Here is a 53,461-nt window from a genome sequence, read left to right on the forward strand (position 1 = left end):
CGCTGTCGAAGCTGTCAGGCATCGGCTCGGACGGCCTGACCGGCGGCACCCGTGGCAGCAGAGGTGGCTTTCCTCAACCGTCGGATCGATGGAATTCGTTCAGAACGGCGCCGAGAGCGTCAGCAATCACCTGTGGGGCTTCGAGCGGGCTGGTGTGGCCACCTGGCGCGACCACGAGATCGCCCTCGCGGCGGATCACGTCGGCGACGCCTCCGGCGATGGCATAATCCTGGGCGCCGCCCACGGCACGCCACGGGACCTGGATTTCGCCCAGCAGGTGCACTGTGTCATGGGGGGCAAGCAGAACAGAGGTCAGCGTCTGCCGGATGCGGGTTCGACCCATGGTAGACAGCCGTGCGGCCATCTGGCTGGCCACGTCTGGATGATCCGAGAGGTAGTCGGCGCCGACCAGAGATCGGGCAGCCATCCGTCCGTATGCGGTCGATGGCAATCCCGCAGCGAGGAGAGCGCGTTGAGCGTGGAACCCAATCCGGGTTAGTCCATGGTTTCTCACCAGCGGAGTGTTGGACAGCACCAGGCCACGAACCAGATCCGGGCGGGCCACGGCCAAGCGCAGGCCGACCATCCCACCCCAGCTGTGGCCGACAATCACGACGGGAAGGGCGTCTTCGGCCGTCAAGGTCGATGTGACGGCATCCATCGCAGCATCGAGGTTGGTCAAGCCGGCCGGGTCGCTGGCGCCGTGTCCAGGCATGTCGAGTGCCACCGCGCGAACGTCAGATCGGAGTTTCAGCACCTGGTCCCACAGGGTGTGGTCCATGAAGACGCCGTGCAGAAGCAGCACGGCCGGAGAACGACCATCCCGCGTGTACGCGGCCAGCCGACCACTCATCGTTGAATCCTTCCGCCAGTGGAACTCTCGCCGGACCCACCGCAAATACCCGGCGTGAAGATTCTGGTGGTGGTATCGGAACTTATCAAGAGCCGTGACAATTCCGCTGAAGCAGATCCCGCACAGTCACCGTTCACGCAGCGCGGGGACGCGACGGGGGATGCCCGGTGCGTCATGCCCTTCCGTGACGGAATCTGGTGGAGTTCCGCTTCAACGTGTAGCCCGTAGTCCCGGCTGCAACTGTTCCCGTTTCGGACAACTGTGGCCGGCGCGCCGGCAACAGTTGTCCGTTACGGCAACAGTCGCCCTCATCTCGTGGGTGAGTACCTCTAGCGAGTAGCGGTCGGCGGGAGCGTGGGTCGAGGACAGGGCGGGTGAGTTGATCCAGCTCGCTTTGACGTTTGAGGGCCCGGCTAGGTCAACGAGAACAAGTCGGTGGGGGCGAGGATCGCCTCGATGATGCCGGTGTCCCGGCCGGTGAAACCGATCACGCCGTAGGTCATCGGCAGTCCGTAATCCGGAACCACGCCTGAGAATGACGACGGCATGTCGAGGGTGACAGAATCGATCCCGAAGGTTTCGTCATAATGCACTTGATCGGCAGGCTTGCCGTCAGCTGTTGCTTCGAAGTCCTGCCCGGTCTGAACGCCGTTGACATCCTTGATTGTGACACCGTTGGTGGCCATGGTTCCGGATGCTTTGACCAAAAAGGCGGGGTTGTACGGACCCGACCGCGGATTGAAATCTGCGTCATGACGGTTCACGGCAATCATGAAGCCGTCCCATTCCGTGAGGTCGGCCCTGGGGTAGTGGGAGGACTCCTCCACCGATTCTGACGTCGGGTCGCCGAGAAGGCCCCTGAGTATGACCACAGCTGCATCCCCATCGCTCTGATAGTTCAGCGATGCGAGGACCGTGCCGTCGGCTGTGACGATATCGGTAGCTTCGGCGCCGATGATTATGGCTGCCGGCAGCGTGGCAGGTGTCGCCGATGGAGTGGGTTCCGGTGTGGCGGTTGCCTGGTCGGTCGCAACCGGTGTCGGTGACGATGCGGTGACATCGCTTTCGGCCTGGTCGGTGCTGCATGCGGCAAGGGTGAGCAGGGCGGCGGCCGCAATGAGGGTCAGAGCCAGTGGTCGGCGCATTCAGAGTCCTCCAGATTGTGAAATTGGGGCTTGGTCGGAGCTTACTTCCGCCTCGCGCGGCTCAGGTCGGTTTCGGGGCTCTGAGGCATAGCCACCGTGCATTCACGCTCCCCCAGAAAAGGTCACACGCCCCAATTCGGTGACGGAGTGCGGAACTCAGTGATGGGACCGAGCGGATTGGCGGCGATGAGCCAGACGGAGAACGTCAGTTCTGACTGGGAACCCACGGGTGGTAACGACACGAGACCAACGTTGATGTCGAGTCTGCTGCCCTGTGGGCGTGCGGTGTCGGGGTATCGTGCCGCGATCTCGGCGGCGTCATCTCCAACCGCGATTCCGTCGACGGTGCTGATATGAACACCGTTCACGGCCGATGAGGAAACCTTGACCCAAGTGTTCGGTTCAGATGGTGTCCCTCTTGGCACACCATCCACGAGGACGAAATCGCCGTCCCATGGAGAAGGCGACTCAGGGGCTGTCGGCAGGACATCGCCCCAGATGTAATTGGTTCCCGAAGGCACCTCGTTGCCGCCCTCGTGTCGAACCGAGATCGGTGCGCTTCCGAAAGCCCTGGAAAGACCGGATACCACCTCGTCGGCCGGCTGAAAATAGTCGAACGTGGACAGGGTCGTGCCGGACGCGTCTCGAAGTTCAAACGACGTCGCAGTGATGAGGAGGTCCGTGACAGGGGCAGGAGCTGACGGATGCGGCGCTTCAGTCGGGCCCGGTGTTGCCGTTGCTGTCGTCGTCGGGCTTTCGCCGCCGAGGACAGAACCCGGTGGGCCGGAACATCCGGTCAGAAACAGACCCGTAACCAGAAACAGTGCTGCCAGCGTTTTGCCGACCCCCTCTGATACGCGCTGAGCGGCCATACGTCCCCCGATGTCGACTTACCGCTGACTGCAGCCGGGACATCGGTGCACAGGTTACGTATCGACGGCCGCGGGCTGCGGCATGTCTCTCGGTGACGGAGCTTTGTGACCTTCCGCCAGCGCTATGGTTCGGGAAGGACGGAATTAGGGGGAATTCGCATGGTTGACGACGTTTCCAGCGGCACGCGCCAGGGCAAGGGGTCGCGGGTGGCCGCGGTTCTGGTATTCAGCATGCTGCTGACCGGGTGTGCAGGTGTTCAGGCGACTGGATCGACGGCGAGTCCGACGAGTTCCGCCGGTCCGACCGCCGGCACGAGCGCACCGACACCGACGCCGACGCCGACGCCGACGCCAAGTGCACCACCCGCTCCGACTGCCGTAAACCCGGACGACCCCGGTTTATGGGTCATCGGCTTCACCAGCGTCGGACCGTTGGCCGTCGGAGCCGAGATGGGTGCGGCAACGCAGTCGATGACCGCTTTCACCAGCAGCAACATCTTCGAGGGCTGCCCCTCGATCGTTTCCTTCGACAAACCCGGTTCCCCCGATGTCGTGATCACCGACACGGGGGAGAACGGCATCGTCAGGCAGATCGTGCTGCAGGGTGGGGTGGACCCCTCGGGCGTCGCGGCCGGTTCGCCGCGGACCAACAGTGGAATCGGGATCGGGGCCACGCTCGATGAGCTCATAACCGCGTACCCCACGCTCACCGACCTGAACGACTACTTCCGCCCCCACTACGCGGTACCCGACGAGAACGGGAATTGGATCCATTTCGCAGTGTCTGAGGGCGTGGTGTACACCATCGTTGTGCACGCCCATGCCTTCATGCCCCGAGAACTCTGCGGTTAGTCGACCCGGTTGAGATCGACAGTTCCGGTCGACTTTGACCCTTCAGATCGGAAATGACGAGCAACAAGGCGCCGCCGGGATTGATGCACGCCGCGGCTCGTTCGAAGGGGGCATTCCCGACGCAATCCACGATGACGTCATAGGTTTCCCCTCGATCAGGAAGTCCTCGGTGGTGTAGTCGATCATCCTTTCTGCGCCGAGTGCGGTCACCAGTTCGGCGTTGGCACCGCTGCACACGCCCGGGACGCGCGCGCCCAACTGCTTGGCGAGCTGCACCGCCGCCGTGCCCACGGCACCGGATGCGCCGTTCACGAGAACCATGTCGCCAGGCTTGATCGCGACCCGGCTCAGAAAAGCGTCGGCGGTGAGTCCGCCGAACGCGAGAGTCACGCCCGCGCCCACGGCCTCGACGACGCCGGCGACATCCATGCCCGGGACCCGCTTGCGGGGGCGGAATACTCCGAGCGCGAGCGCGACCGGCAGGGCCAGTCCCCTCGGAACGTTGCGCGAGGAGCGTTGTCACTCGCGTCGAGCGACAGTCAGCCGACGCCGATCCGAGGGTCCCGTCGCCGGGCATCGGCAACCCACTCACTGACCAGCGTGGTCTTGCCGAAACCGGCCAGGGCGGAGAGGAGGGTCAGCTTTCCGCCCGAGCGGAGCCCCTCGTGCAGGCGTTCGACCAGGCGCGGTCGAGGAACTGCTTGGGATCACAGCCGCGGGATGAAGAGTTTTGTGGCCAGGACCGGCATCGCCAAGTCGTCATCTGAGGCACCGGAGGGTGGCGGCGTCAGCGCAGCATCCGTCGCATCAGGATGCGCGGAAAGCCGCCCGTGACGGTGCTGGTGTCGGCGGCCTTCGTGAAATGTTCCCGCTCGAACCTGCTGCGCGTGCCCACGTAGGTCATCGCGCGAGCACGCCGGGAGCGAGGAAGAGCAGCTGGAACCGAAATTCTGGTGAGGGCCGCGAGCCGCGAGCCGCGAGCCGCGAGCCGTCAGTTCGAGGGTCAGCCCCGCATCGGGGGCCGCATGCTCGGCTCGACCTCGGGTTCGAAGGCGTCGACCCGCAGATTCTGGTCACCGGTCGCGAGGACCCAGGCGGTGCCGACGTACTCAATCCGGCTCATTTCGCCGGCACCGAAACCCACGTTGAAGCCGCCCGTCAGAAGGAGGCCCTCGTCGTCGTTCCCATCGAACAGGGTGGGGGTGGTGGTTCTCAACGAGTCTTCGGTCAGGTTGCTTGTTCCCCGTTCGTCGCGGATGGCGGCGTCGACGATCGCCGCATCCGTCGCACTGTAGGCGGTCGAGAACGTCGTACTCACCACGAGCACGGGGGTCTGCCGATCGAGGCCGGGCGCCGCGAAGATCCTGTCCACGGCGAGCTCGGTGCTCGTGGCTCGCGGTCCGCCGTCGCGGCCCAGCGGGGAAGGCAGGCTCTGAGTCATGATCACGCCCGAGTCCCTCAGCCCGAAGCTCTCAACCAGGGGGGAAAGGTAGGACTGCGCGGACGGAGTGAACGATTCCTTCACCGTCTCGAACCAGACGGTGTCAGCGGTCGAGTAGTCGTCCAGGCGGCTCGAATCGAGGCCCAGCTCCGCGACATACCGCAGGGCAACACTCTGAGCGGCTTCGGCCTCATCGAGGGTGAAGCCATACGTCTCCAACGACTCGAGGTCGACGGTCGCGGCATCGAACTGTGCCGCGGCGGAGTCAGGGTCGAGTGCGGTGCGGCAGTACGACCCGAAGGCGTCGGTGATCTGCTCGTCGGCGATCACGTCACCCCAGGGTCCCTGGCTCGGCGACTCCGGGCAGGACACTGCGGCCGCCGTCGGAGCGGATGTTGCGGGTGCGGTGGTGGTGGCCGGCGTGGTCGCGGCGGTCGGGCTGCCGCCGCTGGCGGGTGCACCCGCGCAGCCGGCCAGAGCGAGCAGCAGAGCCGCGGTGGTCCCTAACTTCGCTGCAGAGGCCAGTCTGTCCCGCGCCGTGGCGGGGCGCGCGAACGTGCGCACCGCCGCGTGCTCCTGGCCGTCAGCGTCGGATGAGTGGCGAATGAAACCGTTCATGTGAACCCCCTGCGGTGATTCTAGGGGGCGAGTGGCGACATCCGCAGTACTCAATCCGGAGGGCCTCCACCGGACGGCCCCGGAGCCGGCAGGTCGAACGTGGCGAGCACCGTGCGACCGCCCGCCGCCGCTCGGGGCGCCATGTCCACGAGGGCGATCTGGGTGAGGGTGAGAGCCTCGCCCTCGTGCACGCGCGAGCCGTTCTTGATGGTGACGTGGGCCCGGAAACCGGTGCCGGTGAACGCGGGCTCGTCGGGGGCGGACGCGACCGGTCGCACGGCGTCGACCAGCGCGCGGTGCAGCTCGGTCAGGGCCGGGTCCGCGTGCACGAGCGTCACCGGTACGTCCTCGCGCCGCCCGAACAGTGCGTCGGAGCCCGCGATCGCCGTGAGGGCGGTGCGGCCGGCGGCCGTGGCGGCGATGACGCGGGCGATGACGGATGCCGCGGCATCGGTGTGAAAAGGTGGCAGCACGGTGATGTGCAGCGGCCAGTCCGACACGAGGAAGCTGTCTCCGGTACGCAGCGGTGTGAGCGGGAGGACGACGACGAGGCGGGGCATGCGCCGATTCTAGGCGAGTCCCACCGGACCGCCGCCGGTGCCACAATGGGCGCATGATGCTGCACCTCACCGGCGATGCCGACGCCGACGCCCTGCTCAGTGACGACCCGTTCGCGCTCCTTTTGGGGATGCTGCTGGACCAGCAGATCGCGATGGAGTCCGCGTTCGCCGGTCCGGCCAAGATCCGCGACCGGATCGGCACGCTCGACCCCGCGGCCATCGCCGGCTTCGACGCCGCCGCGTTCGTCGAGGTGTTCCGGGCCACGCCGGCCGTGCACCGCTATCCCGGATCGATGGCCGCGCGTACGCAGGCCCTCGCGGGTGTGGTCGCCACCGACTGGAGCGGAGACGCGTCCGCCCTGTGGACCGCCGGCTCCCCGGACGGCGCGGAGATCCTGCGGCGCCTGAAGGGGCTCCCGGGGTTCGGCGAGCAAAAGGCGAAGATCTTCCTTGCCCTGCTCGGCAAGCGGCAGGGACTCAGCGCGACCGGCTGGCGCGAGGCATCCGCTCCCTACGGCGAGGACGGCTCGTTCCGGTCCGTCGCCGACATCGTCGACCCCGAATCGCTGACCCGGGTACGGGAGACCAAGCGCGCGGCGAAGGCTGCCGCCAAGAAGGAGTAGACATGGTGCGTTTGCTGATCCGCACGGTCATCTTCCTCGGCTCCGCCGCGCTCGGGCTGGGGGTGGCATCGCTGGTGCTCGACGGTTTCACCCTCACCTGGCAGGGATTCCTGGTCACGGTGCTGGTCTTCGCCGCGGCGCAGACCATCCTGTCGCCATTCATCGTAAAGCTCACTGCCCGCAATGCGCCGGCATTCCTGGGCGGGGTCGGGCTGGTGTCGACCTTCGTGGCGCTCCTGGTCGCATCCGTCGTCGCGAACGGGCTCGTCATCACCGGCTGGCAAACCTGGATTCTGGCCACCCTGGTGGTCTGGCTGGTCACGGCCGTGGCGACCGTGACCTTGCCGCTGCTGTTCCTGCGCAAGGCGGTTCAGAAGCGTAGCGACCGAAAGTAGGGGTGCCTCCGGCATCCCGTGGATTGCCAGGCATTGACCTCCTGACCGGCGGCGATACTCTATGCAAAGAATCAGGAAACTCGTACTAAATTCCTATTAGGCAATCAGGTAGGTAATTCAGTTGCCTAATAATCAATTATCACAGCAAGGTACTTGGTCACTGCTATTTACTGGACTTTCTCGCTCACCGGAGGACAAAGTGATACCCGATTCCCTCACCCAGATTCAATACGACACCGTCTACAACATGTTTTCGCTCGTCATCGCCTCACAGCTGTTCACGTCGATCTTCCTCATCATCGGCCTTAAGCGGGTCCTCCCGCGTTATCGTCAGGCGATGACCGTCGCGGCGATCGTCTGTGGCATCGCCGCCTACCACTATTTCCGCATCTTCGACTCCTTCAAGGCGGCGTTCGTCACCGACGCCATCGGCGGAGCGGGCGACTACGTCCAGGTCGCCGGGGCATCCTTCAACGAGGGGTACCGCTACGTCGACTGGCTGCTCACCGTGCCGCTGCTGCTGCTCGAACTGATTGCGGTTCTCGCTCTGGCGCGCAAGGTGCAGACCAGCCTCCTCTACCGGCTCATCCCCGCGTCGGCGCTGATGATCGCTCTCGGGTACCCCGGTGAACTCACCGCGGACAACGGCATGCGCGGCATCTTCGGGCTCCTTTCCACCATTCCGTTCGCCTACATCCTCTACGTCCTGTTCATCGAGCTGACCAAGTCCCTTGACCGCCAACCGGTCAGCGTGCGCCGCACGATCAGCCAGCTACGGCTCCTCCTGCTGCTGACCTGGGGCGTCTACCCGATCGCCTACCTGCTGCCCATGCTCGGAATCGACGGCTCGGATGCCTGGGTCGGCAAGCAGATCGGGTACTCGATCGCCGACATCCTGGCCAAGTGTCTCTACGGTCTGATCATCTTCCACATCGCACGCATGAAATCGTTCGCGGACGACCCGGCGTTCGCCCGCATGGAACTGTCCGTCGATGAGGCCGAGGAGGTGGCCACCCCCACGAACCCGCGGGGGAAGTGACAGCCTGTGCTCATCGCCCTGGACGATGGAGACGCGGCAGCCGTGGTGCGGCGCCATCTGCACCACCTGGTCGACGACGAGGTGCGGGCCAGTCCCGGCATCCGCGGCGGCCAGACCAGCGCCGACCGCGCCCTGGCCGGGTTCTCGGTCGCCGGCTATGCGGCCCGGCGCAGCCAGGTACTGCCCGAAACCGATCGCGGGGCGTCCCGGCTGTCACCGTACATCCGGCACGGCCTGTTGCCGCTGCCCCGGGTGTGGGAGCACGTCGCCGACGGACCGGACCGGGACACCCGCAAGTTCCGGGACGAGTTGCTCTGGCAGGAATACGCCCGGCATCTCTATGCGCGGGTGGGCGCGGCCCTGCACCGGAACCTGCGCTTCGCGGCCCCCTGGGCGGGAGCCTTCGAACCCGAGGCCTGGCCGCGGCGCATGAACTGCGTCGATTCGGTCGTGTCGGAGCTGGAAACCGACGGCTGGCTGGTCAACCAGACCCGGATGTGGCTGGCCTCCCAGTACACGGTCCGGTCCGGCGCCGGGTGGTATGCCGGCCAGGAGGAGTTCTACCGGCACCTGCTCGACGGCTCCCGCGCGGCCAACCTGCTCGGCTGGCAGTGGACCGTGGGCGCCGGCACCGGCAAACCCTACGGCTTCGCGCGCTGGCAGGTTGAGAAACGCGCCCCGCAGCTCTGCCGGGACTGCCCGCTCGCCCGCGCCTGCCCGATCGAGCAGTTTCCGGTGGACGCGGCGCCGGTGCCGGTGACGGATGCGCCCGCGAACCTCACGCACGATCCGCACCTGTCCGCCACACGGGGACCCGTCGTCGTCCGGCGCCGCACCCCACGGTCGGTCCTGCTCACGGTGGACTCCCTGGGCGACGCCGATCCGGCCCTCGAGGCGCATCCCACGCTTCCGGCGGTCTTCGTCTTCGACGAGCCGGCCCTGGCCCGGCTGCGGCTCTCGAGCAAGAGACTCATCTTCACCGTGGAGACCCTGCAGGATCTGGCCCGGCGCCGCGACGTGGTCGTGCACCGGGGCGACCCGCGAGAAATCGTCCCGGGCCTCGACGCCGCGGTCACGTCCGCGCCGGTGCCCAGCTTCGCGCGCTACGCGGAGGGCGCGGCCGAACTGCAGCCGTGGCCGTGGCTGGTGGCGCCGCACGGCGGCTCGGTGGCCAGTTTCTCCGCCTGGCGCCGGACATCGGCGGGCGTCTAGAGCCCGAAAACGAGGCTCCGAAAACGAGGCAGGGGCTAGCGGCCCTGGCGGCGCTTGCCGGGACGCGGCTGACCCTTGACCTCGGGCGCACGGCCCTTCCCCTTGGCCGCCTTGGCTTTGCCGCCCGCGGGAAGCGGCGGCTTCCAGGGCTCATCCGAGGCGGCCAGCTCGGCGCGGGCATCCGTCAGAAACAGGGTCCCCGCGGTGGTGAGCCGGGTGGTCTCCGTGGTGCGGTCGATGAGGACGACGCCGAGGTTCGCCTCGAGTTTCGCGATCGAGGAACGCAGCTTCGGGGTGGAGATCTTGAGGTTCATCGCGGCGCGCGGGAAGTGCAACTCCTCGGCGACGGCGATGAAATGCCGGAGGAGGGTGATGTCCACGGAACGCCTTTCTTGATGCGCCGCACGAATCGCGGGCAGAGTCACTAGGGTACGCGTTCCCGCTGCGGGTGTCGCCAGGAGCTCGCACCAGGGGCGCAGCGTGCTGCCGGGCCCGCACACGGTAGGCTGGCAATGCATATCCTCAAGTGAATATCGGGCCATCAAGGTCGATGCGGGAGAGTTCGACGCCGAGAGGCAGTCGAACACCGAAGGAGCAATCCTCCCCGACAATCTCTCAGGTACTCGTACCGCATCGGACTGGCCACTCTGAAAAGTAGTCGCGGCACCAGCGCGGCTCGCCCATGGTGAAAATCGCACCCGACCAACGGATGCGGTGAAGCTCTCAGGCCTGACGACAGAGGGGGAGTTCCCAGGGGTTCGTTCGATCGATCGCGCCCCCGAGATTCTCGCTCGGCCTCCGGCCGGCGACAACCTGGAGAACTCATGACCTCGGACACTGCCGCCCACAACGATTCCACCCCCACGGTGGAGCGTTTCTCCCCGCTGCACCAGGCGCACGTCGATGCCGGTGCCGGCTTCACGGACTTCGCCGGCTGGCAGATGCCGGTGCGCTACTCCAGCGATCTCGCCGAGCACCACGCCGTGCGCACCAGCGCGGGCATCTTCGACCTCTCGCACATGGCCGAGATCGTTGTGACCGGGCCGGACGCCGGGGCCTACCTCGACTACGCCCTGGCCGGCAAGCTCTCCGCCATCGACCTGTTGCAGGCCAAGTACAGCCTCATCCTCAATCGTGCCGGCGGCATCATCGACGACATCGTCGTCTACCGCACCACCGAGAACGAGTACCTCGTCATCGCCAACGCGGGCAACCGCTTCCAGGCCTTCGAGGCGCTCGCGGCCCGCGCTGCGCGCTTCGACGTCACCGTCACCGACCGGAGCGACGACGTCGCCCTGATCGCCGTGCAGGGCCCGAACTCGCGCGCCATCCTCGAGGCCACGGCGGGTCTCACGGTCGACGGCGACCTGTCCGCTCTCAAGTACTACCGCGCCCTGGGCGGCACCTTCCAGGCCGGCACCGTGCTCATCGCCCGCACCGGCTACACCGGCGAAGACGGTTTCGAGCTCTACGTCGACGTGCCGGATGCCGCGGCGCTCTGGGATGCGCTCCGCGCGGCGGGCGCATCTTTCGGACTCGTCCCGGCGGGACTCGCCAGCCGCGACACCCTCCGCCTCGAGGCCGGCATGCCGCTCTACGGCCACGAACTGAGCACCTCCACATACCCGGCGCAGGCCGGGCTCGGCCGCGTCGTCAACCTCGCCAAGGAGGTCGACTTCGTCGGCCGCGAGGCCAGCGAAGAGGGTCCCAGCGCCGAGGCCCGCGTGCTCGTGGGCCTCGCGTCGGCCGGCAAGCGCGCCGGGCGGGCCGACTACCTGGTGTATCGCAGTGCTGACGCGACCGTGGCCGACGGCGTGATCACGAGCGGGGCGCTGTCGCCGACACTCGGACATCCGATCGCGATGGCCTACGTGGCCCCCGGGCTGGCGAGACTCGGCACCGAGGTCTTCGTCGACGTGCGCGGCACCCGCATCCCCGCGACCGTGACCGCCCTTCCGTTCTACAAGCGTCAGAAATAATCCACCCCCTCGAGAGGAACACCCCCATGGCTGAGCACTCTGAACTCCAGTACACCGCCGAGCACGAGTGGGTGCAGGTCGACGGCGACACCGCCACCGTCGGCATCACCGCCTACGCCGCCGACAAGCTCGGCGACGTCGTCTTCGTCGAGCTGCCCGCCGTCGGCAGCGACGTCGCCGGCGGCACCGTCGTCGGCGAAATCGAGTCCACGAAATCGGTCGGCGAACTCTTCGCCCCCGTCACGGGCACGATCGCCGAGACCAACGACGCCGTCGTCGAGAGCCCCGAGCTCGTCAACAGCGACCCCTTCGGCGCCGGCTGGCTGCTGAAGGTCACGTTCACCGAACTTCCTCCCCTCCTCAGCTACGCCGAATACTCCGCCCTCATCGGCGAATAACGAACACGAATAGCGCAGGTTCCCGCACCCATGTCACAGCCCTTCACTCAGCGACACATCGGCACGGATGCCGGCGCGCAGTCCCGCATGCTGGCCATCCTCGGTTACGACTCGGTCGACGCCCTCGTCAACGCGGCCGTGCCCGCCTCGATCCAGGTGGACCGGTTCCGCACCATCGGTGACAGCACCCTGCCGCCGGCGGCCACCGAGCGTGAGGCCATCGCCGAGCTGCGGGACCTCGCCGGCCGCAACACCGTGAAGCGGTCCATGATCGGGCTCGGCTACTACGACACCGTCACCCCGGCCGTGATCAAGCGCAACGTGTTCGAGAACCCCAGCTGGTACACCGCGTACACGCCGTACCAGCCCGAAATCTCCCAGGGCCGCCTCGAGGCTCTGATCAACTTCCAGACCATGGTCGCGGACCTGACCGGGCTGTCCACGGCCAACGCGTCCATGCTCGACGAGTCGACCGCCGTGGTGGAGGGCATGCTCCTCACCCGCCGGGCGTCGAAGTCGAAGTCGACCCGGTTCGTCGTCGACGCCGACGCGCTGCCGCAGACGAAGGCGCTGCTGGGCAATCGCGCGGCCGCCCTCGGGATCGACCTGGTGGAGGTCGATTTGGCCGCGGCCGCGACGGATGCGCCCACCGACCTCGGCGAGTACTTCGGGGTCTTCGTGCAGTACCCCGGCGCCTCGGGTCGGGTCTGGAACCCGGCCGGCGTCATCGCCGCCGCCCAGGCCCAGGGCGCCCTCGCCGTGGTGGCCGCCGACCTGCTCGCCCTGACCCTGATCACCTCACCCGGCGAACTCGGCGCGGACGTGGCCGTGGGCACCAGCCAGCGTTTCGGCGTGCCGATGGGGTTCGGCGGTCCGCACGCGGGCTACATGGCCGTGCGCACGGGCCTCGAGCGCCAGCTTCCCGGCCGCCTGGTCGGCGTCAGCGTGGACGCGGCCGGCCACCCGGCCTACCGGTTGTCGCTGCAGGTGCGTGAGCAGCACATCCGTCGTGACAAGGCCACCTCGAACATCTGCACCGCCCAGGTCCTCCTGGCCGTGATGGCCGGCATGTACGCCGTCTACCACGGGCCCGACGGCCTGAAGGCGATCGCGCGCCAGGTGCACGAGCGGGCCGGGCAGCTTGTCGTCGCCCTCCTCGCCGCCGGCGTCGACGTCGTCACGGCGACCTTCTTCGACACGGTCCGGGTCTCCGTTCCCGGCCGCGCCGCCGAGATCACCCTGACCGCCGCCGACAGCGGCATCAACCTGCACCTGGTCGACGCGGACACCATCGGCATCGCCGTGGACGAGACGACGACCCTCGCCGATCTCGCCCGGGTCGTCGGTTCGTTCGGCGGCCGGGACGCCTTCGGCCTGGTCGACTTCAGCATGGTCGAGGCCGGCCTGCCGCCCGAACTGCACCGCACCAGCGAGTTCCTCACCCACCCGGTGTTCAACACGCACCGCTCGGAGACGAGCATGATGCGCTACCTCAAGCGGCTCGCCGACTACGACTACGCGCTCGACCGCGGCATGATCCCGCTCGGTTCCTGCACCATGAAGCTGAACGCGGCCACCGAGATGGAGGCCGTCAGCTGGCCCGAGTTCGGCGGGCTGCACCCGTTCGCGCCGCGCGCCGACGTCGAGGGCTACCTGGAACTGATCCGGCAGCTCGAAACCTGGCTGACGGATGTCACCGGCTACGACTCGGTATCGCTCCAGCCCAATGCCGGCAGCCAGGGTGAACTCGCGGGACTGCTCGCGATCCGCGGCTTCCACCTCTCCACCGGGGACACCCAGCGCACGGTCTGCCTGATCCCGTCCAGCGCGCACGGCACCAACGCGGCATCCGCCGTGCTGGCCGGCATGAAGGTCGTCGTCGTCGCCTGCGACGAGCTCGGCAACGTCGACCTGGACGACCTGCGCGCCAAGATCGCCCAGCACGCCGAGAACCTGGCCGCGCTGATGATCACCTACCCGTCCACGCACGGTGTCTACGAGCACGAGGTCGGCACCATCTGCCGGGCCGTGCACGACGCCGGCGGCCAGGTCTACGTCGACGGCGCCAACCTGAACGCCCTGCTCGGCTTCGCCCGGTACGGGGACTTCGGCGGCGACGTGTCGCACCTCAACCTGCACAAGACGTTCTGCATCCCGCACGGCGGCGGCGGTCCCGGCGTCGGCCCGGTCGCGGCCAAGGCCCACCTCGCACCGTTCCTGCCGGGGCATCCGCTGGCCCAGAGCGAGGAGCACTACCTGCTCGGTGCCGGCGACGCGGCCTCCGGCGAAGACGGTGCCGGCAGCACGGTCGGCGGCACGGTCGTGCACGCCGGCGGGCCGGTATCGGCGGCGCCGTACGGCAGCCCGAGCATCCTGCCCATCTCCTGGGCCTATGTGCGCATGATGGGGGCCGAGGGTCTGCATGAGGCCACCGGCGCCGCGGTGCTCGCGGCCAACTATGTGGCCAAGCGGCTCGAGGCGCACTACCCGGTGCTGTACTCCGGCGACAACGGCCTCGTCGCCCACGAGTGCATCCTCGACCTGCGCCCGCTCACCGAGGCCACCGGGATCAGCGTCGACGACGTGGCCAAGCGTCTCGTCGACTACGGCTTCCACGCGCCGACCATGAGCTTCCCGGTTTCCGGCACGCTGATGATCGAACCGACCGAGAGCGAAGACCTGGCCGAGATCGACCGGTTCGTCGAGGCCATGATCGCGATCAAGGCCGAAGCGGATGCCGTGGCCGCCGGCCGCTGGCCGGCCGAGGACAACCCGTTGCAGGGCGCCCCGCACACCGCGCAGTCGGTGATCGAGGGGGAGTGGACGCACGCCTACGACCGTGAAACCGCGGTCTACCCGGTGCGTAGTCTCATCCGTGGCAAGTACTGGCCGCCGGTGCGCCGCATCGACAACGCCTTCGGCGACCGCAACCTCGTCTGCGCCTGCCCGCCGCCCGAGGCCTTCGAGTAGAGCGCCCCGACCCCTCGCCGAGCCGTGAGAAACGCCCCTCTTCTTCGATAAAAAGGGGGCCGAACTCACGGTTCGGCGAGGTTTTTCCGCCGGTGTGCGGGTCAGGCGGCGGGGGCGAGGAGCCCGGGCCACCAGGCGAGGGCGAGCGGATAGCCGACGAAGGAGACGATGTCGAGGATCCAGTGCGCGATCACGAGCGGCATCGTGCGTCCCCAGCGCAGGTAGCACCAGCCGAACAGAACCCCCATGGCGGCATTGCCGAAGAAGGGGCCGATGCCCTGGTACAGGTGGTAGCTGCCTCGCAGCAGCGCCGAGGACACGATGATCGTCCAGGTCGACCAGCCCAGCTCGCGCAGCCGGGTGAACAGGTAGCCGACCACGATCAGCTCCTCGACCAGCGCCGAGCGCAGCGCCGAGAACACCAGGATCGGGATCGTCCACCAGAACGTGTCGAGCGGTGACGGCACGACCGCCACGGTGAAGCCGAGGGACCGCCCGGCGAGGTAGAGCGCCAGCCCGGGGATGCCGATCACGAGCACCAGTCCGCAGCCGCGCAGCACGTCGCGCCCCAGCTGAGTGAAATCGAAGCCCAGCCTCCGGAAAGAACTCTGCCCGGGCAGCCACAGCAGGTAGAGCACCAGCCCCACCGCGAACAGGGCGAAGAAGATCCCCAGGAACTGATAGCTGAAGTCGAGCCATTCCCGGGGCGACTGCGACCCGTTCAGAGTCGCCGACTGCTCCGAGAGCGGCCGGGTGTCGGTCAGCCGGGCGATGATCGAAATGATCGAATAGAGAGCGGATGCCCCGAGCGAGAGCCCGAGGACGATGCCCACCTCCCAGCGGAGTGCGGTGCGATTGGCGCCGAGAGTCACGCGCCGGGCTTCATCCGGCAGGCCGGCGTTCCCCCGGGCAGGCGGTGGCGGTACCGCGCCACGAACCGGTAGCCCCCTTCAGCCGCCCAGGACCACGGCGGCACGGTGCCGAGCCAGCCGAGGGCGCGCCATGCCGCATTCGGCTGGTGCCGGAGCAGGGCGGACACGGCCGCGGCGCCGCCGAACTGATGACCGTCGACGATCAGCCAGACCCGGGACTGGGCATCCTTCGTCGTCAGCGCAAGGGAGGCCAGGTCGGTCCACTGATACGGGGCGGAGGCCGGCATGCCGGGAAGCAGGCGCTTCATGGTGTTCACGGACGTTGTGCAGAATGCGCAGTCTCCGTCGAAGATCAACAGCGGAGGACGTGCGGAGGCGGGGACGGTCATCTTCCAATCCTCCCACTGCCCCGAACGGGCAGGTTGCTGAATTCGGCGGGGGGATTGCGCGCAAGAACGTGCTGTGGTGCAACTATCCTGCGCAGTTTGTTTCGCATGTGTAACGTTTGCCCAATAGATTATGCGAACTCCGCGCCCGCTCTTTACGGTTGATAAAAACCAGATGTCTGCGTGCTCATGGGCCGTGTGACATTCCCTGCGCACTGGAGGAAAATTGAAAATCAGGAGACTGGGCATACCTGCCATCGCTCTGGCCGCCGCGGGAGCGCTCATGCTCTCCGGTTGTGCGAGCGGAGACGCCACCCCGGCCGAGGGCGACACCGCGGCGATCATCACGACGAACGGCTCCGAGCCGCAGAACCCGCTGATCCCCACGAACACCACGGAGACCGGTGGCGGCAAGATCGCCACCTCGATCTTCGCCGGACTCGTCTCGTACAACGCCAAGGGCGAGACCGAGAACGAGGTCGCCAAGTCGATCGAGTCCGACGACGCGCAGAACTGGACCGTCACGCTCAACGACGGTTGGGAGTTCACCAACGGCGAGGCCGTCACGGCCAACTCCTTCGTGGATGCCTGGAACTTCGGCGCCAAGTTCAGTAACGCCCAGAGCGCCTCCTACTTCTTCGACGACATCGTGGGCTTCGACTATGAAGCCGACTCGGAGCTGACCGGCCTGAAGGTCGTCGACGACTCCACCTTCACGGTCGAGCTGGCCTCTCCCGAGGCCGACTGGCCGCTGCGCCTCGGCTACACGGCGTTCATGCCGCTCCCGTCCGCCGCGTACGACGACATGGAAGCCTTCGGCGAGGACCCGATCGGCAACGGCCCGTACATGCTGGCCAAGAAGGGTGCCTGGGAGCACGAGGTCAAGATGGACCTCGTCACCAACCCCGATTATGACGGTGTGCGCAAGCCCGCCAACGGCGGCCTGACCTTCGTCTTCTACGCCTCGATGGATGCCGCGTACGCGGATGTGCAGGGTGGCAACCTCGACGTGCTCGACGCCGTGCCGGACGCCGCGTTCGAATCCTACGAGTCGGACTTCCCGGAACGCTTCGTGAACCAGCCCGCCGCCATCTTCCAGGGCTTCAACATGCCGTACTACCTCGAGCACTGGAGTGGTGAGGAAGGCAAGCTGCGCCGCGCCGCCATCTCGATGTCGATCGACCGCAAGGAAATCACGGACGTCATCTTCCAGGGCACCCGCACCCCCGCGACCGACTTCACCTCGCCGGTCATCGACGGTTACTCCGACTCCCTCAAGGGTGCCGAAGTCCTCGAATACAACCCCGAAGAGGCCAAGGCCAAGTGGGCCGAAGCTGACAAGATCGCGCCCTACACCGGCACGTTCGACCTCGCCTACAACTCCGACGGCGGCCACGCTGCCTGGGTCGACGCGGTCACCAACAGCATCAAGAACACGCTGGGCATCGAAGCCATCGGCAAGCCGTACCCGACGTTCGCCGCGGCGCTGGACGACCGTGCCGCCGACAAGCTGACCGGTGGAACCCGTGCCGGCTGGCAGGGCGACTACCCGTCGCTGTACAACTTCCTCGCCCCGCTGTACCAGACCGGTGCCGGCTCGAACTACGAGGACTACACCAGCCCCGAGTTCGACGCGCTGCTCAAGAAGGGCGCAGCAGCGTCCTCCGTCGAGGACGCCACCGCGAAGTACCAGGAAGCACAGGAAGTCCTGCTCGCCGACCTTCCGACGATCCCGCTCTGGTACTCCAACGTGACCGGCGTCTGGTCCGAGTCGGTCGAGGGCGTCGTGTTCGGCTGGGACTCCGTGCCGCTGTACTCCGACATCACCAAGAGCGAGTAATCTTCGTTCAATCCGTTCGACAGCAGTAAATGAATGACAAGTGTGGGGTTCGGGGCGTTCAGCCCCGGACCCCACACTGACTAGACTCAACCAGTGATTGTGAATCTCATGTACATACGTTCCGGTTTGGGGACCTGATGATCTGGTATACCGGCAAACGGCTGCTTCAGATGATCCCGGTGTTTTTCGGTGCAACGCTCCTGATCTATTTCATGGTGTTCTCCCTTCCTGGAGACCCGATCGCGGCACTGTACGGCGACCGTCCCCCCGCTCCGGGCGTGATCGATCAGATCCGCGCCCAGTACAACCTGGACAAGCCGTTCATCGTGCAGTACTTCATCTATATCGGCAACTTCTTCCAGGGTGACCTCGGCACCACGTACTCCGGCCGCCCGGTCAGTGACGTGATGGCGAAGGCCTTCCCGATCACCGCCCGCCTGGCCCTGCTCGCTCTGGCCATCGAAGCGTTCTTCGGCATCCTCGTCGGCCTCATCGCCGGTCTCCGCAAGGGCAAGCTCTTCGACACCAGCGCCCTCGTGGTCAGCCTCCTCCTGATCAGCGTTCCCACGTTCGTGATCGGTTTCGTGCTGCAGTACGTCTTCGCGGTGCAGCTCGGCTGGGCGCGCACGACGGTGAGCAGCGAAGCTCCCCTCAATGAACTGCTGCTGCCGGCGCTCGTGCTGGCCTCGGTCTCATTCGCCTACATCGTGCGGCTCACCCGGGCCAGTGTCTCCGACAACCTCAACGCGGACTTCGTGCGCACCGCCACCGCGAAGGGCCTGTCCCGCCGCCGCGTCGTGGGTGTCCACGTGCTGCGCAACTCTCTGGTCCCCGTCGTGACCTTCCTCGGCGTCGACCTCGGCTCGCTTATGGTCGGTGCCATCGTCACCGAGGGCATCTTCAACATCAACGGCGTCGGCGGCACCGTCTACAAGGCGATCAAGCTCGGCGAAGGACCTACCGTGGTGTCGTTCATCGCGGTGATGGTCGTGATCTTCGTGCTGGCCAACCTGCTCGTCGACCTCCTCTATGCAGCTCTGGACCCGAGGATTCGCTATGCCAAATAAGAACCCGAACGCGCAGACGCACTACGTCGCGGCGCTGGAAGAAACCCCGGTCGAAACCGTCGACCGACTCGATGAATCGCAGAAGGCCCGCAGCACCTGGGCGGATGCCTGGGACGCCATGCGCGTGCGTCCCTCCTTCTGGATCTCGTCGGCCCTGATCCTCCTGATCGTCATCGTCGCCCTGTTCCCGAGCCTGTTCGCCCAGGTCTCGCCCACCCAGTGCGACCTCGGCGACAGCCACGCTGGTCCGGAAGACGGACATCCGCTCGGCTACACCCGCCAGGGCTGCGACATCTACGCCCGGATCATCTTCGGCACGCAGGCCTCGGTCACCGTCGGCCTCCTCGCCACGATCCTGGTCACCTTCACGGGCATCATCGTCGGCTCTCTCGCGGGTTACTACGGCGGCCTGCTCGACTCGATCGTCTCCCGCATCGGGGACATCTTCTTCGCCGTCCCCACCGTGCTGGGCGCCATCGTGCTCATGTCGGTCCTGCCGGAACGCACCCCGATCACCATCGCACTGGTGCTGTCGCTCTTCGCGTGGCCGCAGATCGCGAGAATCATGCGCGGCGCCGTGCTCTCCGCCCGCAACTCGGACTATGTGACGGCATCCGTCGCACTGGGCGTCAGCAAGTTCCGTATTCTGCTGCGCCACGTCGTGCCGAACTCGATCGCCCCCGTGATCGTGATCGCCACCGTCTCACTGGGCACGTTCATTGTGGCCGAGGCCACCCTGTCATTCCTCGGCATCGGCCTCCCGCCGGGCATCATGTCCTGGGGTAACGACATCGACGCCGCGAAGAGTTCGCTCCGCACCAACCCGCAGGTGCTGCTGTACCCCGCGGCGGCACTGTCCGTGACCGTTCTCGCGTTCCTTATGCTGGGCGACGTCGTGCGCGACGCCCTCGACCCCGAAGCGAGGGCCCGCCGATGAGCCAGACCATCATCGAACCCGTCAACGACAGCGCCGACCTCTCCAAAGAGCCTCTGCTGCAGATCCGCGACCTCGAGGTCGGGTTCCAGACCCAGCACGGCCTCGTCCCCGCCGTCCGCGGGGTCAGCCTCACCCTTTACGCCGGCCAGACGCTGGCGATCGTGGGGGAGTCCGGCTCGGGCAAGACCACGACCGCGCAGGCCATCATCAAACTCCTCGCCGGGACCGGCAAGATCACGGGCGGTCAGATCCTGTTCGAGGGCCGCGACCTGGCCGGGCTGTCGGACAAGCAGATGCAGGATGTGCGCGGTCGCCTGATCGGCTACGTGCCGCAGGACCCGATGAGCAACCTGAACCCCGTTTGGAACATCGGTTTCCAGGTCGAGGAGGCCATCAAGGCCAACAACGTGGCCCAGGGTAAGGCCGCGCACCAGCGCACGATCCAGGTGTTGCAGGAGGCCGGCCTGAGCGACGCGGAAGACCGCCTCAAGCAGTTCCCGCACCAGTTCTCCGGCGGCATGCGCCAGCGCGTGCTCATCGGCATCGGCCTCTCCGCCCGGCCGAAGCTCCTCATCGCCGACGAGCCCACCTCGGCGCTCGACGTCACGGTGCAGCGGCAGATCCTCGACCACCTCGGCACGCTCACCCGCGACTACGGCACGTCGGTGCTGTTCATCACCCACGACCTGGGCCTCGCGGCCGAGCGGGCCGAGCAGCTAGTCGTGATGTACAAGGGCAAGGTGGTCGAATCCGGGCCGTCGCTGGAGATCCTCGCCAACCCGCAGCATCCCTACACCCAGCGCCTCGTGGCCGCGGCTCCGAGCCTCGCCTCACGGCGCATCCAGTCGGCCAAGAGCGACGCCGCGGATGACGTGGAAATCTTCTCCGGCGGATCGCTCGACACGACCCTCGTGGCCCGTGCGGCCGAGCGCGAGCAGGCCGCCGAGACGGCAGACCTCATCAAGGTGCAGAACATCTCCAAGATGTACCGAATCCGCACCAAGGGTCTGAAGTACACCGAACTGCTGGCCGTCAATGACGTCTCCTTCGCCATCAAGAAGGGCACCACCACGGCGCTCGTCGGCGAATCCGGTTCGGGCAAGTCCACCGTGGCCAAGCTCCTCCTGCAGTTGGAGAGCATCACCAGCGGACAGATCGAATTCGACGGACAGGATGTCGCCGGGCTCAAGGGTGCGGCGCTGCTCAAGTTCCGGCGGCGCGTGCAGCCGGTCTTCCAGGACCCGTACGGTTCGCTGGACCCGCAGTACAACGTGGGCAACACGATCGCTGAGCCCTTGCTGGCTCATAAGATCGGCACCTCCGCGGAGCGGCAGGCCCGGGTGCGCGAGTTGCTCGACCAGGTCTCCCTGCCCTGGGCCACCCGGTACCGATACCCGAGCGAACTATCCGGCGGGCAGCGCCAGCGCATCGCCGTGGCGCGCGCCCTGGCACTGAAGCCGGACGTGCTTGTACTCGACGAGGCGGTTTCCGCCCTCGACGTGCTCGTGCAGGGACAGATCCTGAACCTGCTCACCGAGCTGCAGACGGAACTCGGACTGACCTACCTGTTCATCACGCACGACCTCGCCGTCGTGCGCCTCGTCGCCGACAACGTCTGCGTCATGCAGAAGGGCAGGATCGTCGAGACCGCGTCCACGGACGAGGTCTTCGACAGTCCTCGCGAGTCCTACACCCAGGAGCTGCTCGCGGCCATCCCCGGCGGCAACTTCCAGTTTGGCCGCTGATCGGGTTCCGGCGGCCGGGGGTTCTCCCCGGTCGCCGGACGCCCCGGCGGGCGTTCCTCGGCAGGATCCTGTGAGGCTGGTCCCGGGCGAGACGGCCATCCGATCACCCGCCTCCCTGGCCGTCTTCGCCGCTACGGTCCTGCTGTGCACGGCGCTGGTGGCCGACGCGGTCCTCCGCGGGCGCTGGGACACCGCATTGGCGTCCGTGCCCGCGGTGGCCTTCGTTGTCTGGGGTGCCTGGCTGGTTTTCGCCAGGCCCTGCCTGCGCCTGCACGACCGCGGGCTGACCATCGTCAACGTCATGCGCACGACCACCGTGCCCTGGGGCGAGGTGGACGACATCGTGCTGCGGCACCAGGTCACCGTGGTGACGCGATCGGGTGAGCGGTTCGTGTGCTGGGGTGCGCCGTCCTCCTCCCGGTCCGGAGTGGGGACCACCCGGTCGGCCGGGCAGGTGCGGGAGTCCAGCGGCCGGATCGGCGGGTCGCCGGCGCACCGGGCCATTCGCGGCTTCTGGGATCGGCACGAGGTTCCGCCGCGCGCCGGGGAACGATCTGTGCGTCGATGGCATCGACGGCCGCTCCTGGTCGGGGCCGTTCTCGTTCTCGGGGTCTCCGGTCAGCTGGTCTGGTCGGCGTTCGCCTGAGCCTTGCTTAATCGGGGCGGGTTTTCCCGCGCAATCTGCCCTTAAAGTTTCGAAACTGTTACAACTTCTGTCTAACCGTGCCCCCAAACTGGTAACTGGGGCAGAGTCGCTTCACGCAGGCATAGGCTCTCCCGTTAAGCACACGAGAACAGTTCCTTCCGCCGGTATCCCGGCGCGGGGAGCGACGGGGGAGTTTTCATGGTTTGTAATCGTTGCACGCTGTCGGCCGTCGTTCCCGGCGCCCTGGTCTGATCCGCGCCCCCATGGTCTTCTACATCTTCCGGCGTTTCGTCAACTACTTCTTCCTGTCGATGATCGCGACCTGCCTGGCCTACATCGTGTCCAGCCTCGCGCTCGACCCGGCGGCCAAGTACTACGGCCGCAACCCGCAGCCGTCGCAGCAGACGATCGAGAACATCCTGAACGGTCTCGGCGTCAACCCCGATGTGCCCGTGTTGCAGCGGCTCTGGGACTGGCTCGTCAACATCGTCGTGCACGGCTCGCTGGGCACCGGGGTCAACGGCGTCTCGATCGGTGACCAGATCATCTCCCGCGCCGGGGTCAGCCTGCGGCTGCTCCTGATCGGCTCGCTGATCGGGGCCATCGTCGGAGTGACGCTCGGGGTCTGGGGTGCCGTGCGGCAGTACAAGCTGAGCGACCAGGTCGTCACCTACGGTTCCTATCTGATCTTCGCCACTCCCACCTTCGTCATCGGTGTGCTGCTGATGATCGGCGCGACGGCGCTGAACGGCGCGGCGGGCATGCAACTGATCACCTTCACCGGGGAATACTCGGCCGGGCTCACCGGCTCCTGGGGGGAGCTCGCGCTCGACCGCGGCATCCACCTGCTTCTGCCGACCATCGCGCTGGTGTTGATCGGGGCGGCCGGCTACTCGCGCTACCAGCGCAGCGTCATGCTCGACGTGCTCTCGGCCGACTTCATCAGAACCGCCAGGGCCAAGGGGCGGTCGCGCAATTCGGCCCTCGTGCGTCACGGTGTGCGCGTCGCGCTGATCCCCATGTCCACGTTCTTCGCCTACAGCTTCGGCACTCTCGTTTCGGGGTCGATCATGCTGGAGATCGTCTTCTCGTTCCACGGCATGGGGGAGTTCGCCCTCAATGCGATCAGCCAGAACGACATCAACGCGGTCGCCGGCACGACGTTGTTCGTGGCGATCCTGATCCTGTTCTCGTCGACGCTCTCCGAAGTGCTCTACGCCGCGCTCGACCCGAGAGTGAGGAACTGAGATGTCCCTGGTCGAAGAAACCAATGCGGAACTGGGCACACCGCTCGTTCCGCTGCTGCCGGGTTCGCCCAACGCGCCGTTGGCCCGGCCGGACCGGCCACGCTCCCGCGGCCGCCTGATCTGGCGCCGGCTCACTCAGACCTCCCGCTTCTGGGTGGGGGCGATCGCGATCGCGGTCATCCTCGCCTGGGCGCTGCTCGGACCCGTGCTCTACCCGTTCGACGCCATCGAGCGCGACCCGCTGAACATGGGCCTCGGGCCCACCCAGCTGCACTGGTTCGGCACCAACGGCATCGGCCAGGACCTGTACGCCCAGACGCTGGTCGGGTTGCAGAAATCCCTGGTCATCGGGCTCATCGCCGGGCCCCTTGGCACCATGATCGCCGCCGTCGTCGGCTCCGTCGCCGGTTACCTGGGCGGGGCGGTCGACCGTGTGCTGGTCTGGTGCATCAACCTGCTCCTGGTGCTGCCGTCTTTCATCCTGCTCGTGATCCTGAGCCCGCTGTTCAAGGGACTCTCCTGGGTGTTCCTCACCGTCTTCATCGCCGGCTTCAGCTGGATGATCATGGCGCAGGTGGTGCGATCCCAGACCAGGTCGCTGCGTGACCGCGACTTCGTCAAGGCGTCCCGGTACATGGGTGTGCCCATGCACCGGATCCTCGGCCGTCACATCATCCCGAACGTGGCGTCGCTGCTGATCATCGACGCGACGCTCGGCGTGGTGGCCGCGATCCTGGCCGAAACCAGCCTCAGCTACTTCGGCTTCGGTATCCGGGCTCCCGATGTGTCCCTGGGCACGCTGCTGGCCGAGGGAACCAGCGCTGCCGTGACCCGCCCGTGGATGTTCGTCTTTCCGGCCGGCGTGCTCATCCTGACCCTGTTCGCCGTCAGCCTCATCGGTGACGCCCTGCGCGACGCCGTCGACCCAACCTCGGGAGTCAACCGTGACTAAGCTTCTGACGAACGAGATCCCGGCCGGCACGCCCCGCACGGATGCGCCGCTGCTGGCGGTCACGGACCTGTCGGTCACGTTCCCTCAGCGCGGCGGCCCGTCGGTCCAGGCGGTGCGCGGCATCAGCTACCAGGTGCACCGGGGCGAGTTCCTCGGCATCGTGGGGGAGTCCGGCTCGGGCAAATCCGTCTCCTCGCTGGCGTTGATGGGGCTGCTCCCCAGCTCGGCGCAGGTCACCGGCAGCATCACGTTCGGCGGCCGGTCGCTGCTCGACCTGAACGACCGGCAGCTCTCCCGCATCCGTGGCCAGGAGATCTCGATGATCTTCCAGGATCCGCTGTCGGCGTTGACGCCGGTGTACACCGTGGGGGACCAGATCGCCGAGGCGCTGCTGCTGCACGATTCCGCGCTGAGCAAGCGCGCGGCCTCGGCCCGGGCGATCGAGCTGCTCCAGATCGTGGGCATTCCGGCCCCGGAACGTCGGGCCCGGGCCTTCCCGCACGAGTTCTCCGGCGGCATGCGCCAGCGCGCCATGATCGCCATGGCCATTGCCAACGACCCGCTCCTGATCATCGCGGACGAGCCGACGACGGCCCTGGACGTCACCATCCAGGCTCAGATCCTCGAAGTGCTCGAGAAGGCCAAGTCCCTGACCGGCGCCGCCGTCGTGCTGATCACCCACGACCTGGGGGTGGTGGCCGGCCATGCCGACCGCATCGCCGTGATGTACGCGGGCAAGCTCGTGGAGAACGGCACGACCGACGAGGTCTTCGCTTCCCCGCACATGCCCTACACGATCGGTCTGCTCCGCTCGGTACCCAACATGCAGACGGCCGGCACGCAGCGGCTGGTCCCGCTCGAGGGCCGTCCGCCGTCGCTCACGGCGCTGCCTCGCGGCTGCCCGTTCGCGGCCCGGTGCCCGATTGCCGTCGCCGCCTGCCTCGACACGGAACCGGTGCTCCTGAACCATGCCCCGGCCGCACCGGGCACGCCCGTGGCCGGCCTCGGTGAGACCGCCCACGTCGCCGCCTGCCACCGCGCGGCCGAGATCGCGTCCGGGGCTCTCACCCGCCCCGACGTCTTCCCCCGGCCGGAACCGCTGGCCGTGGAGCACCGCGACAGGGACCGGCACGCCCACCCGGTCCTGACCGTCACCGGTCTGGTGCGCCACTTCCCCCTCACCAAGGGCGGGGTGTTCTCCCGCCAGATCGGCACCGTGCGGGCCGTGGACGGGGTGTCCTTCACGATCCAGCCCGGACAGACCCTGGGGCTGGTCGGCGAGTCAGGCTGCGGCAAATCGACGACCATCCTCGAGATCCTGGAGATGACGAAGCCGCAGGCCGGTCAGATTCTGATCGACGGCCAGGATGTCGCCACGCTGGGTCGTGCCGACCTGCTCCGGTTGCGGAAGGACGTGCAGATCGTCTTCCAGGACCCGATGGCCGCCCTCGACCCCCGGATGCCGATCGGCGACATCATCGCCGAGCCGCTCACCGTTCACGGCGTGAAACCCGCGGCCCGGCGCGCCCGGGTGGCCGAGCTGCTCGACCTGGTCGGGCTCGACCCTCAGATGGCCGACCGCTACCCGCACGAGTTCTCCGGCGGGCAGCGGCAGCGGGTCGGGATCGCCCGCGCCCTCGCCACGAACCCGCGGCTCGTGGTGCTCGACGAACCGGTGTCCGCCCTTGACGTGTCCATCCAGGCCGGCGTGATCAACCTGCTCGAGGACCTCAAGGAGCAGCTGAACCTCTCCTACCTGTTCGTGGCGCACGACCTGGCCATCGTGCGTCAGATCGCCGACACCGTCGCCGTGATGTACCTGGGCCGGATCGTCGAGTACGGGCCGGTGGCCGAGGTCTTCGCGAACCCCCGGCATCCGTATACCCAGGCGCTGATCTCGGCGGCTCCGATCCCGGACCCCGTGATCGAGCGCAGCCGCAAACGGGTGCTACTGGAGGGCGACCTGCCCAGCCCGACGGAGCAGATCGACGGCTGCAACTTCCGCAGCCGCTGCCCGCTCTACGCCCTGCTCCCGCCGCAGAAGAGGGCGCTCTGCGAGAGCATCGACCCGCTGCTGTCCCGGGTCGGCACCGTGGAGACGGCCTGCCACCACGTGGAGCACAGCGCTCTCCTCACCGCGGGCGTCTAGCCCCCACAACCTCCCTCACCGGGAATAGTTCCCACCAAGAAAAGGAGAATCACACATGAAACGGAAAAGTACTGTTTTCGCAGCACTCGCCGTGCTGAGTGCGTCCGCCCTGTTGCTCACGGCATGCGCTCCCGGCAACACCGCGGAGGACTCGCCTGCAGCGAGCGAAAGCAAGGTCCTTCCCACCACGGCGTGGGAGACCGCCGCAGCCGCCGACGTGCAGGGTGGCGGGACGCTCAACCTGTCCATCGATTCCCTGCCCGCGAACTGGAACACCTACCAGGTCGACGGCAACGAGTCGGACACGGTCAACACCGTGGCGCCGACCACCGGCGGCCCGATCCGGGTCGCGGCCGACGGCACCACCACGGTCGACCCGAACTACGCCACCAGCGTCGAGGTCATCAGCGAGGACCCTCAGGTCATCGAGGTCAAGCTCAACCCGGCCGCGGTCTGGGAAGACGGCACCCCGATCACGTACAAGGACTACGTGTCCACCTGGACGGCCATGAACGGCAGCAACGAGGCGTATTCCCCGGCCTCCACGGCCATCTTCGACCAGATCAGCGCGATCGAGTCCACCGGGACCGACTTCGACTTCACGGTGACCTTCGACTCGATCAACGCCGACTGGGCGTCGATCTTCACCAGCGTGCTGCCCGCCGTCGTCACGTCCACGCCTGAGGCGTTCAACACCGGCTACGTCACCACGCCGATGCCCTCCTCCGGCCCGTTCATCATCTCCACCATCGACACCGTCGGCCAGGTCGCCACCCTGACCCGCAACCCGCTGTGGTGGGGCGAGGCGGCCAAGCTCGAGACCATCATCGTCAAGGTCATCAGCGGCGCCTCGGCAGCCACGTCATTCGGCAACTCCGAAACCGACGTGCTCTACATCTCGTCGAACGCCGACGCCTACCAGACCGCCGAGAAGCGCGCGGATGCCGACATCCAGGCATCCGGCGGCCTCACCTGGACCCACGTCACCATGAACGGCTCGAAGGGTCCGCTCGCGGACGTCGAACTGCGGCGCGCCATCGGCCACGCGGTGAACCGCGGTCTCATCTCCGAGTCGGCCAACACGCCGGTCGGCGTGGACGCCACCACCCAGGGCAGCTACATCTTCATGCCGGGCCAGAAGGGCTATGAAGACAACGTGGGCGACGCGATCGGCTACGACGTGGCCGCGGCCGAGAAGCTCCTCGACGACGCCGGCTACAGCGCCGGGGACGACGGAATGCGCGAGAAGGACGGCAAGGCTCTCGAGCTGTCCATCACCGTGCCGGCCGACACCCCCACGAACAAGCAGCGCGCCGTGCAGGTGCAGGCTGACCTGAAGGAGGTCGGCGTCGCCGTCGAACTCAACGAGGTTCCCACCGCGAAGTACTTCTCGGACTACATCATCCCGGGCGACTTCGAGATGACCAGCTTCTCCTGGGTCGGCACACCGTGGCCGATCTCCTCGAGCGAGGCGCTGTTCTCCCCGGTCGACTCCGAGTCGAACTTCACCGGCATCACCGACGAGAAGCTCTCCGCTCTCTACGACGAGGCCAACACGGAGCTCGACGCCGACAAGCGCATCGTCATCGCGAACAAAATCGACAAGGTGCTCGCCGCGTACGTGCCGATCATCCCGATCGCGCCGCTGCCGAACGTGTACGCCGTGAAGTCGGGTCTGGTCAACTACGGGGCCACCCAGTTCGAAACGGTCGACTGGTCCATCGTCGGCTGGAAGAAGTAGCCGGCAACACCCGCAACACAGCACGGACGACGGGACGGGGACTTCGGTTCCCGCCCCGTTTTCCGTGTCCCTGGGCCGACCCGAGCGACTCTCAGCCCCCGGACGTGGAGAGTGCGGTAGGATTATCCGTTGGGTCGGACTTTGACCACACACATCCATTCTTCGTCGCATGCGGTACTTTGCGGCATCCATTCTTCGTAAGGATTTACTTCATGGCGATTGCCACGCGCAATAACCTCCGAAATGTCGCGATCGTAGCCCACGTTGACCACGGCAAGACCACGCTGGTTGATGCGATGCTCCAGCAGACCAACTCATTCGCTGAGCACGCACACACCGAAGAGCGCGCCATGGACTCCAACGAGCTCGAGCGCGAAAAGGGCATCACCATCCTCGCCAAGAACACGGCGATCTCCTACAAGGGCATCCACGCCACGGATGGCCCCATCACCATCAACGTGATCGACACCCCCGGCCACGCCGACTTCGGTGGTGAGGTCGAGCGCGGCCTGTCCATGGTCGACGGTGTCGTGCTTCTGGTCGACGCCAGCGAGGGCCCGCTGCCGCAGACCCGCTTCGTGCTGCGCAAGGCGCTCGAAGCCCACCTGCCCGTCATCCTCCTGGTGAACAAGACCGACCGTCCCGATGCTCGCATCGACGAGGTCGTCGAGGAAAGCCAGGACCTGCTCCTCGGTCTCGCCAGCGACATGGCCGACGACGTGCCCGACCTCGACCTCGACCTGGTGCTCAACGTGCCCGTCGTCTACGCGTCCGGCCGTAACGGTTCCGCCAGCCTCAACCGTCCCGAGAACGGCCAGCTGCCCGACAACGACGACCTCGAGCCGCTCTTCGAAGCCATCCTCCAGCACATCCCGGCGCCGGTCTACGACGACGAGCACCCGCTGCAGGCCTGGGTCACCAACCTCGACTCCTCGCCGTTCCTCGGCCGCCTCGCGCTGCTGCGCATCTTCCAGGGCACCATCAAGAAGGGCCAGACGGTCGCCTGGATCAAGCACGACGGCACCATCGCGAACGTGCGCGTCACCGAGCTCATGATCACCAAGGCGCTCGACCGCTACCCGACCGAGAGCGCCGGCCCCGGCGACATCGTCGCCGTCGCCGGATTCGCCGACATCACCATCGGTGAGACCCTCGCCGACCCCGAGGACCCGCGCGCGCTGCCGACCATCACGGTCGACGACCCGGCCATCTCGATGACCATCGGCACCAACACCTCGCCGCTCATCGGCAAGGTCAAGGGCCACAAGCTGACCGCCCGCATGGTCAAGGACCGTCTCGACAAGGAGCTCGTCGGCAACGTCTCGCTCCGTGTCATCGACATCGGACGCCCGGATGCCTGGGAGGTGCAGGGCCGAGGCGAACTCGCCCTCGCCATCCTGGTCGAGCAGATGCGCCGCGAGGGCTTCGAGCTCACCGTCGGCAAGCCGCAGGTCGTCGTCAAGCGTGTCGACGGCAAGATCCACGAGCCGTACGAGCACCTCACCATCGACTCGCCCGAAGAGTACCTCGGCGCGATCACGCAGCTGCTCGCCGCCCGCAAGGGTCGCATGGAGAACATGGCGAACCACGGCACCGGCTGGGTCCGGATGGAATTCATCGTTCCGTCGCGCGGCCTGATCGGTTTCCGCACCGAGTTCCTCACGGACACCCGCGGTACCGGTATCGCCAACGCCATCTTCCACGGCTACGAGGCCTGGGCCGGCACGATCAACACCCGCACCAACGGCTCGATCGTCGCCGACCGGTCCGGTGTGGTCACGCCGTTCGCGATCATCGCCCTGCAGGAGCGCATGTCGTTCTTCGTCAACCCGACCGAAGAGGTCTACGAGGGCATGGTCATCGGCGAGAACTCGCGCGCCGACGACATGGACGTCAACATCACCAAGGAAAAGAAACTGACCAATATGCGTCAGTCCACCTCCGACACGTTCGAGTCGATGACCCCGTCCAAGCAGCTCACGCTCGAGCAGTGCCTCGAGTTCGCCCGCGAAGACGAGTGCGTCGAGGTCACCCCGGCCATCGTGCGTATCCGCAAGGTCGAGCTGGCCGCTTCGGCACGCCAGCGCAACGTCTCGCGTCTGAAGAAGCAGGACGCGAACTAAAACGCTCCCGAGAGAAACCGCAGTGGGTGTGGTTATGGTTTTCCATGGCGACGCCCCTGCGGTTTCGCGCGTTAATCACCTGACTGATCCAAGCGATCGAACCGACGAATGGGCATCCTGATGCAGTTGAACCGAGTACATGTTCTGGCCGTGACCCTGGCCGTTGCGGGACTGACCGTTCTGACCGGATGCACCGGTGAGACCGTCGGCAACGCGGTCGACGGCGCCGTGAACGGGGCCACCGGGGGTGACGTCAGCCTCGGCGGGCAGCTGCCCGAGGGCTGGCCCGAGGAGATCCCCCTGATCGATGGAAACATCGGCTTCGGGGCCGCGAACCCGGCGGACGGCGACCGGGGCTGGGTCGTCACCGTCGCCAGCAGCGCCGCGGACCCGTTGGCCGACGCCACGGCGAAGCTCGAGGCCGCCGGTTTCACCGCCGACACCGGCGCCACCGCGAACGTCGGCGAGACCGGCGTCGCCGCCCTGACGAACAAGACCTGGTCCGTGGTCGTCGCCGGCACCCCCGAGGGCGTGCTCTACACGGTTTCCCCGGCCGCCTGACCGCCCCACGACCTCACCCCTGCCGGCGCCGGGGATCAGGCGAAGAGGGCGGCTCCCACGAAGGAGCCGCGAGCAACGCCTTGGGGAACGGCGAGCAGGGCCGACCCGACGTGGCACGGCGGCCGATCTTCACGACGTCGGCCACCAGGATGGTCACAATGAGGGCGGCTTCGAGGCCGTCACGCAGGCCGATCAGATAACTTGCGAGCACGGGGCGTCTGGTTCGGGGAGAAAGAAGTTTGCCAGGGCTTCCCGTGGTACGTCACTCCAGCTTCGGTTCTACGATCGTGTCCAGCTATCATTCATGCGTGGGTGTCCGCCCGTCCCAACTCCGTGGAGCTCCTCGATGGTCATGTCCGGCAGTGCAGAACGAGTCGTTTTCGTGCACGACCGGCCCGGCCAGGAATCCCTCCTGACCGGAGGAACCATCTCCCGGCTGCGGTCCGACGACGCCGAGGTCGTCGTCGTGTTCGGCTCCGCGCAGTCCGCGGACGAGGCCGACGTGCGCGCGGCCATGGCGGCGCTCGACGTCCGCGACTGGCGGTTGCTGCCCGAGGCATCCGGCGCGCAGTCACTGGCCGAGGCCGTCGCCGACGTGCTCGACGACGTGCAGGCCACCGCCGTCGTGATCGGCGCCGACGACGAGACCCTGCGTCGGGCGGCATCCGGGGCCGCCGACAGCCTGAACGTGCCGGTCTTCCTGCATCGCCGGGTGACGGATGCCGTCGGCCAGCGTCTGGTCGCGATCGACGTGAGCGCCCAGGTGGACCAGAAGCTGCGCGCGATCGCCGCATACCCGCGCCGGTGGAGCATCACCGACCACGCCGTCGAGCCGGTCGTCGCCGTCGAGCCCGGCGACCCGGCCGACCGTCCGGTCACGATCGGCGGCACCGAAACCTTCCTGCGCCAGCCCCCGGCGCACGCTCCCGCCACGGAAACGGCCCCCGGACCGCTCAGCCGTGGCCTGGCCGCGGTCCTCGCCCTCCTGACCGGGGCCGCATTCGGCGTGGTCGGCACCATCGCGCACCAGGCCACCCTCTCGCTCGGACCCGTGACGATCCCGGTCGGCCTGATCCTGGCCCTCGCCGGCATCACGGCGCTCCTGGCGGGACTCCGACTGGTGCTGGGGGACCGCCTGATCGTCCTGATCTGTGCGATCGGTCTCCTCGGCACCATTTTCGTCCTGTCGCTGCGCAGCAGCGGCGGCTCGGTCCTGGTCCCCGAAGGGATTCCGGGTCTGCTCTGGACCGTCGTCCCGACCCTGGTGGCCACGATCGTGCTGGCGTGGCCGCGAATCCCGGCCCGTCAGGGTTCGGCATAGACTGGATATTCGCTCGTGAAGGGAGCCCCGCACCGTGACATACGTCATTGCACTGCCGTGCGTCGATGTGAAGGACCGCGCCTGCGTGGACGAATGTCCGGTCGACTGCATCTATGAGGGTGACCGCTCGCTCTACATCCACCCGGATGAGTGCGTCGACTGCGGCGCCTGCGAACCGGTGTGCCCGGTCGAGGCCATCTACTACGAAGACGACGTGCCCGAGCAGTGGGCCGAGTACTACAAGGCCAACGTCGAGTTCTTCGACGACATCGGTTCGCCCGGCGGAGCCGCCAAGATCGGTGTGATCCACAAGGACCACCCGATCATCTCCGTGCTGCCCCCGCAGGTCTCGATCTGACCCAGACGTGCTGAAGCCGCTCCCCGACTATCCGTGGGACCAGATGGTCCCCTTCGCCGCGCGGGCCCGTGCCCATGCCGGCGGTATCGTCGACCTGTCGATCGGGTCGCCGGTGGACCCGACACCCGAGGTCATCCGCCGTGCGCTGGCCCAGGCCACCGACGCCCACTCCTACCCGCAGACCGCGGGAACCCCGGAGCTGCAGCGGGCGATCATCGACTGGTACGAGCGCCGGCGCGGCGTCACCGGCCTCACCGAGAAGAACGTGCTGCCGACCATCGGGTCGAAGGAAATGGTGGCTTTGCTGCCCTTCATGCTCGGGTTCGGCGAGGGTGACACCATCGTGCACCCGCTCGCCGCCTACCCGACCTACAGCATCGGCGCGGCCATGGCCGGAGCGGATGCCCTCGCCGCCGACGACCCCGCCGACTGGCCCGACACGACGAAGCTGGTCTGGCTGAACAGCCCGGGCAACCCGGATGGCCGGGTGCTGTCGGTCGCCGAGCTGCGGGCCGCCGTCGCGCGCGCCCGGGAACTCGGCGCGGTGATCGTCTCCGACGAGTGCTACGCCGAGCTCGGCTGGACCGACGGCTGGGACACCCGGCCGACCCCCAGCATCCTGGACCCGCGCGTGATCGGGCAGGACCGGCACGGTGTTCTCGCGCTGTACTCCCTGAGCAAGCAGTCGAACATGGCCGGCTACCGCGGCGCGTTCGCGGCCGGCTGCGCAGACCTGCTCGCCCGAGTGCTGACCGTGCGCAAGCACGCCGGCCTCATGCTTCCCGCGCCGCTGCAGGCCGCCATGGTGGCCGCGCTCGGCGACGACGAGCACGTGGCCGGGCAACGGCGGCGCTACCAGGCGCGCCGCGACGTGCTGCTGCCCGCGCTGGTGGCGGCGGGCTTCCGCATCACCCGCAGCGAGGCCGGGCTCTACCTCTGGGCGACCGAGGGGCGCGGCGCCTGGGAATCGATCGGCAGGCTCGCCGACCGGGGCATCCTTGCCGGACCCGGACCGTTCTACGGCGACGGCTACCCGCAGCACGTGCGCTTCTCCCTCACCGCCACGGACGAGCGGATTGCGGCGGCGGCGAGCCGGTTGTACGCCGGTTAGTACCCCATATTCTCGAGTTGTCAACTCTCTCCAACGAAGCGAGGCCATTCTTGTCGGATGCAACAGTAGGCGGCTCCGGCCATTAGGCTGTACCCGCGTTGACGTCTACAGACACATCGGTGTGCTGTGGCCATTCGCCACAGACGGTCAGCCACCAGACGGTTAGGTAGTGATTTCAGTGACACTCAGTCAGACCCAGGGAGCCGCCGTGAGCGACATCGCCGAGCGAACGCCATCCATCGAACCGAAGCAGGCGACACTGTCGTTTCCCGGCGGATCCGCCGAGTTCCCGATCGTGCGCGGCACGGCCGGTGCCTCCGGCATCGATATCTCGACGCTGACCCGCAAATCGGGTCTGATCACCCTCGACTCCGGGTTCGTGAACACCGCCGCCACGCGGTCGGCGATCACGTTCATCGACGGCGAGAAGGGCATCCTGCGCTACCGGGGCTATCCGATCGAGCAGATCGCCCAGAACTCCAACTTCCTCGAAACCGCCTGGCTGCTGATCTACGGCTCCCTGCCCAGCGCGAGCGAACTCGAGGCCTTCGACACGCGCATCCGTCGCCACACCCTGCTGCACGAGGACCTGCGGCGCCTGTTCGACGTGCTGCCGTACAACGCGCACCCGATGGCCGTGCTCTCCGCCGGGACCTCGGCGCTGGCCGCGTACTACCAGGACGCCCTCGACCCCAATGACCCGGCGCAGGTCGAGCTTGCCACCGTGCACCTGCTCGCCAAGCTGCCCGTGATGGCGGCCTACGCCTACAAGAAGAGCATCGGCCAGGCGTTCCTGTACCCCGACAACTCGCTCGGCTACGTGGACAACTTCCTGCGGCTGATCTTCGGTACCCTCGCCGAGCCCTACGAGGTGAACCCGGTCGTCAGCAAGGCGCTCGAGCGCCTGCTGATGCTGCACGAGGACCACGAGCAGAACGCGTCCACTTCGACCGTTCGCCTGGTCGGTTCCACCGAGGCGAACCTGTTCGCGTCGGTCTCCGCGGGCATCAACGCGCTCTCCGGGCCGCTGCACGGCGGCGCCAACGAGGCCGTGCTGAAGATGCTGGGCGAGATCAAGGCATCCGGTGAAGGCGTCGAGAAGTTCGTCGAACGGGTCAAGAACAAGGAACAGGGTGTTCGCCTGATGGGCTTCGGCCACCGGGTGTACAAGAACTACGACCCGCGCGCGACCCTGGTCAAGGAGAGCGCCGACGAGGTGCTCGCCGCCCTGGGCGTTCAGGACGACCTGCTCGACATCGCCAAGGAACTCGAGCACATCGCGCTCAACGACGACTACTTCCGGGAGCGCAAGCTCTACCCGAACGTGGACTTCTACACCGGCGTCATCTACAAGGCGATGGGCTTCCCGACGAGCATGTTCACGGTGCTCTTCGCGATCGGGCGACTGCCCGGCTGGGCGGCGCACTGGCGTGAGATGAACGAGGACCCGACGACCAAGATCGGTCGCCCGCAGCAGCTCTACATCGGTTCGCCGGCCCGCGACTTCCCGCGCCGGTAGTCCGCGGTCGGGCGGGCCGCGTTCTCGGCCCGGCCCTACTCGGCCCTGAGCAGCAGCGTGTGCGTGGCGGCCTGCCGCACAGCGGCCAGGGAGAAGAGCCAGGGCCGGGTGCGGTTCTCCTGCCAGAGCACGGTCTGGTCGTCGTAGTTGGGATGGAACGCGTGTCCCGAACTGCCGGTCAGATTCAACCAGGTCGAGTCGTCCCAGTCCGCGAGGCTCACCACCTGCCGCATCGACGGCACCCAGTCCACGGTGTAGCCCACCGTGGCATCCCAGCCGACGGCGTCGATGACGCTGGAACCGCCCGCCACCTCGTACGGACCCCGGTTGAAGAGCCACTCCACCGGGGCGATCCCGGATTCGCCGAAGCTGGCATGCGTCACCTCGAGCGTGTGGATGCGGCCCCACTCCCAGTCGTGGACATCCGCGCCCATCAGCTGCGCACCCTCGACGGCGGCCCGGGTGAGAACCCGTTTGAGCATGCTGTCGCGACTGTTGGAGCCGATCCGGTCGTTGTCCCACCACGGCGAGTCCGGCGTCTCGAGCAGTGCGATCACGACGGCGAATGAGCGGTCCCCGCCGGTCAACGCGGTGCCTTCCGGGAGCTTGCCGTCGAACAGCACCGCGAGCAGGTTGCGCCAGACGATGTTGAAGTAGGCCGCCGGGGCGCTGCCCGCGTCGAGGTGGAAGTCCCAGTCGTCGAAGAGGGCCAACGCTTCCCTCGTCGCGCCGGTCGTCTCGATGCCCTGCAGCACGGGCACAAGGACCGCCGCCAGCGGGCTGTAGGTGTCGGCCTGGATGTCACTCATCATCGCCGTCGTCACCGGGGTGCCGGCGTCGATGCGCGCCTGCAGACGCTCCGTGATCGCGGCCGCCCGGTAGCCGAGGTCCCAGTCCTGCGTGATCAGGTAGGGATAGTCCGGGCCGACCGGGGCGTTGTTGGCCGTCACGATGAAGCCGCGGGGCGGATTGACCGACTGTGGCAGGGCGTCGAACGGGATGTAGCCGTCCCAGCCGTACTCGCTCGTCCAGCCGGGCGCGGGAACCGTGCCGTCGCCCTCCCGGCGAATCGGGATCAGCCCGGGTGCCTGGTAGCCGATGTTGCCGGCCACATCGGCGTAGACGAGGTTCTGCGACGGCACGTCGAACAGCGCGGCCGCCTGCCGGAAGCTCGCCCAGTCGGTCGCGGCCCCGAGCGCGAAGATCGCGGATGCCGTTCGACCCGGCGTCAGCGCCGTCCACTGCAGGGCGAGGGCATAGGTGGTGGTCTCGGTGGCGGCCCCCTCAACGCCCTCCGCCGCCGCGGCATCCGCCCCGCCTTCTGTCCCGTCTTCTGTCCCGTCGTCCGCCGCCGGCAGGTCGATCGCCGACGGGTACTCGTTCGCGATCCCGGGGAAGGCGCTGCCGCCGAGCGCACTCACGAGCGGGCCGTGCTCGGTCGCCCGGATCTCGATGGTCACCGGGTCGCCGCCGGCGACCGTGATCGTCTCGGTGCGCGCCAGCAGCGGTTTCTGCGCTCCGTCGTACTCGTAACTGTCCCCGGTGACTTTCTCCAGGTACAGGTCGGCGACATCCGGCCCCAAATTGGTGAAGCCCCACGCGATCTGCGCGTTGTGCCCGATGATGATGCCGGGCAGACCCGAGAAGCCGTACCCGGCCAGGTCGAACGGGCAATCCGCGGTCACCATCTCGCAGCGCAGCCCCACCTGATACCAGACCGACGGCATCACCGCGCCGAGGTGCGGATCGTTCGCGAGGATCGGTTTGCCGGTGGCGGTGTGCTCTCCGGCGACCACCCAGGAGTTGGAGCCGATCTCGCCCCCGGCCGGACCGAGCAGCTCGGGCACGCCCGCGAGCGTACCGCGCAGCCCGGCGAGGGAGGAGGTCAGGGCCGTCCGGGCAGACGCTTCGCCCAGGCCGGGCGGGGGAGCGGCCGCGGTCGTGACATCCTCCGCGGTGACATTCTCCGCGGTGACGTCTGCCGGTGCCCCGCCTGCCGCCGCGACTTTGGCGGCAGGCTCCGGCGCCCCGGCGAGGATGGTCGGGTGCGTCGCATACGGGAATGACGGATGCAGCAGCGCGATTTCATCCGGACCGAGACTGCCGGCGAGCAGCGCCCGGTCGATCTCGTCGTCGAGGTTCGAGCGCAGGTCCCACGCCATCGCCTTCAGCCAGGCCACCGAGTCGGCCGGGGTCCACGGCTCCGGCGCGTAACCGGGGGTCTGCAGCCCCAGAGCCACGTACTCGAGTGAGAGCTCGGCGCCCGCGTGCGTGGCCAGGTAGGCGTTCACACCGTTGGCGTAGGCCTGGAAGTAGCCGAGGGTGACCGGGTCGAGCAGGGCCACCTCCTGCTCGGCGACCGCCCGCCAGCCGAGCGTCCGAATGAAGGTGTCGGTGCCGACCTGGCTCTCGCCGAACAGTTCGGCCAGCCGGCCGCTCGTCACGTGCCGGCGGAAATCCATCTCCCAGAAGCGGTCCTGCGCGTGCACGTACCCCTCGGCCCGGAAGAGGTCCCCGGCGGTCGTGGCCACGATCTGGGGGATGCCGGCCTCGTCGCGGTACACCGTGACGTCGGCTTCGAGGCCGGGCAGCACGAGTTCGCCGGCGAGAGTGGGGAAGGAGCGGGTCACGGTCCACACGCCGAGTCCGGCGGCCAGGACGAAAAGGCTCAGGACGACGGCCAGCGCGACGAGGGCCGACCCGATTCGGCGGTGGCGTTTGCTGCGCGGTGCGTCGGTTCCCACGTCACTCCCTTGTGACTGGCAGCGTACTCCGCGGGGGCGCGGCCGGGCGGGGCGTTTTCGGTTCTCAGGCGTGCAGCTGGGCGTTCAGCACGATGCCGGTGCCGCTGCGCTGGAGCACCTCGACCGCGCCCGAGACCGAGTTGCGACGGAACAGCAGGTTGGCGACCCCGGACAGCTCGACGGCCTTCACCGACGCAGCCTTGCCGTCGGCCGTGCGCGGCTCGCCGGGCAGCAGCACCTTGGTGCCGGCGGTCACGTACAGGCCCGCCTCGACCACGCTGTCCGCGCCGATCGAGATGCCCACCCCGGAATTCGCGCCCAGCAGGGCCCGTTCACCGATCGACACCCGTTCGGTGCCGCCGCCGGACAGCGTGCCCATGATGGAGGCGCCGCCGCCGATGTCGGCGCCGTCACCCACGACGACACCCTGGGAGATCCGCCCCTCGACCATGGAGGTGCCGAGCGTGCCGGCGTTGAAGTTGACGAACCCCTCGTGCATCACCGTGGTTCCGGGGGAGAGGTGCGCCCCCAGACGAACCCGGGACGCATCCGCGATCCGCACCCGGTCGGGCGTGACGTAGTTCAGCAGCGGCGGGAACTTGTCGATCCCGGTCGCCTGGATGCCGTGGCGCTGCAGGGCCGGCCGCAGGCGGGTGAAGTCGGCGGGCAGCATCGGGCCGGCATTGGTCCAGACCACGGCGGGCAGGTGACCGAAGATGCCGTCGAGGTTGAGCGTGTTCGGGCGGGCCAGCAGGTGCGACAACAGGTGGAGGCGCAGGTAGGCATCCGACGTTCCGGCCGGCGCAGCGGTGAGATCGATCTCGACCGTGACGGCCTCGACCCGCACCATGCGCCTCGGGTCCTCGCCGGTGAATTCCTCGAGCTCGGACGGCACGAGCCACCGGTCGCGGCCGGCCGGCAGGGGGCCGAGCCGCGGCGCGGGGAACCAGGTGTCCAGCACCGTGCCGTCGCCGGCGACGGTGGCGAGGCCGTAGCCCCAGGCGTTCGAGGAGGCAACGGATGTCGGGGGTACGGCAGTGGTCATGGCTCTAGGTTAGTAGAGTGCCCCAAAACACTGTGACCCTGGACCTCTCCGCGACCTCGATCGAGCTCACCCGCGCGCTCTGCGACCTGGAGTCGGTGTCCGGCGACGAGACCACCATCGCCGACGCTGTGGAACGCGCGCTCGGCGGGTTGCCGCACCTCGAAATCATCCGCGACGGCGACACCGTCGTCGCCCGCACCAACCTCGGCCGGGCCCAGCGCGTGATCATCGCCGGTCATCTCGACACGGTCCCGGTGAACCGCAACCTGCCCACGCGGTTCGAGACCATCGACGGCGTCGACTACCTCTGGGGCCGCGGCACGGTCGACATGAAGGCCGGCGTGGCCGTGCAGTTGAAGCTGGCCGCCGAACTCACCGCGCCCGGCGTCGACGTGACGTGGATGTGGTACGACCACGAGGAGGTCTCCGACGACCTGAACGGCCTCGGCCGCCTCGCCCGCAACCGGCCCGACCTCTTCGAGGGCGACTTCGCGATCCTCGGCGAGCCCACGAACAGCCAGGTCGAGGGTGGCTGCAACGGCAACGTGCGGGTGGAGATCCGCGCCTTCGGGCTGCGCGCCCACTCCGCCCGCAGCTGGGTCGGCGACAACGCCATCCACAAGGTCGGGCCCATCCTCGACATCCTGGCGGCCTACGAGCCGCGGCAGGTCGAGGTCGAAGGCCTGGTCTACCGCGAGGGTCTCAACGCCGTCGGCATCAGCGGCGGCATCGCCGGCAACGTCATCCCGGACGAGTGCATGGTGCACGTCAACTATCGTTTCGCCCCCAGTCGCACCGCGGCGGAGGCCGTCCTGCACCTGGAGGACCTCTTCCCGGGCTATGAGATCACCATCGTCGACCGGGCCGAGGGTGCCCGACCGGGCCTGGACGCCCCGCTGGCACTGCAGTTCCTGACCGCGGTCGGCGGCGAGGCCAGGCCCAAGTACGGCTGGACGGATGTCGCACGGTTCTCCGCGCTCGGCATCCCCGCCGTCAACTACGGCCCCGGCGACCCGCTGAAGGCCCACGCCGACGACGAACGCGTCGCCCTGGCGCAGATCACGGACTGCGAGGACGGCCTCCGCGCGTGGCTGACCGCACGCATCGGGTAGCGGTGGCGGCGTCCGGCCGGCAGGCACGCGTCCGGCTCACGCCGTGGTGGGTATTCGTCGCCGTGATCTGGGCCGCGTCCCGGCTCGTCACGACGACCCTGGTGCTGCTGCTGGCGCACGTTCAGGACGCCAACCCGTGGACGGCCGCGTCCCCGGGCTACGCCGCGTTCGCGAACATGTGGGACGCCCGCTGGTACAACATCGTCGCCGTCGCCGGGTATCCCCAGGCGCTGCCGCTCACCGCCGGCGGGGAGATCGCGGAGAACGCCTGGGCCTTCATGCCGGGCTACCCGGTGGTGGTGCGCCTGCTGATGGAGCTCAGCGGAGCGCCGTGGGAACCCGTGGCCGTGTTCGTCTCCCTGACCGCCAGCCTGGGCGCCGCCCTGCTGTTCTACCGGCTGATCCGCACGGTGCAGCCGCACTCGGTGGCGCTGTTCGCGGTAGTGCTGTTCTGTGTGGCCCCGCTGTCGCCCCTGCTGCAGTTCGGTTATGCCGAGTCGTTGTACCTCTTCCTGCTCACCCTCGCGCTTCTCCTGCTGCTCGAGCGGCGGTACGTGCTGCTGTTCCCGGTGATCGCCGTGATGGCGCTGACCCGGCCGAGCGGCCTGGCCTTCGCACTCGCCCTGGGGCTGCACGTCGTGCACCGCTGGCTCACCCGGTCGAGAGACCCCTTCCCGGTGCGAGAACGGATGCCGGCGGCATCCGCGGCCGTGTTCAGCGGCATCTGCGGACTGGCCTGGCCGGCCATCGCCTGGATCGCCACCGGGTCGATCACGGCCTACACCGACACCGAGCTGGCCTGGCGGTCCGCCTATATCGGCTACCAGGAGCTGGTTCCGTTCACCGCCTGGTTCCAGAGCGGCGTCTGGTGGCTCGGGATGCCGCTGGGCATCGTCGTCGTCGTCGTGCTCATCGCGGCGTTCGGCCTGACCCTGTTCCTCCCGGCCGTGCGCCGCCTGGGCGTCGACCTGCGCTTCTGGGTGGCCGGTTACGGCCTGTACCTGCTGGCGGTGTTCTTCCCGCAGTCGAGCGTCTTCCGCCTGCTGATGCCGATGTTCCCGCTGCTCGGCGCCGTGGCCCAACCGCGGAGTGTGCTCTACCGGGTGGGCCTGGTGCTGCTGTTCATCGCCGGGCAGTGGGGCTGGCTCCTGCTGTTCTGGGGGGTCGACGGAGCGGACTGGACACCTCCCTAATTACTGTCTCAGCCGGTAAAGGCGGATAATAGAAGTTCAGACGAATGAATGGAAGGGGAGTTCATGGCGGCCATGAAGCCAAGGACCGGAGACGGGCCAATGGAGGCTGTAAAAGAGGGGCGCCTCATCATCGTGCGTGTTCCGCTCGAAGGTGGAGGCCGGCTCGTCGTCTCTGTGAACGACGCTGAAGCCAAAGAGCTTCACGATGCACTGGCCGGCGTCGTCCAGTCGACCGTATAGTTCCAGGATCGGCCGCGCAGCTCACGCTGCGCGGCCGTTTTTTTTTGCCCGGCCGGATGCTCGCGGCGCACCCTGTGGAAGCCGGCGTACGATCCAGCGTGCGCCCCCTGCCACAGGGTGCGCCGCGATGGGTCTCGGCGGCCGGGTAGCGCTAGGCGCGGAGCTTGGTGATCTGCAGCAGCCCGTCGCCCACGGGGGAGAGTGCGCTGATTACCGCGGTGGAGGAGGCGATCACGGTCAGCAGGGTGCGGAACCCGGTGGCCACGTCGTCGCGCTGGGCCGGGTTGGCCACGCGGCCGCGCCAGAGCGCGTGGGCGACGAGAACGGTTCCGCCCGGGCGGGCCAGCCTCAGGGCGTGTTCGACGTACTCGATCACGCACTGCGGGTCGGCGTCGACGAACACGATGTCGTAGGAGTTCTCGTTCATGCGCGGCAGCACGTCCGCTGCCCGGCCCGTGATCAGGCGCACCCGGTTCGCGGGGATGCCGGCTTCGGCGAAGTTGGCCCTGGCGTGCTGCTGGTGGTCGACTTCGGTGTCGATCGAGGTGAGGGTGGCGCCGGGCGCGCCGGTGAGCAGCCAGATGCCGGAGACGCCGGCGCCGGTGCCGACCTCGAGGATGCTCCGGGCCCCGGTGGCGGCCGCGATCACGGCCGACTGGGCCCCGACCGCCGGCGAAATAGCGTCGATTCCGAGCTCGAGGGACTGCTGTCTGGCCCGCGCCACAGCGTCGGACTCCACGACTGAGTCGTCGGAGAATTTCCAGTTCAGATCTTTGTCAGACACAGTTCAACTCCAGTAGGTGAATGGGTCAAGCCTAGGGGCGACCGGGCATGGTCCGGGGAGGCCTCGCCGGGGGTTATTCTGGGGGAATGTTCGGTTTGACGTTCGAGAAGATTCTGCTGATCGGCATTGTCGCCGTCTTCCTGCTCGGACCCGAGCGGCTTCCCCACTACGCCGCCCAGCTCGCCCGCCTCGTGAAGCAGCTCCGAAACCTGGCCAACGGGGCGAAAGACCGGATGCGGGACGAGATGGGCCCGGACTTCGACGACGTCGACTGGAAGAAACTCGACCCGCGTCAGTATGACCCGCGCCGCATCATCCGTGAAGCTCTCACCGACGAAGACGAGCTGAAGGGCCAGTCGGCGACCGTGTCGAGGGCCGTCCCGAACCCCGATGGCGCCTATCTGCAACGCAAACGCGCCCGGGAGGCCTCCTCGTTGCCGGCTCCCTTCGACTCCGAAGCCACCTAGCAGCACCCCTCCGGGCGGAACGGGCCGGGTGCTCGCGCTACGCTGAATCCACGTCTGTGAGGAGTGTGACCGTGTCGAACCCGTCGAACACCCGCGTCAAGCCCAAGCGGGTGCCTCTGCCCGTCTATTCCGCCGAATTGCGCCGTCTGCAGACCGAGTTGGTCGCCATGCAGGAATGGGTGAAGGAGTCCGGCGCCCGCATCGTCGTGATCTTCGAGGGCCGGGATGCGGCCGGCAAGGGGTCGGCGATCAAACGGGTCACCGAATTCCTCAACCCCCGCGTCGCCCGGATCGTCGCCCTCCCGGTGCCGACCGAGCGCGAGCGTGGCCAGTGGTACTTCCAGCGGTACATCGAGCACCTGCCCTCCACCGGCGAGATCGTGCTGATGGACCGGTCCTGGTACAACCGGGCCGGCGTCGAACACGTGATGGGCTACTGCACCCCCGACGAGTACCGTCGGTTCCTGCACCAGGCGCCCCTCTTCGAACGGATGCTGGTCGAAGACGGCATCCTGCTCGTCAAGTACTGGTTCTCGGTGTCCGACACCGAGCAGGAGAGGCGGTTCCGGTCGCGACTGAATGATCCGATGCGCCGCTGGAAGCTGTCCGGGACCGACCTGTTCTCGATCACCAAGTGGGTCGACTACTCCCGCGCCAAAGACGAGATGTTCGTGCACACGGATCTGCCGGAGGCCCCCTGGTGGGTGGTCGAGAGTGAGGACAAGCGGGCCGCGCGCCTCAACGTGATCAGCCACCTGCTATCGATCGTTCCCTACACGCGTCGTGAGCCGCCCCTGGTGACCATCCCGGCGCGTCCCGCCGGCGTGGAATACGAGCGCCCGCCGCGTGAACTGAACCGTCCCGTGCCGGACATCACGGCCACCCTGGGGGAGCCCACGGCGAAGCCGACGGGCAAGGCCAAGATCAAGAAGAAGGCGAAGAAGAAGGTGCAGAAGGCGGCGAAGCTCGCGAAGCCGAAGAAGCAGGCGGCGTCGGCCTCGTCGGCCGAGCTCACCGTCTGACCGGGGCTCAGCGGCGGCGGATGCCCTTCAGTACGGTGGCCAGGAGCAGCATCGGTCCGGCCAGCCGCTCGAAGTCGCGGCCGGTGCGCGGCAGTTGCACCAGACCCGTCGCCCGGGCGATGGTGACGGCGTCCACGAACCGGAGCAGCCCCTCCGGGCCGTTGCGGCGGCCGAGACCGGACTGCTTCAGGCCCCCCATCGGGGCGGCCACCGAGGAGAACGACCCGCGGTAGCCCTCGTTGATGTTCACACTGCCGGCCTCGATGGCGCCGCCGACGCGGAGGGCCCGCCGCACCGACCCGGAGAACACCGACGCGTTCAGCCCGTAGTCGCTGTCGTTGGCGGCGACGATGGCCTCCTGCTCCGAATCGATCACGGTGACCGCCACCACAGGGCCGAAGGTCTCCGCGGCGAAGCATTCCATCGCCGCGGTGACGCCGGTCAGCACGGTGGGTTCGTAGAAGAACGGTCCCCGGTCGGGTCGGGCCCGGCCCCCGACTTCGATCGTGGCACCGTGGGCGACCGCGTCGGCCACCTGGGCGCTCACCCGGTCCAGCTGTGCCTGCGAGGTGAGGGAACCGACATCCGTCGAGTAGTCGTAGTCGGCGCCGAGCGTGAGCGACCGGGTGACGGCCACGAACTCGCGCAGGAACGCATCGGCCACGCCGCGCTGCACGTAGATGCGCTCGATCGACACGCAGAGTTGGCCCATCGCCGTGAAGCAGGCCGTCGCGGCGTCGGCGGCCGCACGGGCCGGGTCGGCGTCGTCGAGCACGATCAGCGGGTTGTTGCCACCCAGCTCCAACGAGACGCCGGTGAGGTTGCCGGCCGCCTGAGCCGCCACCCGCTTGCCGGTTTCAGTCGACCCGGTGAAGCAGATGTAATCGGCCTGCTCGGTGACCGCCCCGCCGATTTCCGCGCCGTCGCCGGCGACCACGGCCCAGAGCTGCTCGGGCACACCGGCGTCGATGAACGCCTGACGCAGGGAGAGAATGCTCAGCGCGCCCTGGTCGTCGGCCTTCTGCACCACGCCGCAGCCGGCGGCGAGGGCCGGCACGACGTCCATGGCGGCGAGGCTGAGCGGGTAGTTCCACGGGGTGATCACTCCGGCGACGCCCTTCGGCCGGTAGCGCACGGTGGCCGTGATGACGAGCGGGATCGCGGAGCGACGGCGCCCGCCGCGCAGCACCCTGCGGGCGGCGAGGGCGTTGAACCGGGTGACGCCGGCGGCCTGGAAGACCTCCTCGAAGGCCTGGCCGCGGGTCTTGCCGGTCTCCGCCTGCACGGTGTCCTGGAGCAGCGCGGTGCGCTGGAGGATCAGGTCGTGCGCGCGCAGCAGGATCGCCCGGCGCCGGGCGAACCCGGCCCGAGCCCAGGCGAGCTGGGCCAGGCGGGCCTGCGTGTACGCCTCCCGCACGTCGGACACTCCGCTGACGGGCAGCTCGTGCAGCGTCTCCCCGGTGAAGGGCGCGATCACGGGAACCGTGCGCCCCGTCGTGGAACGGATGGAGCGGGTGAGGTTCGTGATCGCGGCGGGGTCCAGGGGGGAGGCAGACATGCCCGAAGTCTAGGCGGGGTCAGCGCCGGCGCTCCGCCGCGGCGCGGGTGCGGCACCCTGCTTCGGGGTGATCCCGAGGCTCCTGCCGGAGAGCCCGCGGGCCCGGGTGGCGAGCCGGTCGGCGACCAGACGGATGGCCACGGCCGCGGGGTCGTGCGGGTCGCCCAGCACCACGGGCACCCCGGTGTCCCCGCCGCTGCGGAGCGGCACGCTCAGGGGAACCTGCGCGAGCAGGGGAACGGGGGATTCCTGGCCGGCTCCCAGCCGGCGCGCGACCTCCGCGCCGCCCCCGGAGCCGAACAGCTCGAGCACCGTGCCGTCGGGCTGCACGATCCCGGCCATATTCTCGATCACGCCGTAGACGGTCTGGCCGGTCTGCCGGGCCACGACGCCGCTGCGTTCGGCGATGTCGGCGGCGGCCGGCTGAGGGGTGGTGACGACGATGACCTCGGCCTGGGGCAACAGCTGCCCGACCGAGATGGCCACGTCACCCGTTCCCGGCGGCAGGTCCAGCAGCAGGATGTCCAGGTCGCCGAAGTAGACGTCGGTGAGGAACTGGGTGATCGTGCGGTGCAGCATCGGCCCGCGCCAGGCGACCGCGACGGAGCCGTCCTCCACGAACATGCCGATCGAGATGACCTTCACGTCGAAGGCGATCGGCGGCAGGATCATCTCACCGACCTGGGTCGGCTTGACCGCGGCGGCTTTGCCCGTCTCCGGTGAGGGCGGGGTGACCAGGCCGAGGAGTCCGGGGATGGAGAACCCGTAGACATCCGCGTCGACGATGCCGACCCGCAGGCCGCGCTCGGCCAGCGCCACGGCCAGGTTCGCGGTGATCGTGGACTTGCCCACGCCGCCCTTGCCACTGGTGATGGCGTAGACGCGGGTGAGGGAGTCCGGGCCGAACTGGTTGCCGCGGGCCTCGGCGCCGCCGCGCAGTTTTTCGGTCATCGCCCGGCGCTGCTCACGGGTCATCACGCTCACGTCGACGGTCACATTGCCGGGGCCGGCCACGGATTCCGCGGCGCGCTGCACGTCGCGTTCGATCTGGCGGGCGGCCGGGCAGCCGGCGATGGTGAGGCGGAGCCCCACCCGGACTCGGCCGTCGACGATGTCCACCCCGGCGACCATGTCGAGGTCCGTGATCGGCTTGCGGATCTCCGGGTCGATCACCCGGGCCAGGGCGGTGAGCACCTGGCCCGGGGTGAAGGGGGGCTCAGACACTGGGCGAATGCTCGTCCCTGTCCCTGTCCCGGTCGCGGTCCCGGTCGCCCTTACGGAGGCGTTTCCGGGTCTGCTTGTCCTGGTCCTCGCGCTCTTCCAGGTTCTCGAGCAGCGCGCGCAGCTCGGAGCGGAGGAAGTCGCGGGAGGCCAGGTCCTTCATGCCGAGCCGCAGGGCCACCACCTCGCGGGCGAGGTACTCCGTGTCGGCGAGGTTGCGTTCGGCGCGTTGCCGGTCCTGTTCGAACTGCACCCGGTCTCGGTCATCCTGGCGGTTCTGGGCCAGCAGGATCATCGGGGCCGCGTAGGAGGCCTGCATCGACAGGACCAGGGTCAGCGCAATGAAGCCGAGCGACACGGAGTCGAAGCGCCACTGCGTCGGCGCGAGCGTGTTCCAGGCGATCCAGCTGACGGCGAAGAAGGTGAGCCCGAGCAGGAACCACGGCGTGCCCATGCCGCGGGCGATGGCTTCGGTGAACCGGCCGAAGCGGTCGCGGCTGGGACGGTCGCGATTGCGCCGACGCTTGCGGCCGAGGGCGGGGGTGCGCAGCCCCTTGGGGGAGTCGAGACGGAGATCCGCTCGGTTAGCTCGGGCCATTGCCGGTCCTCCGTCCGTGGTGCAGCGGGATGCTTCCCGTGGTCAGTTCGGTGCGGGCTTCGGCCCGGCGGCGCACGTCGTCGTTGCCGTCGTGGCTTCGCCAATCGTCGGGCAGGAGATAGTCGAGGACGTCGTCAATCGTCACCACCCCGACGAGTCGGTGGTTCTCGTCGACGACCGGCACGGAGACGAGGTCGTAGCTGGCGAGGATGCGGGTGACCTCCGCGGCCGAGGTGTCGGCGGTGACGGGATCGAGACCCTGGTCCAGCAGCGTGCCGAGACGTTCGTGGGGCGGGTAGCGCAGCATCCGTTGGAAATGCACCATGCCGAGGAAGCGGCCGGTGGGTGGCTCGTAGGGCGGCAGGGTGACGCAGATCGCCGCGCCGAGCGCCGGAGCGAGGTCATGGCGGCGGATGAGCGCGAGCCCCTCCGCGACGGTGGCGTCGGCGGAGACGATGATCGGTTCGGTCGTCATCAGGCCGCCGGCGGTGTCGGGGGCGTAGGTGAGGAGGAAACGGACGTCGTCCGCTTCCTCCGGCTCCATCAGGTCGAGCAGCTGCTCGCCGAGCTCCTCCGGCAGCTGCGCGATCAGGTCGGCGGCGTCGTCGGGCTGCATGTGGTCGAGCACGTCGGCGGCGCGGGCGTCGCCGAGGCGGGTCAGGATGCTGACCTGCTCGCTTTCCGGCATCTCCTCGAGGGCATCGGCGAGGCGGCCGTCCGGCAGCTCGCCGGCAACCTCGTGCATGCGCTCCGGCGGAAGATCGAGCAGGGTGTTGGCGAGGTCGGCGGGCTTGAGGTCGGAGTAGGTGGCGATGAGCTGCTCGGCCGACTGGGCCTGGCCCTCGGTGGTCTGCTCGCGGACCTCCCCCCAGTCCGTGAATGTCGTGGCGCCCTTCGCGAAGAGGGACAGGCTGGTCTTGGGGCGGCGCACGAAGAGCTGGCTGATCGCCCAGCCGCCCTGCGGCAGATCCTCGATCGACACGTCCTCGATGGTCGCCTCACCGGAACCGTCGTTGAAGACGACCGTGCGGCCGAGCATCTCGGCGATGACGCGCACTTCGCCGCCGCGCTGCTCGAAGCGGCGCACGTTGATCAGGCCGGTGGTGATGATCTGGCCCGAACCGATGCTGGTGACGCGCCCGATGGACACGAAAACGCGCCGTTTGCCCGGGATCTCCACAATCAGGCCGACGACGAGGGGCGGGTCGTTTTTTCGGTAGACCACCAGCACGTCGCGCACTTTGCCCACACGGTCTCCCGCGGGGTCGAAAACGGTACACCCGGCCAAACGGGCAACGAAGACTCTGGTGGCAGACACACTACAAACTTAGGCCACCTTCAGGGCGTATCGGTCCTGTGAAAGAATGGCCGCATGAGCAATCAAAGCCCCTTCGGTGGGCGCAGGGCCGCAGTGTTCCCCGTTCTGCCCAAGGGGGACGTGCTCGCGACGTACGCGACCTATGGCGAGGCGCAGGAGGCCGTGGACACGTTGGCGAAGTCCGACTTCCCGGTGAAACAGGTTTCCATCCTCGGCAACGACCTCAAAACCGTCGAGCGGGTCACCGGCAAACTCACCTGGGGGCGTGTCGCGCTCGCCGGTGCGGCGTCCGGCGCCTGGTTGGGCGTGTTCTTCGGGCTGCTGTTCTTCATCTTCTCGCCGGACGGCGCGGGGCTGCCGTTCGTCTTCGCCGCCGTGATGATCGGCGCCGGGTTCGGCATGCTGTTCGGGGTCGTCAGCGCCGCACTCAATCGTCGACGCCGGGACTTCACCTCGACCATGCAGGTGATCGCCGGCAGCTATCAGGTGATCGTCGACGGTGCCCTGGTGAATCGGGCCCGGAACGTGCTCGCCGGGCACGCCGAGGCCGAGCTGGCGGTGCCGGCCCCGCCGCATCCGTCGGAGCCCCCTCGCGCCGAGGAGCCGCCCGCCGTCGCGCAGCCGCCTGCGCAGTAGTCCCCGAGTCCAACCACTCGTGCAGGCGCGGGGGGTTTTAGGCGGTGAGGGCGGCGATCCAGGCCTCGACGGCCTCCGAGGTGCGGGGGATGCCGGCCGAGAGGTTCTCGGGGCCGTCGACGGTGACCAGGATGTCGTCTTCGATCCGCACACCGATGCCGCGGTACTCCGCCGGCACCGTCAGGTCGTCGGGCTGGAAGTAGAGGCCGGGTTCGATCGTGAACACCATGCCGGGTTCGATCACGCCGTCCATGTACATCTCGCGGCGCGCCTGCGCGCAGTCATGCACGTCGAGTCCGAGGTGGTGGCTGGTGCCGTGCACCATGTAGCGGCGGTGGTGGCCGTTGTCGGGCAGCAGGGCCTCCTCGGCGGTGACGGGCAGCATGCCCCACTCGGCCGTATGGCGGGCGATGACCGCCATCGCCGCGGCGTGCACGTCGCGGAACACGGCGCCGGGACGCGCCACGGCGAACGCGGCATCCGCTGCCTCGCGCACGGCGTCGTAGACGCGGCGCTGCACGTCGGTGAAGGTGCCGTCGACCGGGAGGGTGCGGGTGATGTCGGCGGTGTAGTAGCTGTCGACCTCGACGCCGGCGTCGATCAGGATCAGGTCACCCGGCACGACGGCGCCGTCGTTGCGGGTCCAGTGCAGGATGCAGGCGTGCGGGCCGGACGCGGCGATGGTGTCGTAGCCGACCGCATTGCCGTCGGACCGGGCCCGGGTGTTGAACACGCCCTCGACCAGCCGTTCTCCGCGGTGGTGGGTGCTCGAGCGGGGCAGGTCCCGGATGACGTCCTCGAAACCGCGGCCGGTGGCCGCGACGGCGAGGCGCATCTGGGCGATCTCGTAGGAGTCCTTGACCAGGCGCAGCTCCGACAGGCCCCGGGCGAACTGCTCGTCGGCGGAGTGGTCGCCGTTGATCTCGACGCTGAACGGGGAGTCGGATGCGTCGGTCGTGAGCACCTTCTCGGCCGCGAACCGGAGGCGGGCCTCGTCGACCTCGGTGGTGAAGTGGGGGTCCGCCTCCCGCAGCACGAGGGTCTCGTTGTCGATCGTGTTCAGGACGGCGGTCAGGTCGGCGATGCCGCGCACCGGCACGCCGAGGTCGCCGGCGACCTGGGCGATCGACGGGCGCGGGCCGATCCAGAACTCGCCGATGTCGGGGTTCGCGTAGAACTCGTCCGAGTCGCGGCCGGCCCGCTCACGGAAGTAGAGGGTGGCGTCGTGGCCGGTCGCGGTGGGCTCGAGCACCAGCACGGCGCCGGGCTCGGCGTCGCTGCCCCAGCCGGTGAGGTGGGCGAAGGCCGAGTGCGCGCGGAACGCGTAGTCGGTGTCGTTGGAGCGCTGTTTGAGGCGGCCGGCGGGGATGATCAGGCGTTGTCCGGGGTGCATCGCGGAGAGGAGTTCGCGGCGGGCGGCCGCGAAGGGCGCCTGCTCGCGGGCGGGCGGCAGCACCTCGGTGCGCTCGGCCCAGTCGCTGGAGATGTACGCCTTGAACCCGGCCGAACCGGGGGTGGTGGAGCGGTTCTCGTTCGATCGGGGAGCAGGGGTGATCGCGGTTTCGCTGGAATTGGCCATGCTTCATTGTCCCATTCCGCTAGGAGGTTGGCGTGAGGGCGGCCACGATCGGGCGGTGGTCGCTGCCCGCGTCGTCTTCCGACTCGATCACACTCATGCTCTGCACCTGCCAATTCGCCGTGGCCAGCACGTGGTCGATCGGCGCGCCGAGCAGGGCCGGTGCAAAGGCAGGCCAGGTGCCGACGGCGCCCGCGCCGGTCGCCAGGCCGGCGTCCCTGCAGTCACCGAGAACGGCGCCGTCGGATGTTTCGCGTCCGCTCAGGTGGTCGACCGTCGCGTTGAAATCGCCGGCCATGATCACATCCGGTCCGGCGCACTGCTCGGCGAGCCAATCCAGGTCGGAACGCCAGTTCGACATCTCGAAGCGGATGGGGGCGACGGCGTGCACCGCGATGATGGTGGGGCCGGCCCCATCGACGGGGGTGGCGACGACGGTCGGCAGCACGTTGGTGTTGCCGGGAGGCCCGGACCCGGCCGCGTTGCTCACGGTGTAGTCGCCGAGGTCGGGGCTGATCAGCAGGGTCGTGGAGCGGGCCTTGGAAATCTGGTCGAAGGCGATGGTGTGCACCCACATCGGGCGTCCTTCCTCGCGCATCTGCTCGGCAACGGCCTCCCCGGTGGCCTCTGTCGTTTCCGGCAGGGTGACGATGTCGGCGCCCCGGTCGAGGGCGAGCCGGGCGATGGCGGCGGCGCCCGGCTCGTCGCCGAGCGTGTTCCAGCTGAGCACGGTGACGGCATCCGTCGTCTCGGCCAGGGCGGGCGTCCCGACCGGGTCGCCGACACCGCGGGAGGCCAGGACGCCGGCGTTCCCGACGCCGAAGAGGGCCAGGAGCACGACCGCCCCTGCGGTGAGTGGGCGGAGCGGGCGGATCAAAACGAGCAGCACCAGGAGCCCGGCGACCAGCAGGGCCGAGCCAGCAACGGCGACGCCGCGCAGGGAGACGGCGTGCGCGGCCACCCAGGTGTTCTGCAGGCCGAAGAGCTGCGGCCAGCCGAGCACGAGCAGCAGGACGGCGGACGCGCCGAGAAACAGGGTGCGCAGGAGTCGAGTCAGCATGTCCGGTCCACGCTAGACGAGCCGGCTGGGAACCCTGCGGGACGGCCCGGTCTGCCGCGCAACTAGCATGGGGGAATGCCAGGTGCTCGACGATTCAGCGGTCCGATCGACCTGCACACGCATTCGAGCGTGTCGGATGGAACCGAAACCCCGTCGCAACTCATCCGGGCCGCCGACGCGGCCGGCCTCGGAACGGTCGCCCTGACCGACCACGATTCCACCGCCGGCTGGGCCGAGGCCAGTGCCGCCGCCCGCACCAGGGGGCTCACGCTCATCCCCGGCATGGAATTCAGCACCCGGGTGGGGTTCGCCAGCGTGCACCTGCTCGCCTACCTGTTCGACCCGTCCAACGCCGGCATCGTGGCCGAAACAGCCCGGGTGCGGCAGGCCCGGCTGGTGCGTGCGGAACAGATGGTGGAACGCATCGGCGTCGACTACGCCCTGACCTGGGACGACGTGCTTGCGCAGACCACACCGGATGCGACGGTCGGCCGCCCGCACATCGCCGACGCCCTGGTGGCCCGCGGGTTCGCGCTCACCCGGAGTGAGGCCTTCGCGGGAATCCTGCACTGGGAGGCCGGCTACTACCAGCCGCACTACGCGCCGGACCCGCTGCGGGCCATCACCCTCGTGCGGGCGGCCGGGGGAGTGCCGGTCATCGCGCACCCGGCGACGCGCGGGGCGATGGACGTCATCCCGGAGGCGAAACTGGCCCGGCTGGCCGAGGCCGGCCTCTTCGGCCTCGAGCTCGAGCACCGGGAGAACAAGCCCGAGGCGAAGGCCCGCCTCTACGTGCTCGCCGAGAAGTACGGGCTCTTCGTCACCGGGTCCAGCGACTACCACGGCGACGGCAAGCCGAACCGGCTGGGCGAGAACACGACCGCGCCCGAGGTGCTCGAGCGCATCATCGAGCAGGGAACGGGTTCGCCGCCGGTCTACGGCTGACGCCATCACGGCCCCGGTGATCGTATCGAGACCGGGCGCGCTGCCCTCGTGGCGCACCTTATGGAACCGGGCGCACGCTAGAACGTGCGCCGCGAACCGTAACGTGCGCCGCGAACCGCGAGCCCCCGGCGCAAACGAAAGCGCCTCCCGCCGAAGCGGGAGGCGCGGTCGTGCAGGAACTCCCTAGCTGGGGGTGCCGGCCTGCGGGGCGTGGCGACGCGTGCGGCTGCGACGGCGCGGGGCGCTGTTGCCGTCGTGGTGCTCGGCTCCGCCGCCGTCGTGCGTTCCGGCGGCCGAGGCGGCGACCGAGGCCTCCGGGTTGGTGGTCGGGCTGACCCGGGTGCGCGAGCGTGGCGGACGGCCGCCGGCCTGATCGCCGGAGTGACCGGCGCCCGAGCGTGCGGCGTCGG

General features: G+C 68.2%; 48 protein-coding genes, 2 pseudogenes and 2 riboswitches. Of the genes and pseudogenes, 30 read left to right on the plus strand and 20 right to left on the minus strand.

From position 1 onward, the window contains the following. Nucleotides 1-73 precede the first annotated feature (73 nt). From E3T23_RS08390 to E3T23_RS08400, 3 genes are all read right to left on the minus strand, one after another. Nucleotides 74-853, minus strand: a complete 780-nt coding sequence (locus tag E3T23_RS08390; RefSeq protein ID WP_134369936.1) for an alpha/beta fold hydrolase — start codon at nt 851-853, stop codon at nt 74-76. Nucleotides 854-1,266: 413 nt separating this feature from the next. Further along, on the minus strand, nt 1,267-1,998 hold the full coding sequence (locus E3T23_RS08395; protein WP_134369937.1) for a hypothetical protein: 732 nt from the start codon (nt 1,996-1,998) through the stop codon (nt 1,267-1,269). Between the two features lie 122 nt (nt 1,999-2,120). Then, on the minus strand, nt 2,121-2,870 hold the full coding sequence (locus E3T23_RS08400; protein ID WP_134369938.1) for a hypothetical protein: 750 nt from the start codon (nt 2,868-2,870) through the stop codon (nt 2,121-2,123). Between the two features lie 159 nt (nt 2,871-3,029). Between E3T23_RS08400 and E3T23_RS15240 the strand changes: the two genes are divergently transcribed. Beyond that, complete coding sequence (locus E3T23_RS15240) at nt 3,030-3,722, plus strand: hypothetical protein (protein ID WP_166806253.1); 693 nt, start codon at nt 3,030-3,032, stop codon at nt 3,720-3,722. Between the two features lie 42 nt (nt 3,723-3,764). Here the strand turns inward: E3T23_RS15240 and E3T23_RS08415 are convergent, their stop codons facing one another. The 3 genes from E3T23_RS08415 to E3T23_RS08430 all read right to left on the minus strand — a co-directional run bounded on the left by E3T23_RS08415 (nt 3,765) and on the right by E3T23_RS08430 (nt 6,341). After that, nucleotides 3,765-4,151: an MDR/zinc-dependent alcohol dehydrogenase-like family protein gene (locus E3T23_RS08415; protein ID WP_198416200.1), complete on the minus strand. Its 387-nt coding sequence runs from the start codon at nt 4,149-4,151 to the stop codon at nt 3,765-3,767. 574 nt (nt 4,152-4,725) lie between these two features. Next, a complete protein-coding gene (locus E3T23_RS08425) occupies nt 4,726-5,781 on the minus strand; it encodes a hypothetical protein (RefSeq protein WP_134369941.1) in 1,056 nt (351 codons plus the stop codon). Between the two features lie 50 nt (nt 5,782-5,831). Continuing rightward, nucleotides 5,832-6,341 (minus strand): 2'-5' RNA ligase family protein, encoded by a 510-nt coding sequence (locus tag E3T23_RS08430; RefSeq protein WP_134369942.1) that lies wholly within the window; start codon nt 6,339-6,341, stop codon nt 5,832-5,834. 53 nt (nt 6,342-6,394) lie between these two features. Between E3T23_RS08430 and E3T23_RS08435 the strand changes: the two genes are divergently transcribed. The 4 genes from E3T23_RS08435 to E3T23_RS08450 all read left to right on the plus strand — a co-directional run bounded on the left by E3T23_RS08435 (nt 6,395) and on the right by E3T23_RS08450 (nt 9,610). Further along, nucleotides 6,395-6,964: an HhH-GPD-type base excision DNA repair protein gene (locus E3T23_RS08435; protein ID WP_134369943.1), complete on the plus strand. Its 570-nt coding sequence runs from the start codon at nt 6,395-6,397 to the stop codon at nt 6,962-6,964. 2 nt (nt 6,965-6,966) lie between these two features. Further along, the gene (locus E3T23_RS08440; protein ID WP_134369944.1) at nt 6,967-7,359 is read left to right on the plus strand and encodes a phage holin family protein; all 393 of its coding nucleotides are present in this window, start codon (nt 6,967-6,969) and stop codon (nt 7,357-7,359) included. A gap of 199 nt (nt 7,360-7,558) precedes the next feature. Further along, nucleotides 7,559-8,398, plus strand: coding sequence for a bacteriorhodopsin-like (locus E3T23_RS08445; protein WP_198416201.1), 840 nt, complete (start codon nt 7,559-7,561; stop codon nt 8,396-8,398). A gap of 6 nt (nt 8,399-8,404) precedes the next feature. Then, entirely contained in the window at nt 8,405-9,610 is a 1,206-nt protein-coding gene (locus E3T23_RS08450; protein ID WP_198416202.1) for an FAD-binding domain-containing protein, read from the plus strand. A 35-nt stretch (nt 9,611-9,645) separates the two neighbouring features. Here E3T23_RS08450 and E3T23_RS08455 read toward each other — a convergent pair whose 3' ends face one another. Further along, on the minus strand, nt 9,646-9,990 hold the full coding sequence (locus E3T23_RS08455; protein ID WP_134369945.1) for a LysR family transcriptional regulator: 345 nt from the start codon (nt 9,988-9,990) through the stop codon (nt 9,646-9,648). Between the two features lie 163 nt (nt 9,991-10,153). Further along, a riboswitch (glycine riboswitch) is annotated at nt 10,154-10,251 on the plus strand. A 1-nt stretch (nt 10,252) separates the two neighbouring features. Beyond that, nucleotides 10,253-10,356, plus strand: a riboswitch (glycine riboswitch). Between the two features lie 78 nt (nt 10,357-10,434). Between E3T23_RS08455 and gcvT the strand changes: the two genes are divergently transcribed. The 3 genes from gcvT to gcvP are packed head-to-tail and all read left to right on the plus strand — an operon-like array spanning nt 10,435 to nt 14,957. Then, on the plus strand, nt 10,435-11,589 hold the full coding sequence (gene gcvT, locus E3T23_RS08460; protein ID WP_134369946.1) for a glycine cleavage system aminomethyltransferase GcvT: 1,155 nt from the start codon (nt 10,435-10,437) through the stop codon (nt 11,587-11,589). A gap of 26 nt (nt 11,590-11,615) precedes the next feature. Continuing rightward, on the plus strand, nt 11,616-11,987 hold the full coding sequence (gene gcvH / locus E3T23_RS08465) for a glycine cleavage system protein GcvH (protein WP_134369947.1): 372 nt from the start codon (nt 11,616-11,618) through the stop codon (nt 11,985-11,987). Between the two features lie 30 nt (nt 11,988-12,017). Further along, the gene (gcvP, locus tag E3T23_RS08470; protein WP_134369948.1) at nt 12,018-14,957 is read left to right on the plus strand and encodes an aminomethyl-transferring glycine dehydrogenase; all 2,940 of its coding nucleotides are present in this window, start codon (nt 12,018-12,020) and stop codon (nt 14,955-14,957) included. A gap of 101 nt (nt 14,958-15,058) precedes the next feature. Here the strand turns inward: gcvP and E3T23_RS08475 are convergent, their stop codons facing one another. Beyond that, entirely contained in the window at nt 15,059-15,829 is a 771-nt protein-coding gene (locus E3T23_RS08475; protein ID WP_198416203.1) for a CPBP family intramembrane glutamic endopeptidase, read from the minus strand. After that, nucleotides 15,826-16,218 carry a thiol-disulfide oxidoreductase DCC family protein gene (locus E3T23_RS08480; protein ID WP_134369950.1) on the minus strand — a complete coding sequence of 131 codons (393 nt, stop codon included), beginning with the start codon at nt 16,216-16,218 and terminating at the stop codon, nt 15,826-15,828. The genes E3T23_RS08475 and E3T23_RS08480 overlap by 4 nt, the downstream gene beginning before the upstream one ends. 223 nt (nt 16,219-16,441) lie before the next feature. Between E3T23_RS08480 and E3T23_RS08485 the strand changes: the two genes are divergently transcribed. The 11 genes from E3T23_RS08485 (at nt 16,442) to E3T23_RS08535 (ending at nt 31,223) form a co-directional block, all read left to right on the plus strand. Beyond that, entirely contained in the window at nt 16,442-18,055 is a 1,614-nt protein-coding gene (locus E3T23_RS08485) for a peptide ABC transporter substrate-binding protein (protein WP_134369951.1), read from the plus strand. 137 nt (nt 18,056-18,192) lie between these two features. After that, the gene (locus E3T23_RS08490) at nt 18,193-19,122 is read left to right on the plus strand and encodes an ABC transporter permease (RefSeq protein WP_134369952.1); all 930 of its coding nucleotides are present in this window, start codon (nt 18,193-18,195) and stop codon (nt 19,120-19,122) included. Next, entirely contained in the window at nt 19,112-20,059 is a 948-nt protein-coding gene (locus tag E3T23_RS08495; protein WP_134369953.1) for an ABC transporter permease, read from the plus strand. The genes E3T23_RS08490 and E3T23_RS08495 overlap by 11 nt, the downstream gene beginning before the upstream one ends. Further along, on the plus strand, nt 20,056-21,804 hold the full coding sequence (locus tag E3T23_RS08500; protein WP_134369954.1) for a dipeptide ABC transporter ATP-binding protein: 1,749 nt from the start codon (nt 20,056-20,058) through the stop codon (nt 21,802-21,804). Before E3T23_RS08495 ends, E3T23_RS08500 begins: the two co-directional genes overlap by 4 nt. Before the next feature lie 70 nt (nt 21,805-21,874). Further along, nucleotides 21,875-22,450: a PH domain-containing protein gene (locus E3T23_RS08505; RefSeq protein ID WP_166806254.1), complete on the plus strand. Its 576-nt coding sequence runs from the start codon at nt 21,875-21,877 to the stop codon at nt 22,448-22,450. A gap of 263 nt (nt 22,451-22,713) precedes the next feature. Further along, complete coding sequence (locus tag E3T23_RS08510; RefSeq protein WP_134369956.1) at nt 22,714-23,697, plus strand: ABC transporter permease; 984 nt, start codon at nt 22,714-22,716, stop codon at nt 23,695-23,697. Nucleotide 23,698: 1 nt separating this feature from the next. Continuing rightward, nucleotides 23,699-24,649, plus strand: a complete 951-nt coding sequence (locus E3T23_RS08515) for an ABC transporter permease (RefSeq protein ID WP_134369957.1) — start codon at nt 23,699-23,701, stop codon at nt 24,647-24,649. After that, nucleotides 24,642-26,798, plus strand: a complete 2,157-nt coding sequence (locus E3T23_RS08520) for an ABC transporter ATP-binding protein (RefSeq protein WP_134369958.1) — start codon at nt 24,642-24,644, stop codon at nt 26,796-26,798. The genes E3T23_RS08515 and E3T23_RS08520 overlap by 8 nt, the downstream gene beginning before the upstream one ends. Before the next feature lie 55 nt (nt 26,799-26,853). Further along, nucleotides 26,854-28,539: an ABC transporter family substrate-binding protein gene (locus E3T23_RS08525; protein ID WP_134369959.1), complete on the plus strand. Its 1,686-nt coding sequence runs from the start codon at nt 26,854-26,856 to the stop codon at nt 28,537-28,539. 212 nt (nt 28,540-28,751) lie between these two features. After that, the gene (typA, locus tag E3T23_RS08530; RefSeq protein ID WP_134369960.1) at nt 28,752-30,662 is read left to right on the plus strand and encodes a translational GTPase TypA; all 1,911 of its coding nucleotides are present in this window, start codon (nt 28,752-28,754) and stop codon (nt 30,660-30,662) included. A 126-nt stretch (nt 30,663-30,788) separates the two neighbouring features. Next, nucleotides 30,789-31,223, plus strand: a complete 435-nt coding sequence (locus E3T23_RS08535; protein ID WP_166806255.1) for a hypothetical protein — start codon at nt 30,789-30,791, stop codon at nt 31,221-31,223. A 115-nt stretch (nt 31,224-31,338) separates the two neighbouring features. Here E3T23_RS08535 and E3T23_RS08540 read toward each other — a convergent pair. Beyond that, nucleotides 31,339-31,434: pseudogene (locus tag E3T23_RS08540) on the minus strand (high-affinity Fe2+/Pb2+ permease); the annotation flags it as partial. 141 nt (nt 31,435-31,575) lie between these two features. Between E3T23_RS08540 and E3T23_RS08545 the strand changes: the two are divergent. From E3T23_RS08545 to E3T23_RS08560, 4 genes are all read left to right on the plus strand, one after another. Next, the gene (locus E3T23_RS08545) at nt 31,576-32,544 is read left to right on the plus strand and encodes a PIG-L deacetylase family protein (protein WP_134369962.1); all 969 of its coding nucleotides are present in this window, start codon (nt 31,576-31,578) and stop codon (nt 32,542-32,544) included. Between the two features lie 34 nt (nt 32,545-32,578). Further along, nucleotides 32,579-32,902: a ferredoxin gene (gene fdxA, locus E3T23_RS08550; protein WP_134369963.1), complete on the plus strand. Its 324-nt coding sequence runs from the start codon at nt 32,579-32,581 to the stop codon at nt 32,900-32,902. 7 nt (nt 32,903-32,909) lie between these two features. After that, entirely contained in the window at nt 32,910-34,013 is a 1,104-nt protein-coding gene (gene dapC, locus E3T23_RS08555) for a succinyldiaminopimelate transaminase (protein ID WP_277612462.1), read from the plus strand. 238 nt (nt 34,014-34,251) lie between these two features. Next, on the plus strand, nt 34,252-35,532 hold the full coding sequence (locus E3T23_RS08560; RefSeq protein ID WP_420898314.1) for a citrate synthase: 1,281 nt from the start codon (nt 34,252-34,254) through the stop codon (nt 35,530-35,532). A gap of 35 nt (nt 35,533-35,567) precedes the next feature. On the opposite strand, the gene E3T23_RS08565 is transcribed toward E3T23_RS08560, so the two are convergent. Both E3T23_RS08565 and dapD read right to left on the minus strand, forming a co-directional pair. After that, on the minus strand, nt 35,568-38,276 hold the full coding sequence (locus tag E3T23_RS08565) for a penicillin acylase family protein (protein WP_134369964.1): 2,709 nt from the start codon (nt 38,274-38,276) through the stop codon (nt 35,568-35,570). A 64-nt stretch (nt 38,277-38,340) separates the two neighbouring features. After that, a complete protein-coding gene (gene dapD / locus E3T23_RS08570; protein WP_134369965.1) occupies nt 38,341-39,321 on the minus strand; it encodes a 2,3,4,5-tetrahydropyridine-2,6-dicarboxylate N-succinyltransferase in 981 nt (326 codons plus the stop codon). Between the two features lie 17 nt (nt 39,322-39,338). Between dapD and dapE the strand changes: the two genes are divergently transcribed. From dapE to E3T23_RS08585, 3 genes are all read left to right on the plus strand, one after another. Further along, entirely contained in the window at nt 39,339-40,433 is a 1,095-nt protein-coding gene (gene dapE / locus E3T23_RS08575) for a succinyl-diaminopimelate desuccinylase (protein WP_134369966.1), read from the plus strand. Next, nucleotides 40,409-41,626 (plus strand): hypothetical protein, encoded by a 1,218-nt coding sequence (locus E3T23_RS08580; protein ID WP_241977775.1) that lies wholly within the window; start codon nt 40,409-40,411, stop codon nt 41,624-41,626. Before dapE ends, E3T23_RS08580 begins: the two co-directional genes overlap by 25 nt. A 63-nt stretch (nt 41,627-41,689) precedes the next feature. Next, on the plus strand, nt 41,690-41,866 hold the full coding sequence (locus E3T23_RS08585; protein WP_134365588.1) for a DUF3117 domain-containing protein: 177 nt from the start codon (nt 41,690-41,692) through the stop codon (nt 41,864-41,866). Between the two features lie 151 nt (nt 41,867-42,017). On the opposite strand, the gene E3T23_RS08590 is transcribed toward E3T23_RS08585, so the two are convergent. Next, the gene (locus E3T23_RS08590; RefSeq protein ID WP_134369967.1) at nt 42,018-42,650 is read right to left on the minus strand and encodes an O-methyltransferase; all 633 of its coding nucleotides are present in this window, start codon (nt 42,648-42,650) and stop codon (nt 42,018-42,020) included. A gap of 86 nt (nt 42,651-42,736) precedes the next feature. On the opposite strand from E3T23_RS08590, the gene E3T23_RS08595 reads away from it, so the two are divergent. Then, entirely contained in the window at nt 42,737-43,117 is a 381-nt protein-coding gene (locus tag E3T23_RS08595) for a twin-arginine translocase TatA/TatE family subunit (RefSeq protein ID WP_134369968.1), read from the plus strand. A gap of 65 nt (nt 43,118-43,182) precedes the next feature. Continuing rightward, a complete protein-coding gene (gene ppk2, locus E3T23_RS08600) occupies nt 43,183-44,139 on the plus strand; it encodes a polyphosphate kinase 2 (RefSeq protein ID WP_420898313.1) in 957 nt (318 codons plus the stop codon). 7 nt (nt 44,140-44,146) lie between these two features. Here ppk2 and E3T23_RS08605 read toward each other — a convergent pair whose 3' ends face one another. Genes E3T23_RS08605 through E3T23_RS08620 form a run of 4 tightly spaced genes read right to left on the minus strand, consistent with a single transcriptional unit; the run spans nt 44,147 to nt 48,834 of the window. Beyond that, a complete protein-coding gene (locus tag E3T23_RS08605) occupies nt 44,147-45,697 on the minus strand; it encodes a succinic semialdehyde dehydrogenase (RefSeq protein WP_134369969.1) in 1,551 nt (516 codons plus the stop codon). 9 nt (nt 45,698-45,706) lie between these two features. Continuing rightward, nucleotides 45,707-46,921, minus strand: a complete 1,215-nt coding sequence (locus E3T23_RS08610) for an Mrp/NBP35 family ATP-binding protein (protein ID WP_241977777.1) — start codon at nt 46,919-46,921, stop codon at nt 45,707-45,709. Continuing rightward, nucleotides 46,914-47,516: a DUF1003 domain-containing protein gene (locus E3T23_RS08615; RefSeq protein ID WP_134369970.1), complete on the minus strand. Its 603-nt coding sequence runs from the start codon at nt 47,514-47,516 to the stop codon at nt 46,914-46,916. Before E3T23_RS08615 ends, E3T23_RS08610 begins: the two co-directional genes overlap by 8 nt. Then, nucleotides 47,503-48,834 carry a magnesium transporter MgtE N-terminal domain-containing protein gene (locus E3T23_RS08620; RefSeq protein ID WP_134369971.1) on the minus strand — a complete coding sequence of 444 codons (1,332 nt, stop codon included), beginning with the start codon at nt 48,832-48,834 and terminating at the stop codon, nt 47,503-47,505. Before E3T23_RS08620 ends, E3T23_RS08615 begins: the two co-directional genes overlap by 14 nt. A gap of 54 nt (nt 48,835-48,888) precedes the next feature. On the opposite strand from E3T23_RS08620, the gene E3T23_RS08625 reads away from it, so the two are divergent. Beyond that, on the plus strand, nt 48,889-49,470 hold the full coding sequence (locus tag E3T23_RS08625) for a YflT domain-containing protein (RefSeq protein ID WP_134369972.1): 582 nt from the start codon (nt 48,889-48,891) through the stop codon (nt 49,468-49,470). A 37-nt stretch (nt 49,471-49,507) separates the two neighbouring features. Here E3T23_RS08625 and E3T23_RS08630 read toward each other — a convergent pair whose 3' ends face one another. Both E3T23_RS08630 and E3T23_RS08635 read right to left on the minus strand, forming a co-directional pair. Further along, the gene (locus E3T23_RS08630) at nt 49,508-51,049 is read right to left on the minus strand and encodes an aminopeptidase P family protein (RefSeq protein ID WP_134369973.1); all 1,542 of its coding nucleotides are present in this window, start codon (nt 51,047-51,049) and stop codon (nt 49,508-49,510) included. Nucleotides 51,050-51,068: 19 nt separating this feature from the next. Continuing rightward, nucleotides 51,069-52,106: an endonuclease/exonuclease/phosphatase family protein gene (locus E3T23_RS08635; RefSeq protein WP_134369974.1), complete on the minus strand. Its 1,038-nt coding sequence runs from the start codon at nt 52,104-52,106 to the stop codon at nt 51,069-51,071. Between the two features lie 75 nt (nt 52,107-52,181). Here E3T23_RS08635 and E3T23_RS08640 point away from each other — a divergent pair, with 75 nt between their 5' ends. Beyond that, nucleotides 52,182-53,051 (plus strand): PHP domain-containing protein, encoded by an 870-nt coding sequence (locus E3T23_RS08640; protein ID WP_134369975.1) that lies wholly within the window; start codon nt 52,182-52,184, stop codon nt 53,049-53,051. 183 nt (nt 53,052-53,234) lie between these two features. Here the strand turns inward: E3T23_RS08640 and E3T23_RS08645 are convergent. Beyond that, nucleotides 53,235-53,461, minus strand: a pseudogene (locus E3T23_RS08645) (DEAD/DEAH box helicase); the annotation flags it as partial.

Source organism: Cryobacterium cheniae (genome assembly GCF_004403395.1).
GTDB classification, from domain to species: Bacteria; Actinomycetota; Actinomycetes; order Actinomycetales; family Microbacteriaceae; genus Cryobacterium; species Cryobacterium cheniae.

What these genes read in the sequence shown, in the direction of transcription:
- E3T23_RS08640 (WP_134369975.1), top strand. Translation starts at nt 52,182, where the DNA reads ATGCCAGGTGCTCGACGATTCAGCGGTCCGATCGACCTGCACACGCAT.
- E3T23_RS08525 (WP_134369959.1), top strand. Translation starts at nt 26,854, where the DNA reads ATGAAACGGAAAAGTACTGTTTTCGCAGCACTCGCCGTGCTGAGTGCG.
- E3T23_RS08630 (WP_134369973.1), bottom strand. Translation starts at nt 51,049, where the DNA reads ATGGCCAATTCCAGCGAAACCGCGATCACCCCTGCTCCCCGATCGAAC.
- E3T23_RS08585 (WP_134365588.1), top strand. Translation starts at nt 41,690, where the DNA reads ATGGCGGCCATGAAGCCAAGGACCGGAGACGGGCCAATGGAGGCTGTA.
- dapD (WP_134369965.1), bottom strand. Translation starts at nt 39,321, where the DNA reads ATGACCACTGCCGTACCCCCGACATCCGTTGCCTCCTCGAACGCCTGG.
- E3T23_RS08440 (WP_134369944.1), top strand. Translation starts at nt 6,967, where the DNA reads ATGGTGCGTTTGCTGATCCGCACGGTCATCTTCCTCGGCTCCGCCGCG.
- E3T23_RS08595 (WP_134369968.1), top strand. Translation starts at nt 42,737, where the DNA reads ATGTTCGGTTTGACGTTCGAGAAGATTCTGCTGATCGGCATTGTCGCC.
- E3T23_RS08435 (WP_134369943.1), top strand. Translation starts at nt 6,395, where the DNA reads ATGATGCTGCACCTCACCGGCGATGCCGACGCCGACGCCCTGCTCAGT.
- E3T23_RS08430 (WP_134369942.1), bottom strand. Translation starts at nt 6,341, where the DNA reads ATGCCCCGCCTCGTCGTCGTCCTCCCGCTCACACCGCTGCGTACCGGA.
- gcvT (WP_134369946.1), top strand. Translation starts at nt 10,435, where the DNA reads ATGACCTCGGACACTGCCGCCCACAACGATTCCACCCCCACGGTGGAG.
- E3T23_RS08400 (WP_134369938.1), bottom strand. Translation starts at nt 2,870, where the DNA reads ATGGCCGCTCAGCGCGTATCAGAGGGGGTCGGCAAAACGCTGGCAGCA.
- E3T23_RS08495 (WP_134369953.1), top strand. Translation starts at nt 19,112, where the DNA reads ATGCCAAATAAGAACCCGAACGCGCAGACGCACTACGTCGCGGCGCTG.
- E3T23_RS08480 (WP_134369950.1), bottom strand. Translation starts at nt 16,218, where the DNA reads ATGACCGTCCCCGCCTCCGCACGTCCTCCGCTGTTGATCTTCGACGGA.
- E3T23_RS08545 (WP_134369962.1), top strand. Translation starts at nt 31,576, where the DNA reads ATGTCCGGCAGTGCAGAACGAGTCGTTTTCGTGCACGACCGGCCCGGC.
- E3T23_RS08395 (WP_134369937.1), bottom strand. Translation starts at nt 1,998, where the DNA reads ATGCGCCGACCACTGGCTCTGACCCTCATTGCGGCCGCCGCCCTGCTC.
- E3T23_RS08605 (WP_134369969.1), bottom strand. Translation starts at nt 45,697, where the DNA reads ATGTCTGCCTCCCCCCTGGACCCCGCCGCGATCACGAACCTCACCCGC.
- gcvH (WP_134369947.1), top strand. Translation starts at nt 11,616, where the DNA reads ATGGCTGAGCACTCTGAACTCCAGTACACCGCCGAGCACGAGTGGGTG.
- E3T23_RS08490 (WP_134369952.1), top strand. Translation starts at nt 18,193, where the DNA reads ATGATCTGGTATACCGGCAAACGGCTGCTTCAGATGATCCCGGTGTTT.
- typA (WP_134369960.1), top strand. Translation starts at nt 28,752, where the DNA reads ATGGCGATTGCCACGCGCAATAACCTCCGAAATGTCGCGATCGTAGCC.
- E3T23_RS15240 (WP_166806253.1), top strand. Translation starts at nt 3,030, where the DNA reads ATGGTTGACGACGTTTCCAGCGGCACGCGCCAGGGCAAGGGGTCGCGG.
- E3T23_RS08425 (WP_134369941.1), bottom strand. Translation starts at nt 5,781, where the DNA reads ATGAACGGTTTCATTCGCCACTCATCCGACGCTGACGGCCAGGAGCAC.
- gcvP (WP_134369948.1), top strand. Translation starts at nt 12,018, where the DNA reads ATGTCACAGCCCTTCACTCAGCGACACATCGGCACGGATGCCGGCGCG.
- E3T23_RS08415 (WP_198416200.1), bottom strand. Translation starts at nt 4,151, where the DNA reads ATGGATGTCGCCGGCGTCGTCGAGGCCGTGGGCGCGGGCGTGACTCTC.
- E3T23_RS08500 (WP_134369954.1), top strand. Translation starts at nt 20,056, where the DNA reads ATGAGCCAGACCATCATCGAACCCGTCAACGACAGCGCCGACCTCTCC.
- E3T23_RS08390 (WP_134369936.1), bottom strand. Translation starts at nt 853, where the DNA reads ATGAGTGGTCGGCTGGCCGCGTACACGCGGGATGGTCGTTCTCCGGCC.
- E3T23_RS08625 (WP_134369972.1), top strand. Translation starts at nt 48,889, where the DNA reads ATGAGCAATCAAAGCCCCTTCGGTGGGCGCAGGGCCGCAGTGTTCCCC.
- E3T23_RS08635 (WP_134369974.1), bottom strand. Translation starts at nt 52,106, where the DNA reads ATGCTGACTCGACTCCTGCGCACCCTGTTTCTCGGCGCGTCCGCCGTC.
- E3T23_RS08615 (WP_134369970.1), bottom strand. Translation starts at nt 47,516, where the DNA reads ATGGCCCGAGCTAACCGAGCGGATCTCCGTCTCGACTCCCCCAAGGGG.
- E3T23_RS08510 (WP_134369956.1), top strand. Translation starts at nt 22,714, where the DNA reads ATGGTCTTCTACATCTTCCGGCGTTTCGTCAACTACTTCTTCCTGTCG.
- E3T23_RS08515 (WP_134369957.1), top strand. Translation starts at nt 23,699, where the DNA reads ATGTCCCTGGTCGAAGAAACCAATGCGGAACTGGGCACACCGCTCGTT.